42 protein-coding genes and 1 tRNA gene (1 of these 43 running past the window's edge) are annotated in these 57,671 nt (G+C 42.4%); 28 read left to right on the top strand and 15 right to left on the bottom strand.

What is annotated here, in order from left to right:
• A protein-coding gene (locus PseudUWO311_RS09230; RefSeq protein ID WP_142654964.1) for an ATP synthase subunit I crosses the window boundary here: on the bottom strand, nt 1–42 show its 5' end (the start). 393 nt of this gene lie to the left of the window's left edge; the window shows 42 of its 435 coding nt (coding positions 1–42); the start codon lies at nt 40–42; its stop codon lies beyond the left edge, outside the window.
• A gap of 385 nt (nt 43–427) precedes the next feature.
• Here PseudUWO311_RS09230 and PseudUWO311_RS09225 point away from each other — a divergent pair, with 385 nt between their 5' ends.
• Nucleotides 428–1,048, top strand: a complete 621-nt coding sequence (locus tag PseudUWO311_RS09225) for a hypothetical protein (RefSeq protein WP_142654963.1) — start codon at nt 428–430, stop codon at nt 1,046–1,048.
• Nucleotides 1,049–1,204: 156 nt separating this feature from the next.
• Here the strand turns inward: PseudUWO311_RS09225 and PseudUWO311_RS09220 are convergent, their stop codons facing one another.
• Nucleotides 1,205–2,236, bottom strand: coding sequence for a DUF2325 domain-containing protein (locus PseudUWO311_RS09220; RefSeq protein WP_142654962.1), 1,032 nt, complete (start codon nt 2,234–2,236; stop codon nt 1,205–1,207).
• Nucleotides 2,237–2,379: 143 nt separating this feature from the next.
• Here PseudUWO311_RS09220 and deoC point away from each other — a divergent pair, with 143 nt between their 5' ends.
• Together deoC and PseudUWO311_RS09210 are read left to right on the top strand one after the other, a co-directional pair.
• The gene (deoC, locus tag PseudUWO311_RS09215) at nt 2,380–3,036 is read left to right on the top strand and encodes a deoxyribose-phosphate aldolase (protein WP_142654961.1); all 657 of its coding nucleotides are present in this window, start codon (nt 2,380–2,382) and stop codon (nt 3,034–3,036) included.
• Between the two features lie 176 nt (nt 3,037–3,212).
• Complete coding sequence (locus tag PseudUWO311_RS09210) at nt 3,213–3,722, top strand: hypothetical protein (RefSeq protein WP_142654960.1); 510 nt, start codon at nt 3,213–3,215, stop codon at nt 3,720–3,722.
• 67 nt (nt 3,723–3,789) lie between these two features.
• On the opposite strand, the gene PseudUWO311_RS09205 is transcribed toward PseudUWO311_RS09210, so the two are convergent.
• A complete protein-coding gene (locus tag PseudUWO311_RS09205; RefSeq protein ID WP_142654959.1) occupies nt 3,790–4,902 on the bottom strand; it encodes a hypothetical protein in 1,113 nt (370 codons plus the stop codon).
• A gap of 1,249 nt (nt 4,903–6,151) precedes the next feature.
• Between PseudUWO311_RS09205 and gnd the strand changes: the two genes are divergently transcribed.
• The 8 genes from gnd (at nt 6,152) to PseudUWO311_RS09170 (ending at nt 10,880) form a co-directional block, all read left to right on the top strand.
• Nucleotides 6,152–7,576 (top strand): decarboxylating NADP(+)-dependent phosphogluconate dehydrogenase, encoded by a 1,425-nt coding sequence (gnd, locus tag PseudUWO311_RS09200; protein WP_142654958.1) that lies wholly within the window; start codon nt 6,152–6,154, stop codon nt 7,574–7,576.
• A 153-nt stretch (nt 7,577–7,729) separates the two neighbouring features.
• Nucleotides 7,730–8,197, top strand: a complete 468-nt coding sequence (locus PseudUWO311_RS09195) for a hypothetical protein (RefSeq protein ID WP_142654957.1) — start codon at nt 7,730–7,732, stop codon at nt 8,195–8,197.
• Nucleotides 8,194–8,307 carry an anhydro-N-acetylmuramic acid kinase gene (locus tag PseudUWO311_RS23975; protein WP_223807512.1) on the top strand — a complete coding sequence of 38 codons (114 nt, stop codon included), beginning with the start codon at nt 8,194–8,196 and terminating at the stop codon, nt 8,305–8,307. Before PseudUWO311_RS09195 ends, PseudUWO311_RS23975 begins: the two co-directional genes overlap by 4 nt.
• Before the next feature lie 184 nt (nt 8,308–8,491).
• Nucleotides 8,492–8,758, top strand: a complete 267-nt coding sequence (locus tag PseudUWO311_RS09190; RefSeq protein ID WP_142654956.1) for a hypothetical protein — start codon at nt 8,492–8,494, stop codon at nt 8,756–8,758.
• A gap of 65 nt (nt 8,759–8,823) precedes the next feature.
• Nucleotides 8,824–9,126: a hypothetical protein gene (locus tag PseudUWO311_RS09185; protein WP_142654955.1), complete on the top strand. Its 303-nt coding sequence runs from the start codon at nt 8,824–8,826 to the stop codon at nt 9,124–9,126.
• An 82-nt stretch (nt 9,127–9,208) separates the two neighbouring features.
• The gene (locus PseudUWO311_RS09180) at nt 9,209–10,330 is read left to right on the top strand and encodes an anhydro-N-acetylmuramic acid kinase (RefSeq protein ID WP_142655040.1); all 1,122 of its coding nucleotides are present in this window, start codon (nt 9,209–9,211) and stop codon (nt 10,328–10,330) included.
• A 36-nt stretch (nt 10,331–10,366) separates the two neighbouring features.
• Nucleotides 10,367–10,624 carry a hypothetical protein gene (locus PseudUWO311_RS09175; protein ID WP_103669107.1) on the top strand — a complete coding sequence of 86 codons (258 nt, stop codon included), beginning with the start codon at nt 10,367–10,369 and terminating at the stop codon, nt 10,622–10,624.
• Nucleotides 10,611–10,880, top strand: coding sequence for a type II toxin-antitoxin system YafQ family toxin (locus PseudUWO311_RS09170; RefSeq protein WP_142654954.1), 270 nt, complete (start codon nt 10,611–10,613; stop codon nt 10,878–10,880). Before PseudUWO311_RS09175 ends, PseudUWO311_RS09170 begins: the two co-directional genes overlap by 14 nt.
• Before the next feature lie 54 nt (nt 10,881–10,934).
• On the opposite strand, the gene rpsB is transcribed toward PseudUWO311_RS09170, so the two are convergent.
• Nucleotides 10,935–11,714: a 30S ribosomal protein S2 gene (rpsB, locus tag PseudUWO311_RS09165; protein WP_103669106.1), complete on the bottom strand. Its 780-nt coding sequence runs from the start codon at nt 11,712–11,714 to the stop codon at nt 10,935–10,937.
• A gap of 278 nt (nt 11,715–11,992) precedes the next feature.
• A complete protein-coding gene (locus PseudUWO311_RS09160; RefSeq protein ID WP_142654953.1) occupies nt 11,993–13,099 on the bottom strand; it encodes a cupin-like domain-containing protein in 1,107 nt (368 codons plus the stop codon).
• Nucleotides 13,100–13,354: 255 nt separating this feature from the next.
• On the opposite strand from PseudUWO311_RS09160, the gene hpsA reads away from it, so the two are divergent.
• The 5 genes from hpsA to PseudUWO311_RS09135 all read left to right on the top strand — a co-directional run bounded on the left by hpsA (nt 13,355) and on the right by PseudUWO311_RS09135 (nt 26,780).
• On the top strand, nt 13,355–22,612 hold the full coding sequence (gene hpsA, locus PseudUWO311_RS09155; RefSeq protein WP_142654952.1) for a hormogonium polysaccharide biosynthesis protein HpsA: 9,258 nt from the start codon (nt 13,355–13,357) through the stop codon (nt 22,610–22,612).
• Nucleotides 22,613–22,934: 322 nt separating this feature from the next.
• On the top strand, nt 22,935–23,735 hold the full coding sequence (locus PseudUWO311_RS09150; RefSeq protein ID WP_142654951.1) for a type II secretion system GspH family protein: 801 nt from the start codon (nt 22,935–22,937) through the stop codon (nt 23,733–23,735).
• A gap of 41 nt (nt 23,736–23,776) precedes the next feature.
• Nucleotides 23,777–25,195, top strand: a complete 1,419-nt coding sequence (locus PseudUWO311_RS09145) for a prepilin-type N-terminal cleavage/methylation domain-containing protein (protein ID WP_142654950.1) — start codon at nt 23,777–23,779, stop codon at nt 25,193–25,195.
• 22 nt (nt 25,196–25,217) lie between these two features.
• Nucleotides 25,218–25,883 carry a type II secretion system protein gene (locus tag PseudUWO311_RS09140; protein WP_142654949.1) on the top strand — a complete coding sequence of 222 codons (666 nt, stop codon included), beginning with the start codon at nt 25,218–25,220 and terminating at the stop codon, nt 25,881–25,883.
• A 303-nt stretch (nt 25,884–26,186) separates the two neighbouring features.
• Nucleotides 26,187–26,780, top strand: coding sequence for a prepilin-type N-terminal cleavage/methylation domain-containing protein (locus PseudUWO311_RS09135; protein ID WP_142654948.1), 594 nt, complete (start codon nt 26,187–26,189; stop codon nt 26,778–26,780).
• Between the two features lie 99 nt (nt 26,781–26,879).
• On the opposite strand, the gene PseudUWO311_RS09130 is transcribed toward PseudUWO311_RS09135, so the two are convergent.
• A complete protein-coding gene (locus PseudUWO311_RS09130; protein WP_142654947.1) occupies nt 26,880–27,767 on the bottom strand; it encodes a ferritin-like domain-containing protein in 888 nt (295 codons plus the stop codon).
• 87 nt (nt 27,768–27,854) lie between these two features.
• On the opposite strand from PseudUWO311_RS09130, the gene bioF reads away from it, so the two are divergent.
• Both bioF and PseudUWO311_RS09120 read left to right on the top strand, forming a co-directional pair.
• A complete protein-coding gene (gene bioF, locus PseudUWO311_RS09125) occupies nt 27,855–29,030 on the top strand; it encodes an 8-amino-7-oxononanoate synthase (RefSeq protein ID WP_223807510.1) in 1,176 nt (391 codons plus the stop codon).
• Entirely contained in the window at nt 29,012–30,172 is a 1,161-nt protein-coding gene (locus tag PseudUWO311_RS09120; protein ID WP_142654946.1) for a GGDEF domain-containing protein, read from the top strand. The genes bioF and PseudUWO311_RS09120 overlap by 19 nt, the downstream gene beginning before the upstream one ends.
• Nucleotides 30,173–30,222: 50 nt before the next feature.
• On the opposite strand, the gene hisB is transcribed toward PseudUWO311_RS09120, so the two are convergent.
• Complete coding sequence (gene hisB, locus PseudUWO311_RS09115; RefSeq protein ID WP_142654945.1) at nt 30,223–30,825, bottom strand: imidazoleglycerol-phosphate dehydratase HisB; 603 nt, start codon at nt 30,823–30,825, stop codon at nt 30,223–30,225.
• 329 nt (nt 30,826–31,154) lie between these two features.
• On the opposite strand from hisB, the gene PseudUWO311_RS09110 reads away from it, so the two are divergent.
• The 3 genes from PseudUWO311_RS09110 to PseudUWO311_RS09100 all read left to right on the top strand — a co-directional run bounded on the left by PseudUWO311_RS09110 (nt 31,155) and on the right by PseudUWO311_RS09100 (nt 36,264).
• Nucleotides 31,155–31,577, top strand: coding sequence for a hypothetical protein (locus PseudUWO311_RS09110; protein ID WP_142654944.1), 423 nt, complete (start codon nt 31,155–31,157; stop codon nt 31,575–31,577).
• A gap of 225 nt (nt 31,578–31,802) precedes the next feature.
• Nucleotides 31,803–34,724: a cation-translocating P-type ATPase gene (locus tag PseudUWO311_RS09105; protein ID WP_142654943.1), complete on the top strand. Its 2,922-nt coding sequence runs from the start codon at nt 31,803–31,805 to the stop codon at nt 34,722–34,724.
• A gap of 4 nt (nt 34,725–34,728) precedes the next feature.
• A complete protein-coding gene (locus PseudUWO311_RS09100) occupies nt 34,729–36,264 on the top strand; it encodes a YcjF family protein (protein WP_142654942.1) in 1,536 nt (511 codons plus the stop codon).
• 282 nt (nt 36,265–36,546) lie between these two features.
• Here the strand turns inward: PseudUWO311_RS09100 and PseudUWO311_RS09095 are convergent, their stop codons facing one another.
• Nucleotides 36,547–37,212 carry a DUF4033 domain-containing protein gene (locus PseudUWO311_RS09095; RefSeq protein ID WP_142654941.1) on the bottom strand — a complete coding sequence of 222 codons (666 nt, stop codon included), beginning with the start codon at nt 37,210–37,212 and terminating at the stop codon, nt 36,547–36,549.
• A 258-nt stretch (nt 37,213–37,470) separates the two neighbouring features.
• Entirely contained in the window at nt 37,471–38,742 is a 1,272-nt protein-coding gene (locus PseudUWO311_RS09090; protein ID WP_142654940.1) for a DUF4912 domain-containing protein, read from the bottom strand.
• A gap of 339 nt (nt 38,743–39,081) precedes the next feature.
• Between PseudUWO311_RS09090 and PseudUWO311_RS09085 the strand changes: the two genes are divergently transcribed.
• From PseudUWO311_RS09085 to PseudUWO311_RS09075, 3 genes are all read left to right on the top strand, one after another.
• Nucleotides 39,082–39,600: a photosystem II protein Psb27 gene (locus PseudUWO311_RS09085; RefSeq protein ID WP_142654939.1), complete on the top strand. Its 519-nt coding sequence runs from the start codon at nt 39,082–39,084 to the stop codon at nt 39,598–39,600.
• Nucleotides 39,601–39,789: 189 nt separating this feature from the next.
• The gene (locus PseudUWO311_RS09080) at nt 39,790–41,052 is read left to right on the top strand and encodes a sensor histidine kinase (protein WP_223807509.1); all 1,263 of its coding nucleotides are present in this window, start codon (nt 39,790–39,792) and stop codon (nt 41,050–41,052) included.
• Nucleotides 41,053–41,113: 61 nt separating this feature from the next.
• Nucleotides 41,114–42,913, top strand: coding sequence for a DUF3685 domain-containing protein (locus PseudUWO311_RS09075; RefSeq protein WP_142654937.1), 1,800 nt, complete (start codon nt 41,114–41,116; stop codon nt 42,911–42,913).
• Nucleotides 42,914–42,957: 44 nt separating this feature from the next.
• Here PseudUWO311_RS09075 and PseudUWO311_RS09070 read toward each other — a convergent pair whose 3' ends face one another.
• On the bottom strand, nt 42,958–44,457 hold the full coding sequence (locus PseudUWO311_RS09070; RefSeq protein ID WP_142654936.1) for a class I adenylate-forming enzyme family protein: 1,500 nt from the start codon (nt 44,455–44,457) through the stop codon (nt 42,958–42,960).
• Between the two features lie 234 nt (nt 44,458–44,691).
• On the opposite strand from PseudUWO311_RS09070, the gene psb29 reads away from it, so the two are divergent.
• The gene (gene psb29 / locus PseudUWO311_RS09065; RefSeq protein ID WP_142654935.1) at nt 44,692–45,414 is read left to right on the top strand and encodes a photosystem II biogenesis protein Psp29; all 723 of its coding nucleotides are present in this window, start codon (nt 44,692–44,694) and stop codon (nt 45,412–45,414) included.
• Between the two features lie 47 nt (nt 45,415–45,461).
• Nucleotides 45,462–45,788: a divalent-cation tolerance protein CutA gene (cutA, locus tag PseudUWO311_RS09060; RefSeq protein ID WP_142654934.1), complete on the top strand. Its 327-nt coding sequence runs from the start codon at nt 45,462–45,464 to the stop codon at nt 45,786–45,788.
• Nucleotides 45,789–45,940: 152 nt separating this feature from the next.
• Here the strand turns inward: cutA and PseudUWO311_RS09055 are convergent, their stop codons facing one another.
• Nucleotides 45,941–50,005 (bottom strand): response regulator, encoded by a 4,065-nt coding sequence (locus tag PseudUWO311_RS09055; protein ID WP_190303443.1) that lies wholly within the window; start codon nt 50,003–50,005, stop codon nt 45,941–45,943.
• A gap of 533 nt (nt 50,006–50,538) precedes the next feature.
• Nucleotides 50,539–50,907 (bottom strand): hypothetical protein, encoded by a 369-nt coding sequence (locus PseudUWO311_RS09050; RefSeq protein WP_142654932.1) that lies wholly within the window; start codon nt 50,905–50,907, stop codon nt 50,539–50,541.
• Between the two features lie 135 nt (nt 50,908–51,042).
• Here PseudUWO311_RS09050 and PseudUWO311_RS09045 point away from each other — a divergent pair, with 135 nt between their 5' ends.
• Nucleotides 51,043–54,054, top strand: coding sequence for an AAA family ATPase (locus PseudUWO311_RS09045; protein ID WP_142654931.1), 3,012 nt, complete (start codon nt 51,043–51,045; stop codon nt 54,052–54,054).
• 85 nt (nt 54,055–54,139) lie between these two features.
• Here PseudUWO311_RS09045 and PseudUWO311_RS09040 read toward each other — a convergent pair whose 3' ends face one another.
• The 3 genes from PseudUWO311_RS09040 to miaB form a co-directional block, all read right to left on the bottom strand.
• A complete protein-coding gene (locus PseudUWO311_RS09040; protein WP_142654930.1) occupies nt 54,140–55,300 on the bottom strand; it encodes a glycosyltransferase family 4 protein in 1,161 nt (386 codons plus the stop codon).
• Between the two features lie 264 nt (nt 55,301–55,564).
• Nucleotides 55,565–55,636: transfer RNA gene (locus PseudUWO311_RS09035), tRNA-Lys, on the bottom strand.
• 93 nt (nt 55,637–55,729) lie between these two features.
• Nucleotides 55,730–57,082, bottom strand: coding sequence for a tRNA (N6-isopentenyl adenosine(37)-C2)-methylthiotransferase MiaB (miaB, locus tag PseudUWO311_RS09030; RefSeq protein ID WP_142654929.1), 1,353 nt, complete (start codon nt 57,080–57,082; stop codon nt 55,730–55,732).
• Nucleotides 57,083–57,285: 203 nt separating this feature from the next.
• Between miaB and PseudUWO311_RS09025 the strand changes: the two genes are divergently transcribed.
• A complete protein-coding gene (locus tag PseudUWO311_RS09025) occupies nt 57,286–57,528 on the top strand; it encodes a type II toxin-antitoxin system HicB family antitoxin (RefSeq protein ID WP_142654928.1) in 243 nt (80 codons plus the stop codon).
• Nucleotides 57,529–57,671 lie beyond the last annotated feature (143 nt).

Genomic DNA, 57,671 nt, shown 5'->3' with positions numbered 1-57,671 from the left:
CGCCTGCGAAGCTGCACTGTTTTTTGCGGGAATAATCTTCACTGTTGGCTTTTAGCGAAAATTGCTGATTATTTGAGTGAAGAACTGTTATTTGAGATATTTCTCAAACGAAATTAGGTGTCCAAAGACTTGGATGTAGCTGCCTACACCGTTACTAAGAATATCACGCAAGATGTCACATTTGCTTTACAACTCTTCAACAAATAACTATGTAAAGGTACTAAACCATTGCCTATACTTTTTGGCGGATACTTTTAATAGGTATTTAGTCTATGTTGGGGTGTTACCATAGCAAAAAGTTTTAGACGAATGCTTAAAAAATTAAGTAAAAAAAATAAGTTTAAATGCTAATTTATTTTTTTGCTTCATTAATTAGATTTTCGTTCAAAATTCATTACTTTCTGTGAGCATCCAGAATTTGCAACCTATGTCCACATCTTTCGCTAATCCTCGCCCGTTTCAGTTTGCTTTTCCAGCCGCAGTATTGTCTCTTATCTCTGCTGCTTGGCTGTCCCTAGGGGCGATCGCGCCAAATGCTGCTTCAGCGCAGCAACTTCTAGCCCAGTCACAGCCCGTCGCTTCTCCCCAAGCTCAGCCTTTAGAGCCTACTAAGCCCAATTCTCTTGAGAGTAGTGTGTTTAGTATTTCGGGTGGACAGCGATTGATGTCGGAGTCGATGACCGCAATTAGTCAGCAAAATTACGATCAAGCTGTTACTAAGTTGCAAGATGCGCGTCAAGTGTTTAACCAGCTATCAAATTTTTATCAGGAGCTAACAACGAGCTTTTCAGGAATTGATAATCGCATTTCTGATAGCCATCGTCGTAAGGCTTTACAAACGGCTCAGTTGCGTGATGAGGCGACTTATCAGCTTGCTGTCGTATATCGCGCCAAAAATCAGCCTGAATTAGCTGTGCCTCTGTTAATTCAGTTGATTCGTAGTCAAGCGCCAACTCGCGATTTGGGCTCGCAGGCTTATCAGCAGTTGTTTGAGCTAGGTTTTGTGGATGCACAGTTTGTGCGCCCTAATGCTGCGGCTCCTAAATAATCAACAATAAAAAAGAGAGGCGATGCTTTGCATCGCCTCTCTTTTTTATTGTTTTATACTAATTCACGAAGGTGTGACAACACTTCTTTGTGAACCAAAAACTAAACAAAACTAATACCAAATGAAGAAATGGCAACGCCATTTCTTCATTTGGTATTAGTTTTGTTTCCAATGACGTGCTAATTGCTTTGCTTTTAGTCCCGATTCGATTACTTCTAGTAGTCTGGTCATACCTGTTGTATTCACAATTTCATAGGTTTTATTAGCCCGACGGCAAGCCTCGATCGCTCTTTCGGTGAGTGAGTGGCTTGCATAACCCGTCACAATAATAATTAGATCACCACCTGCAATTTGACTTTCGCCTTGAGCTGCAAGTTGTAAGCCATCTTGTTCGGTATACCACATTAAATTAATTGCCGAATCGCGCAGCCTATTTTTTACAGCCGTTTGTAAGCGATCGTGTCCGCCAAATACCAAAACCTTGCCACTGAGATCGGTATATAGTGCAGGTCGTTTTTCCGACTTACGATGCCTAGCGATGGGTTGGACATCGGGGGCACGATCAACGCGGGAGCGATTTTCAAGAGCTTTGTTGTAAATAAAAGTGAGGGTTTGTTCGTGGCTGCCACGCAAGCGAGCAACGGGACCCTCTTCACTGTGAGAATTTATTTGATTGATTAGCGCCTCGACGACTTCTTCGAGTACACCGATCGCTTTTAAGTCATTGGCATATCCACGAACTGCGATCGAAGCGTCGGTAGCGCTAAAGAAATCACGTTGTTCTTCGATCATCTCCAATAGATCAGCTTTTAATTCCAGTCGCCATTGAGCCGTTTGTTCGGTTATTCGTTCATCTAGTAGTCTTTCTTCACTCAAGATCAATTGGCGATCAGCAAGTTGGGCTGCTAGAGTTGGGGCTTCAGCGATTTCCTGTCGGATATCGGCAGCCTTTTTTTCTAGCCTTTGCTTAGTCTCGCTGTCTTGATGTCCACCTTCACGGATATATTCTTGGAGCATCTGTTCGACTTTTGCCAGCAACGGTTTTAATCTTGCTTCAATTTGAGCTACTGCTTCTTGGATTTGGCGATCACGTTGTTGTTGCAGCCGATTTTGTTCTAACTCAACCTTTGCCATTGTCAGCAAGTCACTAACCGACGCTTCCAGTTCATCTAATTCAGAAATATGCATATTTACTTAATATCTGTCTATATTTGCTTAATTTTAACTAGTCGAGAATAAGTCGTAAGAAATGACGTGAATAAGTAATTATAAGAAGTTATCGTCACTAATCTCCAATGTAACCTCTCGCTTGCCTAAGTGTGTATAGTTTTATGCCTCAAACTGATATCAACCCTACTACCTATATTGATTACGCCCTATTAGATCCCTCCGCCAGCGATGAACAAGTAGATCGCGTTTGTGAAGAGGCCGATCGCTTCGGATTTGCTAGCGTCTGCGTTTATCCTTGCAATGTCAAGCGAGTAACAGAACGACTACTCAAAACTAAGGTAGAAATTTGCACAGTAATCGGCTTTCCTAGCGGCGCGACCACCTCAAACGTTAAGCTTTATGAAGCTATGGAGGCAGTAGAAAATGGTGCAACGGAATTAGATGTCGTCATTAATTTTGGTTGGCTAAAAACTGGTCAGACTAATTTATTACACCAAGACATTGCTCAAATCTGTGAGGAATCAGGTAAACCTGTCAAAGCAATTTTAGAATTAAGTTTACTCACACCTGATGAACAGGAACTTGCAGCCGAGATATGTATGGATGCAGGAGTAGCTTTTTTGAAAACTGGTACAGGCTGGGCTGGGGCAGCCACAGTTGAAATGGTGAAGTTTCTCAAGGAAATTTCACGCGGTAAGGTCGGTATTAAGGCTTCAGGCGGAATTCGTACTAGAGATCAAGCGATCGCCTTAATCGATGCAGGGGCAACACGCATTGGTACATCTCATGGTGTAGCGATCGCTCGTGAAAAAGATTAACTAAAAAAGACAAGCTGTTAGCAAACTTAGGACAAAAGCAAAAAATAAGTAGTGGCACTTCGTGCCGCTACTTATTTTTTTGCTGGAAGACAGCTATAAATCCTAAAAGATTTGGGTATAATCCCGACCTCCCCAATCAAAGAGCATAAAATAATATAAACATCAAAAACTAAGCTGTGATACCAACTCTTGATGTCAAACATGCTTATTCAATGGGTCTGGGAATGCTAATTGCCCTGACAGGTGTTTCCCTATGGCAACGTTTTGCCCCACAGCCAGTCCGTGATCTTCCCGAAACTACTGAAGCCGCTAAGGTAATTGTTCCGCCCTTGCCTGCAACCTTTACGCGACCCAGCCTCAATGATGGTGAAAATATTGGGAGCCTTCGTGTTGGCAATCGTACTGATCGCTCTGTGCGGATTGTCTTATTTTCACGAGTTACCTCCCAAAATGTTTGGAAAGCGATCGAGCCACTAAACTGGGACTTTGCCCCGAATGAGGGTGGTAAAGAGGGCTTTTTGTTATCTTTACCAAACTATAAAATTGCGATCGGTAAAGGTGATGTAATTTTTGCCTTTGCTACTGATGGCTCCCGTACTTACTGGGGACCAAATATTGTTGGCGAAACTGACGCTCCGTTTTGGGACAGCAAAAACAAAGAATGGAGCATGGTATTACAACCGTAAAATAAGATTTCGCTGCGCAATATCTTATTAAAAAAAAGAACCTCTCGCTACGCGAGAGGTTCTTTTTTTAAATATCAGTTGGATCTTTGCGCTTAATTAATGGCTTTGGAACTGGTGGACGATCTTCTGAAGAAAATCTTGGACGAGGTGGATACATAGAACTATCGCCACCATCACTAGCATAGGAAGGCTTAAATGGACGATCGCTATAGGGGCGATCATTGTACTTCCTTGGGGCAAACTTACCACCACTAGGGCGCCCCTTAAATTGAGATCCCCGCTTACCTTTATAGGGGATAATCCCGATAAATTCACCATCAATAATCGTCAAAACATCCCCTTGACGCTGGACATTTACACTCCAAAATTGTCCGACCGCATCGGTTGGCAATAGCCCTGTGAGGCGGACTTTAAACTTAGTGTACTCTTTAGTAACCTTATCCTTTTGCTTGTCAAACTTTTGCTCAGTACGACGTACCTTAACGATGACAGAGTTATCTTCGATCGACTGACTTGAGATCTCACCTCGCACCGAGAAATAACCATCTTCAACAAGAGGATCGATTGGAATATCAGGCTTTCCAAGTTCAACAGGAGCCCACACGCCAGATATCTGAACATGCAATTTACCTGCTTTGTCGTTTGTGCGCGGATATACTACCCATAAATATTCGCGATCGCTTTCTAAGCGTTTTTTGACAATGGAAATAATTTTCCCCAGTAATACTGCATCAACTTGAGAACCATCTGAAGTTAGGATATATCCCTTTGCAAAGTTATCTTCATTGGCAATATATTTGCCGTTGATCACGCCGATCGCTCTGTACTGAAATGGCTCTGTTGGTTCTGGAATTGGCTGTAAACAGATTTTATTTTCTTGGGATTCTTCAGTTCGATTAGCTATGACGGGTTGAATATCTCCAGCACGATTTAAACTAGGTAGTTTTACTCTTGCTGCGGCAGGGATAATCTTGGGAACGGATGACACAGCTTTAACTGGGACTTCGCTCTGCTGTATTGATTCCAGCTTTTCAGGTAGAGTAGACTCTGGCGACTTGGGAGCGATAACTTTGACAACTTCTAATTTAGGCAAGTCTTTAATCGGAGGTTTAGGTGTAACAGATTTTGGTAATTTACTATTTGAGTCATCGGATTGGCTGGACTTATTGATTTTACTCATCTGAACCTCCAGAAAAATAAGCTGTCTAATTGCGGACTAGACCTTACTAAGCAATTGCTAGAAAAATATGTGATCAAAACCAACGTTAAATCTATCTTATTCAAACTGTATAAGAAAGAATTTTAGTTGATAATTATCTCAGTTAAGTCTGAGATGAATCCATATTTAAAACCTACCTAAACTAAGTTCCGCAAAAAAATAAAATATTTAGGTAGTCTAACCTATCCTTCTTGCTGATTGGCTTTGTTGCTTTAGTTTGGTTAGCAAAATTACCAATTCTAGCTTCAGTTAAGATTTAGTTTTAGATATCTTAACTTGAATAAGCATACACCGTTCTCAGACAGTCCTGTTAATACTTGTCAGAGTACTTCATAGAATTTCATGGAGATCTCGCGTAACCCGTAGGAAAAGGGTTTGGTGAATTCTATCCCTGTCTGGCGTTCTAAATCTATCCATTGTCATAAAAATCTTAAAGATGACTGGTGCTTCGCAACACTTCTTATCTTTAGTTTTTTGATTTGCCTTACTTACAGCGCTTTGCGCTCAAACCCAAACCAAGAAAAAACTTAAAAGCGTTGCGAAGCAACGCTTTTAAGTTTTTTCTTGTGGTTCGTTTGATCGGTAATTGCTGTAATAAGTACTTGAGCAAAATAAATTGCCAAAACCCGCAAATTTGCGGTCTTGCGAGGCGCAACTTTGCGGGTTTTGCTTTGTAATTAACTCTGTTTAGTAAGCTTTCAGCAGTTCTAATTAAACTAATTCTGGTTTTTTCGATGCTTGCGGTATAGAAAAACCCAAAGTCAATTTTGATGGCAGACTTGCATCAAAACTGACTTTTATAAAGAGAATTGCACGACAAGTGTTTTATTTAGCCATCACACTTGTCATGTGTCATTCAGCATTTGTAATACTAATTTCTAAAACCCAGCAAGGGTTTTTAAATTTTCAAAATTTCTTTGCCATTCTGAAAATTGGCATATAAAGTACCCCTTTTGAGACAGATGGTATTAAGGATTTACAAAGGATTTGCGATCCCCGCTAAATCAGCGCTTACGATACTTTTGTCACTACAGTAGTTTTAGACCATGTGAACCACAATAAACTTTTTGAAAGGGGCGCAAAGCGGCACTTTCAAAAAGTTTATTGGTTAGGATTTTAGCGTAAAGTGCTGTAGGTTAGGCAATTTGCCTATGTTTTGGGTTTGTATTTTGAGAATGAAGCATATTCGTTCATGGATAGTGAGGATTTTATGACATCTGACAAGCAGAATTTTGGATTGATTGGTTTGGCTGTGATGGGTGAAAACCTTGCTCTGAACATTGAGCGCAATGGGTTTTCGATGAGTGTTTATAATCGGAGCCGTGATAAAACCGATAAGTTTTTAGCAACACGCGCTGCTGGTAAAAACTTCAAAGGTACATTCACGATCGCTGAATTTGTTGCTTCCCTAGAGCGACCTCGCAAAATGCTGATTATGGTAAAGGCGGGAGCCCCCGTTGATGCTGTAATCCAAGAACTAATCCCATTTTTGGAAGAAGGCGACATTATTATCGATGGTGGTAACTCGCTCTTTGGTGATACTGAACGTCGTACCGTTGAGCTAGAAGCGATCAATCTTAAATTCATCGGCATGGGTGTTAGTGGCGGCGAAGAAGGTGCTCTCAATGGCCCTAGCATGATGCCTGGCGGGCAAAAGTCTGCCTATGCAGAAATTGAGCCGATTGTGACCAAAATTGCTGCTCAAGTCGATGATGGCGCTTGTGTGACCTACATTGGCAAAGGTAGTGCGGGGCATTACGTAAAAATGGTGCATAACGGCATTGAATATGGCGATATGCAGTTGATTGCTGAGGCTTACGATCTACTCAGTACTGGTTTAGGCTTGACGGCAAGTGAGTTGCATGAAACCTTTACCGCATGGAAAAGTTCAGAGCTTGATTCTTATCTCATCGATATCACAGCTGATATTTTCACAAAAACTGATGAGCTCTCTGGGGATGCATTAGTTAACAAGATTGTGGATGCGGCTGGGCAAAAGGGAACAGGCAAATGGACTGTGGAAAGTGCCTTTGATCTTGGCGTACCGATCCCCACGATGATCGCGGCGGTGACTGCGCGGGTGATGTCTTCTTATAAGGAACAACGGGTGGCTGCCTCGAAGGTGCTAATCAGTTCAACTTCTGGTAAATATGAAGGCGATCGCCAAGAATTTATCGATGCGGTACGTGATGCCCTTTACTGTTCCAAAATTTGTTCTTACGCTCAAGGAATGGCACTTTTGGGTGCAGCTTCTCGCGAGTTTGGCTACGACTTAAACCTTGGCGAAATTGCACGAATTTGGAAAGGTGGTTGCATTATCCGTGCTGCTTTCCTTGACAAGATCAAGCTAGCTTTTCAGCGCAATCCTCAATTGCCTAATTTGTTAGTTGATCCTGACTTTACGCAAACTATTCTGACCAAAGAAGCTGCTTGGCGTAAGGTCGTCATGGCTGCGGCACAGTTGGGTATTCCGATCCCCGCGTTTAGTGCATCTCTCGATTATTTCGATAGCTACCGACGCGATCGCTTACCTCAGAACTTGACACAAGCTCAGCGCGATTACTTCGGTGCACACACTTACGAGCGCACCGACAAGCCCAGAGGTGAGTTTTTCCACACTGAGTGGATGAAATAACCTAAAGGAGGAGGCGCTTTGCGCCTCCTCCTTTAATATTTTTCTAGAACAACTTCACTAAAATAAATTAACTGTAAAATTCTGATTTTAGCTGAAAAGTTGCTGTTAAAGCAGTAAAATTTTTGTCGTAAGAGTAGCGTAGATCTTTATAATATGCCGTTTACAACTTTGATAGCAATTGTTTTGCTAATTCTGTTGTGGTTTTTATTAAGTCAAAAATCGTCACACTCAAATAATGACAGATTATCAAGATTTTGGAAACGTCCAAAATATACTACTAAATGGGATATCCAGAAAAAATATCCTAAGCCAAAATCTTTACAAGAAAAGAGTATTGAGCGCAAACGTCGCGAAGTGAGAGAAAAAGAGAGACTAGAAGCAGAACGTAAAAAGCAATTAATAGATCGTCATATCAAAGCTGCTCGTGATGAAGTCCAAACTAGTCGCCAAGCGATCAGTAAAGCAGAATTAAAACTATTGTCATCCCTATTTTACGATTATCCAGAAACCTGCCGTCTGATTGAAGAGATACAAGCAGGTCACCCTGAACATTCTCGACAATGGTGTGCAGAAAAAGCATTATTAGATTTAGAAAATTCTTCTAAGCAAGAGAAATTATGATTAATGCACCAACTGACAAAATATTATCGATCGGGTTGATGAGTGGAACATCGGTCGATGGCATCGATGCGGGTCTGGTGGAAATTAGCGATCGCCTTGCAGACAAGTAAAATAGTTAACAAGTTTAAAATCTATAAGGTGTAAATTATGACCCAAGTATTACACTCTGCTATTGAGTCAATCAATGCTGTGAGCTTAGAAGAAAAACATCAACTCTGGCTAATTCTGGATGAGGCGATCGCGGAAAATATATGGTGCTAAGTGCAGACAAAAGGACAAAAGCGTAGGTGAACCATGATTACGGATGAATTTAACATTGATGAAGCAGATATGCTTAGAGATGTACAGATCGAGGATGAGTCAAGGTGTAACATAAGGGCAGGAATTAACCACGGTGCAAATCTTGGTAATTACTTATTCGAGAAAATTAATGCCATTAGCTATAACGAGTTGAAAGAAATTTTGACCGACAGCAAAGTGGGTAATATTCTGTCATCCAAAGAGATTGATGAAGTTACAGCCAAAATCCAAGAAAAAATCTTAGCTCCACGGCTAGAGTAAAAAATCTATCACACCCCTAAATCAGCCTAGACAATACCAAGAAACTGATCGCAGAGACTAATACAATGACTGAAAGATGGACGGATGAACGATTAGACCGATTTGCTGACAAAGTAGATCGGATCGCTGACAAGATAGACCAACAAGGCGAACAAATAGGCAGACTCATCGAGGCTTTGTACCTTGAATTGCCTAACATCAAGGCTGAAATAAACAGTGTCAGAGAAGAGGCAAGAGAGCAGCGCGAAACACTCCATGCTGAATTGGTAGAAATCAAAGAAATCACCAGACAACAAGCGGTCGTTGCTCAGACTCAAGCCGAAAGTATCAGGATGATGATTGAAATGCTAAATCGAAAACAAGCTTAGCAATATAAAAATTTCTCAAACTAGCGCTCGTCACTATCTTTTTATCTAGCTACAATTCATGATTAATGCCCCAACTGACAAAATATTAGCAATCGGCTTGATGAGTGGGACATCGGTAGATGGGATCGATGCTGCGCTTGTAGAAATTTGCGATCGCCAAGGCATCCTCACCACTAACCTGATCGCAGGGCATACATACGAATATGATACGGATTTAAGAAATGAGATCCTTGCTGTTTGTGCAGGGGAAGCGCGATCGCTACAGCAAATATGTGAACTCGATGATCGCATTGCCGAGAGTTTTGCTAAAGCTGCGATCGCCATTATGAAAAAGGGCGATCATCAGCCCGACTTGATTGGCTCTCACGGTCAAACCGTATTTCATCGTCCTCCTGTTGGGGAGCAAATGGGCTACACGGTGCAGCTTGGACGGGGCGCAGTAATTGCCGAATTAACGGGGATCAAGACTGTCAGCGATTTTCGAGTTGCGGATATCGAATTAGGTGGACATGGGGCTCCACTCGTTCCACTCGTTGATGTTTTGTTGTTTTCTCATCCTACTAAATATCGCGTCTGCCAAAATATTGGTGGGATCAGTAACCTAACTTATTTACCTCCCAACTCGATTGAGAATCAAGATCAGGTTTTTGGTTTTGACAATGGGACTGGCAATGTACTGGTGGATATGGCAATCCAAAAGTTATTTGGTGAAACCTTTGATCTTGATGGCGCGATCGCCCGTCAAGGTAACCCAGATTTAGATTTAATCAATAAATGGCTAGAGCAAGAATTTTTTGTGATCGCACCGCCGAAATCTACTGGACGCGAGTTATTTAGTCCTGACTATTTAGAAGCGCGTTTGGCGGAATGCCAACATTTGAGCAATTACGATATTTTGGCTACACTTACTGAGTTTACGGCTAGGGCGATCGCTAAAAGTTACCGTGATTTTCTGCCCGTATTTCCCGATGAAGTTTTGATTGGCGGCGGCGGTGGGCGCAACGGTTATTTGATGGAGCGTTTACAGGATTTATTAGCTCCTGCGATCGTAAAGCGTACAGATGACTTTGGGATGAGTGGTGATAGTAAAGAGGCGATCTCCTTCGCTGTGTTGGGATATTTGCGTCTCAAAGAACGTTCTGGCAATTTACCCAGCGTCACAGGTGCAAAGCGATCGGTATTATTAGGTAAAATTTATCAATAGCAATATTTTCAACACTACTTTTACAGGTATCGAGCAATGTCAAGTAAAGATGCCATCATTAATGAGTTGCAATATATTCCCGAATCTAAACTATCTGCTCTATATGATCTGATTCACTATTTTCGCTTGGGAATTAATAGTGAGATAGAGCAAGAATCTGATGAAGATCTCGCAATAGATCAACATCAATGCTTAAAAACCATACAAAAAATTAAACAGGAAGGTTTATCGGGCTTTACCGAGATTAGTGATGTAAAAACTTATATTCAAGATTTAAAACATGAAATTAGTTAAAGATGATGACTATAAACGTAAAGAGCGCAAGTTCTTTAAAAAACGTCCTCACTTAATTGACAAGTATGGAGAAGTTTTAGAAAAGCTTAAAACTTCTCCATTTGATCCATCACTAAAAACACATAAATTAAAAGGTGATCTTAGCGAATTTTATGCCTGTAGTCTGACCTATGAATACCGTATTATTTGTGTTTTTCTAGTCCAAAATGAGACAATAGTTTTAGTCGATATTGGTAGTCACGATGAAGTTTATTAATGCCAGTAAAAAAAGGAGGCGCAAAGCGCCTCCTTTTTTATGTTTAAAGAAGCATTAAGCAGCTTCTTCTTCATCTCCAGTAATGATCGCTTCATCTTCAACATAAGCTTCAGCATCTTCAGCAGATACTTCATACTCGATGTCTTCGATGTCGCCATGACGACCTTCGTAGATTGCATCGGCAAGCTTACCGACAATCAACTTAATCGAGCGAATTGCGTCGTCATTTGCAGGAATACCGATGTCAACGCTATCGGGATCGCAGTTGGTATCAAGCAAAGACACAATGGGAATCTTCAACTTTTGGCATTCTTGAACAGCGTTGTACTCACGTTTGTGGTCAACCACGATCACAATGTCGGGTGGCTTACGCATAAGCTTGATGCCGCCAAGGTACTTGCGAAGCTTTTCCATTTCACGGCGAAGAGTCGATGCTTCTTTCTTAGGAAGGCGATCGAGTGCGCCACTTTCGTCGCGACGTTCAAGATCCTTGAGGCGATCGACACGAGTTTTGATCGTTGTCCAGTTGGTGAGCATTCCACCCAACCAGCGTTGGTTGATGTAGTAGCTACCGCAACGAGCTGCTTCTTGAGCAATTAGACCAGCAGCTTGACGCTTGGTTCCAACAAACAAGACCTTTTTGCCTTGCTCAGATGCTTGACGCAAATAAACATAAGCTTCTTCAAGATATTGAGCAGTTTGAACTAGGTCAATGATGTGAACGCCATTACGCTCGGTAAAGATGTAAGGCTCCATCTTGGGGTTCCAACGACGGGTTTGATGCCCGAAGTGAACTCCAGACTCTAGCAACTGGGCTAGGGTTACGACTCCCATTTAATTTTTCTCCTATTGTTCGGGTTTATCCTTGCGCCTGAGATGGAATTTAAAAGCTACAAGTAACTTTAAACACCCGAAGCCTCAAGCGTGTGTTTTTTACAGCCTATCTAGGATATCGCATAGTGTGTCTATAAAACTGCAAAATTTATATACTCCCTTCCCACTAAAGAAATAGATATACAAAACCAAGAAATAGCGGTGCGGGGCTTCGCCCCGCACCGCTATTTCGGGAGTAGTAAGGATGGGCGGCGCGAAGCGCCGCCCATCCTTATCTATCACAAATCATTATTTTTAATTGCAGGATATGCCCATTCGTATTTATTGGGAAATACAAAATTAGTAAAAGACATAGAGATACTGATATCTAGAGATTTGACGGTGTGCCACCATCCAACAGGCATAAAGATCGCGTCCCCAGGATTTAGAGTTACTTCGATAATGGGAACTTGATAAAATAATGGATACTTCTCATAGTCAGGATCTTCAACATCCACCGCACTAAAAACTCCCTGATAGTTATAAAGCCTATGCGTGAAATATGGCGGAATAATCTTCCATACTTTGCGACCGTAAACTTGGACAAATATCAGATTGACAGGATCATGGTGTAAAGGCGTAATCGTTCCAGCAGGACCAAACCAAAAGAAAGTAGTGCCGTTAATATTTTGTGGATCGAGATACTCGGGAAATATCTCAATGTCCTTCAGCAAACCTCGCAAAGCAGTTTTTTCGATATTGCCATTGTTTGCCACCATGTAGTAATTGTTCGTTGCTCCCCCTTTTACGACATTGTCAGCATAATCAGCCATTTGCATCTTTTGGCGATGCTTATCGATATTAAGCTCATATAGGCGATCGCTATTTCGATCGCTTTGTACTTCTATCTCGACCTGACCATAATTTTCCTTTAAATATTCTGGGGTCCAAAGCGAAAGCGCTTGCCAGTTTTTTGTAATATCAGTGAGGATGAGGGGGATATTTTTAGCGTAGTAATTTTCTAAAAAATCAGCTCGTGAGATATTAGGCTTTCTTTCAATGGATTGAGAATTAGGAGCTAGTAAAGCTAACTCAGCGAGTATGTTAGCGTGGGATTCTGACTTTTGAAGTAATTGAACAAATTTATTTCCCGATTGAAAATAAGGATTTTGATTAATAGAGCTTACTTCTAATCTGGCTGAGCTAGGACTAATCCCATGCATAATTAGCTGTTGTATGATTATGGAGTCCTCAATACCCGTAAACTTACTATCAGCAATCCAACGTCGCCACTCATCGGTCATCGGCTCAGAAGTGGCTACAATCTGTGAAAAATAACGCGGATCAAAAGTAGCAAATCTAGTTTGGGCTGTTTGGTTATTAGACTGGATAGACTTTTGTTGCATAATAAGCCCCTCTTTTGAGACCCTCTTATTAGAGTTGTCATATTTCTAACATTTTATTCGACAATTAAGGCAGGAAAGAATTAGCGATCGCTAATTCTTTCCTGCCTTAAGCTTTATGCCCAAAACTGATTGGCAACGCAAAGCGCCGCCAATCAGTTTTGGGTGCTATGTCAGGAGATTGCCTTAGCAGATCAAATTTTTTGTAACTTTTGCGATTTGCTTGGGTAATATATTGCAGTCAGGTTGGTAAAAGTTATGTCTGATTCTAAGCAAAGCCGTAAAATTAATCGCTTTTTCGCCGAATTTATCGCCAAGTTAAGAAAATGGCTAAATAAAATCGGTAGCCCCATACGCATTAGCCGTCGCTTTGTGCGGCAACTTCTTGGCGCAACCAAGGGACAAAGAAAGGGCGGCGCGGCAGGATTTGTATTACCAACTGTGACCTTAGTGACTTTGGTGGTTACCTTGCTAGTGGTAACTACCGTGTCTAGATCTTCTGAACGGGCGCAAACGGCTGCTAATGGAAGGACGGAGCAAGTTTTCAGGAGTGCAGCTACTCCAATCATTGATCGCGCCCGCGCCAAAATTGACGCGCTTTTGAATGACGGTAAATTACCACGTACCACACCGCCTGAACTAACCTTAGATAGCGTAATCACCAGCGATAGTGGCAAATATACTTTGCCAGATGAAACTCGCTTACAACTGGTTTATAACTTTAGGAACCCCACCGCCAATCCTCCCAAGATCAATTATACCGATGGGCAAATCGAGAATAGAGAATATGTATCTTCGGCATGGAAGTTCCCTATAGATACAGATAACAATGGGAAGTTTGATTCTTTCGGCTTATATAGCATTCTCTTTCGCGCACGACCACCATCTGTCACCACCCGTCCTGTCGTCCCCATCGAGTCAAGAGCTTTGCCGATGGATGAAACTACCCTCTCAGGTGCTTGCGTGGCAACTGGTGGCGTTACTAACATTGCTGGTGATGGTGGCTGGACAACCTCTAGTGACAACAAACTCCGTAAATCATTCTTTGTTTATGCAGTTACTGTTCCTATTAAGGATGCGGCTAGTTTTCCAGCGACTGCGGCGGGAGACTACGAGGTTTATAATGGCTTAAATGCCATCAGCGCTGTTGAACTTCAACAAGACCGAGCTAGATCGCCTCAAAATAATAACGCGGTTTTCTTTGAAGGAGACACAGAGCTTGTTAACGTTGCTACCTTCCGTCTCAATGGAAGACTGTATAGCGCAGGAAACCTGATGGTTGGCGCAGGGACAGATAGTCCGATTACACTCTTTCAAGTCAGTAGCTCTGGTGGTACGGCTGCCAATGGAGCGACTACTAATCCAGACTTATTCGGTTCTTGCTATTACGAGAAAAAGAATAGTGAAATCATCGTTGCTGGTAACGTAGTTGAAGGAGATACAATTAATAGCAATCCTGCTGTTTTGTCCAGTAGCGCTTTAGGAAGAGTTAATGTCCATCTATTCCGTGGGGCTGGAGTACCTCCAGTAGCGAATGTAGGTGGTCGAACTGGAATTATCGAACTTAATGAAACTAACCAAAGTGTCGATAGCTCTATAGCGAATAACCTTAGCTCTGACCTAGCACTGAATGATTTTGCTTACAATACTCGTATTGGTGCTCTCGTGGATGCCGCGATCGCACTTCGCGGTCAGGCTACAGTTACTTTCCCATTACCTGCTAACTTCAGTGCTAGCAATCTCAGTTACCCAGGCATTAAAGATCCAACCTCTGTCCAAGCTGATCTAGTAAAGCGTATTCAAGATGAAGCTCTATCTTCACAAGTAGAAGTAAATGCGGCTAGACGTGCTGCTTATACGGCTTATTTTGGCGAACGTACTCGCAAAGTTTCCTTCCGTGAAGTTGGATTTGGCATGGCAGATCTTTCGCTTCCTCCTACCCTCACTTCAATTACTGGAAGTGACGTAACCCAGCCACCAGAGCTAGCACCACCAATTAGTTGGATGTTGCCTCTTTATGCTAATGCTAACTTTGGGAAACCGCTTGGGACATACAATCTAACAACAGGCGCTGGATTTGATGGGAACGGAGCAATTACTGATGCGGCTGGTATCACATTGCTCAGGACTGCTAATAGGCTAAACCTTTCTTCTAGTGATCCCAATGCAGTTGTTACTGCAAATAACAACGAATTAATGATCGGCGATCGCATTTTGGTGGGTAATAGTCTGCCTGCTAAATGGCTCAAGTTTAATACTGTCAGCAATGTGTTGGAATTTGTTGGCGAAAAAGTCCAAAACCCAATCACCACAAATAACTCAGTATTTTGGAATGTCACTAATGAGGCTACAGCTAGTTCAGTGGCGCGTTATCGTGAAACTCGTTCGATTCCACTTAGCAACCTTGGGGTCTCTGATCGTGGCGGCTTCTGGGAAATCTCTGCGGCTCTTGATCCTTCAGTTTCTGATCCATTAAGCCCTACCACCATTACCCCAGAAACTTCGCCAAGAACTGGTGGCTTACGAGTAGTCACCAATGCAGGTATCTATAGCCGCCGTCCTGAAGATACTTTCTTAACGAGGTTCCGTACAGGACTGGAGAACGACCCTGCTACACCTTGGAATGAATCAAGTGCGCCTTTATGGAATGGTAGCCTCAACAACCCAATTACTCCGACAATAGAACTACAGGCGGCGGCTCAGAGAGATCCAGCCGTTGACGTTAACACTGATCTCGAACGAGAACCCAGAAACTATGTGGTTTGGCCAGACTCGATGCCCATGACAGGTGGGGCTGGCGACACTCGCAAGGGTGACTTACAAATGCGAGCTTCGGCGGTCTATCACTATAAATATGATGCATTTAATGCGATCGGTGCTCCTAACAATTACCAAACTCCGATCGCCTGTGTAAGCAGCTATTACGATCCATCGACTCCTACCACTGCTAGAAATGGTTTAGTTAAGAGTAGTGGTGTCGATGTGAATGCGCCTTGGAATTTTAATGCAAGTGGTCGTTCTAACAATGGTTTGGTCTATAACGTTGGTCTAACCTCTGCTTCTACAGACCCATCTGTCAACTTTAGCCAGATTCGGTATGACGCTGATAGTGGTTTGTTTTATGACAACACCGCCACAGGCAGCAACCCCTTGACTGATACCTTCAGGTTCAAAGATGCGGCGAGAAATCCTGCTTTCAATGTATTAAATCCCTATGCTGAGAGACTAGCCTATCAGGCTAATCTAATCTTCCCGAATGGACGCTTTGTTAATGAACCATTGCGCGATGTTCTGAAGAAAATTATTGTTGATAAAGCGGTTGCTACTGCGGCAGTCGCAGGCTTGACTTTGCCTCAACAGTCTACCCTTGACTCTAACCTCTGTGCCATGCAGATCCTAGATGGCTCACTGACTCTTGCCAATGTCAACCCAACTTTGGCTGCGATCACGCCAGCCGCAGTTGGAGGTGCTAGCCCGCCCCCACCTTTGACCTCTGTCCTACTTCCCCATGGAACTTTCCGCGAAAGCTCCTTCCTTGATGGTCGTGAAGTTAAGTCGCTCAATCGCAATGAGTCTTTGACTGAAGCCGCTAATGGCAATAATTCCACATCCACCGATGGCTTGGCTCAAAGGTCTCCAAATCGTGGTGATATCTACGACCTAGAAATAGAGCAACGTCAACCACTTGAAATCCGTACCACCGACATTGATATGGATCGGCTCAGAGGTTCAACGATCTCTGGTGGTAATAATCCAGGGGTTGTTACCGACTATATGCTTCCCTATAGCGGCATTGTCTATGCCACTCGTGAGGATGCACTCGAAGATCTTAGCTATTACGATACAGATGCTTCAGGCAACCCTATTGCCACACCTCTTGATAAACGCAAGAACCTCAGTTCGACTGACTTCCTGCTCGATCCGACACGCAAACCGAGTAGCATTCGTCTAATTAATGGCTATCGTCTCTGGCGCAGTACCCTCAACAACGCTAATCTTGGGGATGTGAATGAGTTTGATGGAGTTGCGGATTTAGTTTCTAGCGCTACCTACACGAGTTTCCCTTGGACAGAAGCAACTAAGGGAGAGAAAGGCTTAACCCTTGTGTCGAATCTGCCTGTATATATCAAGGCTCAGAAAGACCCTGTACCAGCCAGTACCAACCCACCTAGCTTCAACAGACACACCCGCGAAGAGTTTACGCAGCTACTCAATGAAAATATCGCCACTCCAACTCTGATCTGGAATAACTTCTATCAGCGCCATGCAAACAATGGTGCGACTGACAAACTCGATCCTAACTTTGCTTGTCGTCCTGCCGCTAATGCAAACTGCACACTGGGTGATGAGTGGAGACCCGCAACAGTAATAGCTGATGCGGTAACAGTTCTATCCGCCAACTTCCGAGATGGCTACCGCACTGATGGTGACTATGACCTTCGCAACAATGCCTATACATCTACTAGCATTAACTGGCAGTCTCAACTCAATACCAGTGCAGAAAGACTGAAAGACAGCAGCTATGTGATCGATCTACGTCGCAATGGCTTCTTTAATAATAATTTTGTGACTAGCTCGCCTTGGTTGAGAACTCTCAACTCGGATGGAGGCGTGGGTGCATCGCTTCCCCTTACTCCGGCTTCGGCTTGGATGGGTGACCCTGATGCGACTCCTGCGGTTAATGGCAACCTCGCTAGTTACAACGCTAATGGCGTTACACCTGTACAGCGTCGGATCGCCTTTAATGAGTACGGCATGGAGATTTGTCGTAAGGTTCCAGCTAGCGAATGTACTTTCTCAGATTGGGTCAAGGATGGCGCAGGTACAACCACGCTACCTAGCTTTAATGCGGCTGGAGCTATCACCACCCCTGCACCTGTAACTCTCCCTGCTCCTTCGACTGGCGCACCCCGCTATGTTGCTCCAGACGATTGGCGCTTCCCTCGTCGTCCTTCGTTCTTACGCTTTGACGATCTTTATAAAGATGGTAATGAGCAACTGATTTTTGCTGGCTCCTGCCCTGGCAGTAATCAGACTTGGCCGATGGTTATTGGTGTAAATAATGGAGATCTTGCTACTGGTTATACCTATCCCATGATTATGGGAGGTCTTGGCGCTCCCTTTACTTCAGGTAATAGAAATAGCTACGGAACCGTTGGCTGTCCAGATGCAGGTGTCTTAGTCAGTCTAAGCGGCGGTGGCGATATAAACGAAGGAAGAAATAGAGATCAAAATTGGAACAGCACTACTAGTGCGGTTGTTGGTTCTTTAGAAACCCAGTTGGGAGCTACAGTCTTACCTGCACCAGAAATTGGTACTGCTACTAGCAATCCTGATAACAGCGGCAACCAATTAGGGGTTGCCTTTACTCAAGGCAGTATTACCAATAGTAATGACAATACTAGTGGTCCGGCTCATCCTAATGGGAGTGGTAACCGCAGTACTAATAATGCTGTATATCGACGCTTTAACTATGATGTCACTCTTGCAGGTCGTAGTCTTCTAGCAACTGGCGAGACTGTACGGGTCAAATTGACTTTATTTCCTAACAATGCCAATACCTATCCTGGAGAAGTTGGTTCGGCTTTTCCTCTGTTGACTGATAATGCTACCAATAATAAAACCGACTATCTAAATGGTTTTTATAACGTTGGGTCTGCACCGCTGATCATGAAGAGAGCTGATGGCTCAAACTTTCCTACTGTCCCAGTTGGCGGCATGTTACAACGTTTGACAGGTACAAGCACAAATAGTGTTGAAGCAGTTGATCCTGAAGTTGCTGAATGTAGAGATTTCCCTGTTGGCGCTAATGTAACTAGCACTGATAAACGTTTCTGTACAGTCATCTCTTGGACTGGCTCAAGCGGCACTGCCAATGATCCTGACGTTAAGAATCTTGCAGTTTTGGTGGTTCGAGATAGCGCTAATGAGAATAACAGTGAAGAATTTCAAGTAAGGCTGGAGAATCTCAGAGGACCAAAGGCAGCCTATGCTACTGGTGGACCATCACAGGTTGGAGCAAGGATTCGGACTCGTAATTCTGCTACCAACTGCGGAGTCGCAACTCTCAACTTCTACACTAACAATGATGACGGTATCTTTGATCGTAATGCCTGTGCGCCTACGCCGCCACCAACTCCACCTACACCACCTACGCCAACTCCACCAGTTTTACCGACAACAATGTATCCTCGCGTTTATACGCAGGATTATTTGCCAAAACTGCCAAGTAGCGCCCGTGTTATGGGTATGCCCTTCTCCACGATCGCACCACCAGCAGCAGCCTATCCTTTCTATCATGCAGGCACTACTGACAACCGCGATCGTCTATTTACGCCACCATCTTGGAATGGCAATGCTGGCAGTACTGTAGGTCAATTTGTTTGGAGTAACTCTGCGCTATTTACTGTTGATGTTGTATCTGATGTCTTCACAGTCGCTGGACATAGTTTTGCAAATGGCGATCAAGTCGTCTTGGCGGCAAATATTGGCGGCACTTTACCCTTCCCATTTCTTGCGAATACCCCATACTTTGTTCGCGGAATCACCGCTCCAAATTTCAACGATATTACTCCTTCTACATTCAAGCTAGCAACATCAGCAGGTGCTATTCCCATTGACGTTACTAGTGCAGGTACTGGGCGATTGTCGATTATTCGCGATAATCCTACAGACAGAAATATTTTCCCCGATATTCCGCCTCGCGCTGAAGCTCTGGGTGAAATTCCGATGTTGCCTGGAAACCTCACTACTACCAGCATCAATACTGAGCACATGTCTAACAGCTTGCCTCCTACACCAAATGGCACGCTGTGGTATAAGACAGCAGACAGTAGCGGTAACTGGATCGGAGAGTCAAACAACATCAGATATTTTGCCAATAACCTGTTAATCAATAACTTAAGTTTCCCTGCTATCGGAGGCGGTGCAGGAAGAGCCAATCTCAACACTGGAAGACTATTACTACCTGATACCGCCTGTATTGACTCTACTAATGGCAGTGTTGATAATCTTTGCTCAAGTAAGACCTATCTCTTTAACACTGTTGCGCCTACAGATTCTTCAACCAATCTACTTAACCTCAACCTACCTTATAACCCTCATTTCCCAAGTGATAACCTCAGCAGCCAAGGCACAAGTGGTACTACACCAGCAACTACCTTTGCTGTATGTGGTGGTACTGGCAACTCACGGGCTTATCAGTCTGTTGACAAAGTTTTTAGACTTCCTAACGGTACGACTTCGCCACAGAGAGATATCACCACTGGTAGTTGTGCCGTGGGAACTAGTACCCCCAGTGCGGCGATCGCAAACTTTATGGGTACTGCGCCTATAGGTGTTTACCCTGCACTTACGGGTGGGACTGGTTTACGCAGTGCGCGACTTGTGCCTGGTAATGGTCTCCCTCAGACATTTGTCGGCTTAGTACCCGATATAACTCAGAATAGCGATGGCGCAACGCTGCCGACTACCGATCCCGCTCAACGTGATTTTGGGCAACGGACATTTGTCGCGGGTAGTGCAACGGTAAATCCTGGAACTGGTGAATTAACAATTCCAGGTAATAATTTTACCAATAACCAACCTATTGTCTTTACCTCAACTACGGGCGCTCTACCAGGTGGATTAACCTTAAATACGACTTACTATGTGCGTAACAAGACAAGCTCTCCTGCTTCTGACACGTTTAGGATTTCTCCAACGCCAAGCGGTTCCCCAGCTACGGCTTTTGGCAGCACAGGTTTTGGGGATGTCGTCATTAGCTCAAATATTAATCTTTCGCTCAGAGCTGTTAACACCTATGCAAATAACAAGGTTCATGTTTACAACCTGAGAAAATTAGGCTTGACTGATCCATCTCAAACTCTTGGTACTGCGATCGCCAATACCAGAACTCTCACAGGTACGCTTACTTTTAGAGCCAATTGTGCTGATCCGATTACTGGTGCTAGCAGTACTTGTACTCCCACCAGCATCCGTCGTGGTCCTAGCCCTGTCTTCGTGATGATGGCGGACTCTGCCGAAGACGTTGTGTTTAATAGCTTACGAATCAAACTCGATGGAGTTGATCCAAACAACATTTTCTGGGTATTCCCACGAGCTGATGTTGAGCCAGCAACAGCGCCTACAGTAACGGTAGCCACAAATCTCATTACATCTCCAGGACATACTTTCACAAATGGCAAGCCTGTATATGTATCTACTACAGGTACACTTCCATCGCCGCTATCAGTAGGATCTATTGAAAATCCAAGGGTCTACTATGTAGGAGATGTAAACCCTGGTGTGTCTTATAGACTCTTAGATACATTGGCTGAAGCGTTACCTGTTACACCAACGGGTGCACCACGGATAGCTCTAACCGATGCTGGGACTGGGACTTTGACGGTTCGCGCAGCCAACTTGACCTTTGCTGGTACTCCAAGCCGACCAAATGTCATCACTGGTAACTTTATCGGTACAATGCCCAATACCACTTCTAATTCGTCTAACACGACAGAATTGGCAGTGATGGATGAATTCTCTTCTTTCCGAGGTGTGCGTTTCTTAGGCTTCCGTACAACAGATGGAATACTCAGCGATACGACATTGTTGACAGCAATGACCGAAGTTGATCAACCAGGGTTATTACCAGTTCTGCAACTCCATGTGCCAAATGCCACTGCAAACAATGTTAGTACAATTGATCAGCCTACTGCTGGTACTAGCGGTATTAACGGTACGCCTGGACTAAGTGCTGGACAATGGACAATTCGCCCTGCTAGAAGTGAAGTAAATGTTTACTTTGTGGCAGGTAGTACCCCATCTAGAAAGGGTATGAGCTACACCGTATCTACCACGATTGATCCTCTTGCCACGGTCACTTCTGGTACTTCTCTACCATCGGCTACTTTCGCGACTGGAGAGACGGGTGGAGGCTTGGCTAACTTTGTACGCTTCCTTGAGAACTGGCAAGGTGTGCCAATCAAGATTGGAGGTGGATTTATTCAAAATACGAAGAGTCGCTTTGCTACTGCACCATTCACTTCTACGGGACCATTGGTCAATAACTACAGTGATATTAAGACTCTATTTATGAATCCTGCTTTACCGACTGCTACGGGACTGGGTGGCTATAAGCTTTACTATCAGTCAGCTACAGGTCAGCAACTTCCTTACTATTCTCCTCCGATTCGCCTTTGGGGCTATGATGTGGGTCTACTGACACAGCAACCTGATCGCTTTGCTGAGCGCTTTGCAGTACCGATTCCTGGTTCTAATGAGTTCTTTAGAGAGATCAGTGGTGATGATCCTTGGGTTGAGTCTCTGCTCTGTGCTTTGGAGCCAAATGATCCAACTACAACCAATGTTGCTGCTGACGTGATTAATGTCGGTAGACCGCAAAGGGAAGGTACAAGACCGATTAACTATGTCAAACGCGCTTTGCGTGGTAGCGATCGCCGCACTGCTTGCGACAGTTTAACGTACGGAACAGCAACACCAAGTGATACAGTTCCAGTTTCTTTGTACGAGTAAGGTGCTTATCTCTAGCCTCTCTCCTTAGTCTGCTGTTGTATACACAGGTCATCAAACCCTAGTTAAGTCAAAAATTAATTGCCCCCTAGCCCCCAATTCTGGGGGGACAAGAAAATTCCGATTTTTCAAAGCTCCCCAGTATTGGGGGGCTTGAGGGGCAAGATAAATCAAAACTTAAACAAAGAGGCTTTCGTGTAAAAAATAGTCTTGACAGATGGGAAAAATGAGAGATAGTTAACTTTCTGACTTTGATGATTAAATGTAATTAAACTTTCAAATGCTTTTTAAATGCTTTGTCCTTGTTCTTTGATTATGGTGGGTTATGTTAAATCTAAATTGCAAAGCTGACGGTGCTAAGACTAGTAAGCCACATATGTCTCCATCTTTGCCGGGTTATCTGTCCCACCTTCTCAAGACAAGGCGATCGCTTGAGGCAGAAGAGACGGGCTTCACCATACTAGAATCTCTGGTGGCGGCGGTGGTAGTCGGTATATTAATTGTGTCGATCGCACCGATGGTCGCACTCTCCACCTCAGCCAGAGTTAATGCCAGAAGGATCGATCAGGCGACTCAAGCAGGAAGGTCATATATCGATGCTGTGAGAGGCGGAGTCATTGATGTTACTAGCTTCCCTAACACTTTAGTAGCCAGTGCTCCCAATGCTCAAGATCAATATACATTTGAGACGATCGTAGCTCCAACTACAACTAGTTTCCCACCTGCTTCCATCTGCAATAACAGCCTTGCAACTAACGTTCCAGGAGGAAAAGTACCTGGTATCTGTGTTGATGCTAATGGCAATGGATTTAGTGTCGATGATCCGCAGGACTTCTTTATTCAGCCCATGCGAAGTGGTCCACTTAGTTCAGTAGCCACTGCATCTACTGATCTCAAAAATCAAGGTTTCTGGCTAGCGATCAGGGTCTATCGCGCTGATGCACTCTCAGCATCGGCGGCAGGTGCTCCTAGAGTTGGGACAGAACCTGAATGTGCTCAGAGTAAAACTCCATTCTCTAGTACTGGTACAAGCAGATGTCCGATTGTGACCATGAGATCGCAGATTTTCTTGCCAACAGTCAATCCCAAAAATATTGATGACATCAAAAAAGGCATTGGCTCATAACACTTATCAAGTAAGGCTAATCAAGTAAGGCAATCTGTCCTATGAAAAAACTTCTCCATAAAATAATGACATTTCGGCAACGTAAAGGAATATTGCGATCGCCAAAATCTCGTCATCGTCAAGGTTTAACCTCTGGTTTTACCTTGATTGAGTTGTTAGTGGCGGCTCTGATTGCCTCGCTGATGGTCGCGGTCATGCTGGGATTTTTGGTGGGTGTGCTAGATAGCGATCGTAAAGAAACAGTCAAGACTAATGCTCAAGAAGAGCTTCAAGCTGCAATTAGCTACATAGCAGATGATATGCAAGAAGCAATCTATGTCTACGGTGCTGAAGGACTGTTGGCTATTAATAGTCAACTCCCACATATGCAAACAACAAGCCCCAGCACTGAATGCAATCAAACCTCAAATACCTGTACCCCGATCTTAGTTTTTTGGAAAAGATTTACTTTTGATCCCAACTCAACTGCAACATATAGCTCTCCAACAGCTACGCCTACAACTGAAATCATTGGCTGTATGCCCTATGTAAATAATCCAGCAGCAACACCACCAGCATCACTAACAGAATTAAACGACTGCCGTGCAAGTGCGACTACTAGAGCCTATGGCAGAGATACCTATACTTACGCTCTTGTCGCCTATTACCTAAAAAATGATGATCCCACTATTGCAAACAACAGTACAAGTGGCTGGTCACAGACTGCTCGGATTTTGAGATGGGAGATCAGAGATGGATATGTGGCTTATTGTGCTAAAGGTGGCACAATTGGCTCTACTGGTTGCCCCGCATCAGCACAAGCAACTACAAGATTGCCGAGCAATACCTCTACATTGATCACAGTTCCAATACCGCTAGTTGATCCTAACCAATATTTTGTTTCTCCATCCGTGGGATTTAATCGCCCTGACTTCTCAACCGCAGGCGGACTAACATCATGGAAAAAGTTTGCAGATTTTAATTTTACTACTAGTCCTTTTGTCTCCCTTGTAGACTTTATGGATGACACTGAGTACGTCAGTACAGGTTTTTATAACCAAGGTGGAAACTCTGTAGCGACTGGTACAGGGGCAATTGCAACTGCCTCGGCTACCTCTGCCTTGAAGATTCCTATTGGTAAGAATGATACTAGTACCCCAAATAAAAATCTGGATTGTGATGATCCTTCGATAGGTGTTGGTACGACAGACCCTGCAAATAACTTTACACAGAGAGTTCCTGCTGATTTTTCTAGTTGGGGTGTCGGTGGCAGTAATCCTTCAAGGCTGAGTAGTTTTTATGCCTGCGTTTCCCCAAATACAGTTACAGCCAGAATCTTCATGCGCGGTAATGCGCTCGCTCGGTTGACAACTCCAGCAACTGCCAAAGCTCGGCGAATTCCAGAACTTGGTAGTATCTCATTTTTCCCAACCGCCGATGTGCGGAGCTTTGGACGTAGCCAAATCGGTTTAGGTAAATAGTAATAAGGTGAAATCAAAAAAAATGTTTACTTCCAATTTTTTTAGTAACCTTCCTAGAAATTTATCTAGCTTCTTCCGAAGCTTGATTATCAAAAATCAGCGCAGATTTCTCGCATTTACAACTTCCAAAAAACGCCGCGATCGCTATGCTAAATCTCTAGGCTTCACACTTTTAGAGGTTCTAGTGGTGATGATCATGGTGGGCATCCTCAGTGCGATCGCTGCGCCATCTTGGCTTGGTTTTGTCAATAACCAACGCATTAATGCTTCTCAAACTAAGATTTTCCAAGCAATTAAAGTTGCCCAATCAGACTCAAAAATTCGTAGTTCTAATAATACAAATCGAGTCAGAATTATTCTTACGACTGGGCAAACTACAAACGCTTATCAAATTGATAATGTGAGAACTGGTGCTGGGCTACAATCTCTAGAGCCAGGCGTGAGGATTACAAGCATAACATCAGGTGGCTCAATTACTCCTGCCGTGGCTCCAACTCCCTTGGCTAGTCCCTTTACGTTACAGTTTGATTCGAGAGGACTTGTCTACGATCCTAGCAGTCAGTTGACTTATCCTATTTGTATAAACCTATCTGTAGACAATAGCCCTAGAATTAGGTGGATTGCGATCAGGACTTTACTTGGAGCGATTGTCACAGGTTCTGATGGAAGCTGCATAAACCCAGTTTGATCTAGGATATAAAACCGAAATAAATAAAGGCGCCGCTTCGCGCCGCCTTTATTTATTTCGGTTTTAATAACATTAACACGATGATTTACAGCCCAATAATACCAAAACACAAAATGGCGTAGCCATTTTGTGTTTTTAAAACCCTTATGGGGTTTGGGTTTTAATTCACAGAAGTGTTGCCACACTTTTGTGAATTGGTATAAAATAGCTGCGGCGCGAACCGCAGGTATTTTATTGGGCTTATCTAAATTATTAAAAAAATACTATAATTGCCAGATAATTCTAGTTAAAAATCATAAAAGAATGACGCTGATTGTCAGAGGATATCGACCACGAAAGCGCGATCGCCGTTCTGCAATTGTTGGGTTTACATTGCTCGAAGTCCTTGTGGTGATGGCGCTGATAGGTGTCTTGGCATCGATCGCTGCACCATCTTGGTTAGGATTTGTCAATAACCAAAGACTTAACACCGCCCAAAGTCAAGCACTTAGCACTCTGCGCCTAGCCCAAAGTAACGCTAAACGCACTCAAGTCATGTGGCAAGCAACTTTTAGGAATATGCCTGACTTTGCCCAATACGTAGTACATCAAGCTCCTCCATCGTCAATGACTAAAGAATATTGGGACAACCTAAATTGGCAAAATTTTGATGGAGGCGTACGAATTGTTGAGAATACTGAAACACAGCCGAGAACAACATTTACTCAACTGACTGTAGTCCCAGATCCAAACGTATATCGAGTTCAGTTTAAAGCCCAGGGCAATCCTAACGGGCTGGGAGAAATGGGTCGGATCACTTTTGTGAGTAGATCAGGCGATCGCAAAAAATGTGTGATTATTTCGACATTACTAGGCTCTATGCGTTTAGCAGAAAACGAAGAATGCAATCAAACCTAAAAGGAACCAATTTTTAGTGGCGCGACTTCGCCGCGCCACTAAAAATTGGTTCCTCTTTCGTTGGCTTGAGCTAATCAGAAAACTGCTTACAAATTGAGATTAATAAGTTCCTGCCTTATTTGCAGTATCTTTAAGATTGGCGTTAAAGAACATTGGAATGAACTTCTCGACAAAAGAAGAAGGATCTTTATCCCATGCTTTCTTGACTAGATCGATTCTGGTCTTTTGCAATTCAGAAGAGAACAAAGTCTGAGGAAGTTGATCGATCAAATACTGTGGACGCTGCCATAGTGGAAGTGTATCGGCAATTTTCATCAAGTTCTCAACGCGGCGAACTTCTGCACCAGCTAGAACATCCATTCCTGACTCATAGGCAGCTTGCTCGATCGCAGCATATTTGCGCTTAGCATTATCCACCTTGGCGTGGAGAGCTTCACTCTTTTTCGCAATTTCCGCTAGCTTACGATTGCCCCAACGAACGTGCGCCACTTCTTCTGGCAAGATCTTTTCGATGGTTTCACGAACTTTGATATTTTCAGGAGTCTGCTCAGACTTTTGCAAGGCGCGAATATGCGCGGCGAAATATTCACAACCCCGCTTTTCAGTTACATTGATGGCGGCGAGGGATTCGATGATGCCATCTTCAGCAGTAGCGATCGTGTCATGGCTAATGAAGCGCTCAAACTCATCGATATAGGAAGTCCCTGGAGGAGTGCCGATATCTTCGCCAAGTTCGTAGAGTAAATCAGTTAGCCAAAGAGCATGACGAGCTTCGTCCGCAACGTGATGCGATAAATCTTTAATTAAGTCGCGAGGCTTGCCATCGAGTCTTTCGATGAGGTCGGTTAAGTCTTTGCAACTACGCTGCTCATTAAAGCGGTAGCGATTGATTGTGACCATATGGATCTCGCGCTGGCGCACCACTTGATCGAGGATGTCTTGGGCGCTTAGCTGTCCGCGAAGTTTACGGGGATATGCAACAGTCATTTTTTAAACCTAGATAATAACGGTAGGATAATTTGCGCTATGCGCCGCTCATCCTATAAAGATTTTAATCTTAAATTGTAAAGAAGTGTGAAGACTGAACCAATTACGCATTTATCTACGCCCTACGACTGGCTCGATCGCTCATTAGACTCCATCCACAAAGCTAATTGGTATCGCTCTACGCAAACTATAACTAGCAAAGCAGGGACGATCGCAAAAGTCGATGGGCGCGAGATGTTGATGTTTGCTAGTAATAACTATCTGGGCTTAGCAGGCGATCGTCGTTTGATTGATGCAGCGATTAGCGCTACAGAAATGTATGGCACTGGCTCGACAGGCTCGCGTCTGGTGACTGGGCATCTAGCTTTGCATGAGGAGTTAGAAACAGCGATCGCCGATCTTAAAAATACGGAAGCGGCATTAGTTTTCAGCTCTGGTTATTTGGCAAATTTGGGAGTGATCGCAGCCATTGTGGGAGCGCGAGATTTGATTTTGGGTGATGAATATAATCACTCTTGTTTGAAAAAGGGCGGCTTACTCAGCGGTGCAACGGCGATCGATTATCAGCATTTGAATTTGACGGATCTCACTGCCAAATTGCAAGCAAATCGTACCAAATATCGCCGTTGCCTGATTGCGACTGATAGCATATTTAGTATGGATGGCGACCTTGCGCCATTGCGGGAAATTATAGACTTAGCACATCAATACGATTGCATGGTGTTAGTCGATGAAGCACATGGGACTGGCGTATTTGGCGATCGCGGTGGTGGTCTAACAAATGCACTTGGTATTCAGCAAGATTTAATCCAAGTGGGAACTCTGAGCAAAGCATTGGGAAGTTTGGGCGGCTATGTTGCTGGTTCCGCTAAACTCATCGATTTTTTACGCAATCGGGCGGCGACTTGGATTTATACGACAGGGCTTTCGCCTGCGGATACGGGCGCAGCGATCGCAGCGATTAAGATTGTCAAAGCTGAGAATGCTCTCCGTGAAAAGCTTTGGCAAAATGTGGGATTCTTGAAACAAGGTTTACAAGATTTGGGTATTCAAGCGATCGCCCTTGATTCGCCAATCATTGCGATCGAGGTAGGCGACATAGCTAAAACTCTGCAAATGGCAACAAATTTACGCAAAAATGGAATCTTTGCCCCTGCGATCCGTCCGCCCACTGTGCCGACTCCACGCATCCGTTTAACCCTAATGGCAAGTCATACCCTCGAACAAATGCAGTATTTGATGCAATGTTTACAAGCTTGGTAAATTTTGATATTCAGACAATGACCTTCATGCTAGGAATTGATGCGACTTTGCAAGTATTAATACTAGGTTTCTTAAGCTTGTTGGTAAATCAATATCGCGGAATCAAAACCTACACGATCGGCAGGGCTTTTACAACAACTGGCTTTCTAATCAGCTTAAGTAAGGTCTTCCCTCTCTCCTTCACATTAGTTATAGCGGGGATTTTCCTTTTAGTCGGCACTTCTATTTCTTGTGTCGGGGTTTCTCAATTTACAGACAAAAAGATTAAACTCCATTACCTATTTATAATTAATCTATTGTTTCTTGGTGTTCAGTTGTATTTCTTGATTTTCAAGGATGTTTTTATATATAAAACTATTAATCAAACAGTTTTTCAAATAATTATCTTTACAATATCTGCTTACTGCTTACTAACTACGCCCCATAAGAGTTTTATTGGATCATCTAGATTCATGGCGAGTGTCACGATTGCTTTATTAACGTCATTAGTTGCCAGAATTATCGGTTTAGTGAGAAATCCGCCAGAACAGCTATTTGTTTCTAATGATATAAATGCTTACACCTTGGTCGTGACGTTTTTATTCACATTTTTATTGACGGCTGGATTTATCATGATGGTTTGTCAGAGACTTTACTATGATTTGAAGGTTGCTGCTAATACTGATGTGTTAACGCATTTGCTCAATCGCCGAGCGATGATGTATCAGCTTGATATCGCCATGAATCAGTTTTACCGAAGCGATCGCACATTTGCGATTATTTTGATTGATGTCGATTTCTTTAAGCGAGTTAATGATGTCTATGGACATGATGGTGGGGATATGGTTCTCATTCATCTTTCCCAAATTCTGCAAACTAAGATGCGCAAAGCTGATTCAGCCAGTCGTTGGGGAGGGGAAGAATTTTTGATTTTGTTGCCCGATACGACTCTCAATCAAGCCCATGAGATTGCGGAACGATTACGCGCTTATGTCGAGACAAATCCCGCACCACCAAATATTCAAATAACAATTAGTTTAGGAATAGCTGTAATCCGTCAGCATGGAAATTCAGTCGAAAGCTTAATCTCGGCTGCTGATCATGCCCTATACGCAGCCAAGAAAAATGGTCGCAACTTAGTAGCGATCGCCAACCAAAGTTAAAAGCCAAAAAATGATGGTGGCGCGAAGCGCCATCATCATTTTTTGTGGTTTTATAAAACGCCTTTGGAACTAGGAATCGTACTGACTCGGCGTGGATCGACTTCTACTGCCATCCGTAAAGCACGGGCAAAAGCCTTGAAGGATGCTTCGATAATATGATGGGAATTGCCTTTTTCTAACAGCCTGACATGTAGCGTCATTTGAGCATGATTGACTACTGCTTGATAAAACTCGCGGACTAACTCTGTGTCATAAGTTCCCACTCGCTGATTGGGAATCACTAAGCCATAAACCAAATAGGGGCGACCCGAAAAATCAAGGGCAACTTGCACGAGAGCTTCATCTAAAGGTGCAACAAAATGTCCAAATCTGGCAATCCCTTTGCGATCGCCTAATGCTTGTCCGAGAGCTTGCCCTAACACAATCCCCACATCTTCATTGGTATGATGATCGTCAATATGCAAGTCCCCCGTAGCTTGAATATCGAGATCAATTAATCCATGGGAGCAAATTTGATGCAGCATGTGATCAAGAAAAGGAATACCAGTGTTGATATTGCCTTTACCAGTGCCATCAAGATTCAGCGCCACAGTGACTTCGGTTTCGCCAGTTTTGCGGTGGACTTTGGCAATGCGAGGAGTATCGTAGGACATAGCGCAGAAGAGTTGATAAAAGTTGTAAAGTGTCAGCTTTACTACACTTTAACCTTAAATTGCGATCGCGTTGATTGATTTAACGCATCAACTTGTAAGGGACATTGGGAAAGCCATGGTGCAGGTACTAAAAAATGATGAATCGTTTCTTGTTTATGCTTTTGTTGCTTTTGCAGCCTATTGGTTTAGGGTTGCTCTGGATTAGCTGCTTTCCAGGGCTGATCTTTAATGTGCTCTTTTATTCATTTTTCATTGGGTATATTTACGGAATCCCCCTTTTAGTTTTATTGGTATTGGTATTTCTAGTGGGGATGACAGTTATAAAGAGAATGAATTTTCTGCCTGTAAAACAAGCTAGAAGCGATCGCCAAAAACTATTAATTGCAATCCTAATGACTGTAGGTCTAACGGCTATTTTATTGAAAACCAATTTGCCCCAAATCACTGCCTTTGCGATATCAAGCTCTGCATTTGATGGGATTGTTACTGATGCTAATAAGCTCCAGTCAATCTGTAATAGCCAACCAGTTAACCAGCAGTTAGGCTTATATCACGTCATCGAATGCGATCACGACAGTCGTGGAGGCATCTATTTCAGCACTGGGAAATTTAGCACTATGGATAGCGCTGACTCTTATGGATTTGTCTATCGACCTAATCCCTATGGAAGCTATCACTTTGGTTCGGATATTTACGAATACTATCCCATGAAAGGAGAGTGGTATGGGTTTACCGCTGGTAAGCGCTCTTGACAATGAACTATGCGCTTTCCAAATGAAGAATTTACACAAAATAATTAAGCCCAAAAATATTGGGATGAGCTACGCCCATCCCAATATTTTTGGGCTTAATATTGTTCGTTTTTTCCTTGGAGTTCCCTAAAGCTTAAACAAGTTGTAAAGAGGATTTAGCAATAGCATAGACTCTGATAGGCTAAAACAGAGATGTGATCATTCTGATTGCTGACAAAACCCAAAATGAGTAATTTATCAACAAATCAAGTTTGGCACACACTTACGATCGAGCAAGCGATCGCCGCTTTGGATACAAACCCAGAGTTGGGTTTAGAGTCATGGCAGATCAGCGATCGCCAAGCTGTTTATGGGCGCAATGAGCTAAATACAAAATCAGGGCGTTCAAAGCTAAGTATTTTTGTTGATCAGTTTACTAACGTCATGTTGTTGATGTTGATGGGGGTGGCGGTTGTTTCCGCAGGTTTAGATCTGCGGGTGGGAAGCTTTCCGAAGGATGCGATCGCTATTGCTGCGATCGTCATTCTCAATGGGATTTTGGGCTATGTACAGGAGAGTCGTGCTGAAGAGGCTTTGGCAGCCCTAAAACGCATGGCGACACCAAATGTGAGGGTATTTCGGGAGGGTAAAGTTGCCGAAATCCGATCAGTGGAACTGGTCGTGGGGGATATTGTATTTGTTGATGCGGGAATGCAAATTGCAGCAGATGGACGGTTAATCGAAGCAGTAAAGCTGAAAGTGCGAGAAGGGGCACTTACAGGTGAATCACAGGGAGTGAACAAGTTTGCCAATCAGACATTTGATGAAGATGAATCTTTAGGCGATCGCCTAAATATGCTTTATCAGGGGACAGAAGTACTGCAGGGACGGGGAATGATACTAGTCACGGCAATAGGAATGCAGACAGAATTGGGAAAGATTGCTAATTTACTGCAAGATGTGGAACTAGAAGAAACTCCATTACAAAAACGCATGGGTGAGCTTTCACAGGCCCTAGTTATTTCTTCTCTGGTGCTAGTAGCGATCGTGGTTGCGGTAGGGCTATGGCGCAATGGTGACTTTGTGAAGTTGCTAAATACATCTTTAAGCATGGCAGTTGCGGCTGTGCCAGAAGGTCTACCAGCCGTGATTACCGTGACACTTGCCCTCGGAACACAAAGAATGGTGCGCCGCAAGGCTCTGATTCGCAAGTTACCTGCGGTAGAAACATTGGGTTCTGTGACAATGATTTGTTCGGATAAGACAGGCACATTGACCCAAAACAAAATGGTTGCCGAAAATATTTTCACTACTAATTATGCTGCCCAAATCAATGGAACTGGTTATGAACCTATTGGCGAATTTGCCCTCTCTCGATTAGCAGGAGATATGCTAGCTAGTGATCTCAATATTTATCAATGTCCAGAATTACAGATCTTACTAGCGGCAAGTGTAATTTGTAATGATTCCTATTTACAAAAGGGAATCGTCGAACAAATAAGCGATCGCCCCTCTCCACGAGGCAAAAAGGACTCAAGCCCCTTGCCTATTCGCGCTCCAGAATCACTATGGAAAATCATCGGTGATCCTACCGAAGGCGCGTTGCTAACCTTGGCAGGGAAAGCGAATTTTTGGCAGTCACAATTTACGCAATATTTCTCCAGAGTTGCTGAGATTCCATTTACGCCAGAGCGAAAACTGATGAGTGTGATCGCCATCATCAATGATATGGATGCTGAAGATACCCCTGAAGTTTTGAGAATGATCGCGGCTTTATTACCCAATAAACCTTACATTTTGTTTTGTAAAGGTTCTCCTGAGCTAGTATTAAGTCGATGCGATCGCATTCAAATAGATAAACAAATCGGTTTGATTACAACTTCCTATAAAACAGCTGTTAATATTCAAAATACGCTACTTTCTTCTAAAGGAATGCGTGTATTAGGATTTGCCTATCTTCCCCTAGAAAATTTACCGACAGAAGATGAACTGGCTGATGTAGAGAAGAGTCTGGTTTGGTTAGGACTAGTGGGCATTCGTGATGCTCTACGATTGGAAGCAGCGGCGGCAGTGCAAATCAGTCGTAATGCAGGAATTCACACAACGATGATTACAGGCGATCATCAACTGACTGCGCAAGCGATCGCTCGTGATTTAAATATTTTTTATCCAGACAGCGATCGCGTATTAACTGGGCAAGAAATTGAGCTAATGGATGATGATGAACTGACGGCGATTGCTCAGCAAACTGCTGTCTATGCTAGAGTTTCGCCAGAGCATAAACTACGAATAGTCCAAGCATTACAACGAAGCGGTGAAATCGTTGCCATGACTGGTGATGGAGTGAATGATGCACCTGCTCTAAAACAGGCAAATATTGGAATTGCCATGGGCATTACGGGAACAGATGTTTCTAAAGAAGCAAGTGACATGATCTTGCTGGATGATAATTACGCGACGATTGTGGCAGCAACCGAAGAAGGACGGACGGTTTACGCCAATATTCGCCGATTTATTAAATATATTCTTGGTAGTAATGTCGGTGAAGTAATTGCGATCGCATCGACAGCCTTTCTCGGTTTTGGCGCAGTGCCGCTTACACCTTTACAAATTTTGTGGATGAATCTAGTTACTGATGGTGTACCAGCATTAGCATTAGCTGTGGAGCCTTCCGAAGCCGATATTATGCAACGACCTCCATTTAGCCCCAAAGAAAATATTTTCGCAAGGGGTTTAGGTTGGTATATTCTTCGCATTGGAGTTATCTTCGGTTTGCAAACAATCGCCTTAATGGAACTCGTATATAATTCTGGTAATCCATCATGGCACGAACATTGGAAGACGATTACATTCACGACGCTCTGTATTGCTCAGATGGGGCATGCCCTTGCTTGTCGTTCTGATTCTAAATTAATCATTGAGTTAAATCCAATCTCTAATCCCTATCTATTAATTTCCGTGATTTTTACCACAGGATTACAACTTTCCCTGCTATATGTGCCATCCCTACGACAATTTTTCGGTACTGATGCTCTTTCTGCTTCAGAACTCGGCTTATGCTTTGGTTTCAGTATGCTATTAGTCTTGTGGGTGGAATCAGAGAAACTCTTCTCAAGGTGGTGGAAAAAGTTGCGCTCTTCTAAATCACCTGTAAAAGCTCAGTCCTAAGTCGATGAAAAGAAAATTTCCTTGGCTGCGATCGCTACTAGTTTTAGGCTGCTTTGGTCTAGTAATTTCGTTTGTCATTCCCTTACTAGATCGGATTATTCAAATCTATCAACTCGTGGCAGCCTCTTCCCCGATTTTAGGTGGCTTCGTAGTTCTTTTAGTAATGGGATTATTAGCAGGATTATTCTTTGTTATTTGGCGATATTTACGCCTATTTCAAGCCGAACCATCTAAACCACGACCCATTCCTGAAGCTCCCACCGACAAGATTGAAGCAGCTCAAGATAGTCTCGAAGCCTTAGAGCGACAGGTAGAGCAAATCCAAGATGAGGTGATGCGACGCTCTCTAGCTGAACAAACTGAACAACTTAAAAAGAACTTCATTCGTCAAGAATTGCGTGTAGTTGTGTTTGGGGTTGGCTCCGCAGGCAAAACTTCATTAGTAAATGGATTACTTAATCTATCGCTTCAAGATGTCACCAGTAAAGGCGAAGTTGGTGCGACTATGGGAACTACTCAATTTGGTAAAGTCTATACACCTGTGAGATTTCATGGTCTGGAAGTACCGATTCAATTTACTGATTGCCCAGGGATATTAGAAGCAAGTGCCTTGGGAAGCGATCGCGAGCAGGAGGCACGAAAAATTGCTACTGAAGCAGATTTGATTGTGTTTGTCGTTGATGACGATTTACGCAGTTCCGAATATGAAGTTCTCAAAGCCCTTACTGACATCGGCAAGCGGACAATTCTCGCATTTAATAAAATTGATCGCTTAACTAAGAGCGATCGCGAAATCATTCAAACTAGTTTGCGATCGCGAGTACTAGACTTTATTGCCCCTGAAGATGTCGTTGCGATCTCCGCAAGTCCTGCGACAATTACCCTTGACTCTGGTGAAGTCGTTACTCCCAAACCCAAAATTCAACCACTTTTAGTAAGAATTCTCGATATCCTCAGTTATGAAGGCGATGAATTAGTGGCGGATAATGTTTTATTGCGATCGCAACGCCTCACGGAAGCAACTCGCGAAGCGCTCTCACAACAACAACAAGCTGAAGCTGAAAAAGTAGTTGAGAAGTTCCAATGGCTAGTAGTTGGCGTAGTTTTTGCTACGCCTTTACCAGTGGTCGATCTTCTGGCTACAGCTGCGATCAACGCCCAAATGGTTGTGGAAATTGGTAAAGTCTACGGCTGCGAAATCAATATTGATCGCGGTAAAGAATTAGCCAATTCGCTCACCCGTACTTTAGTTAGTCTCGGCATCGTCAAAGGCGTAGTCCAAATCATTACGACATTAATTTCCGTAACTGTAGTCGGGCTAGTGCTCAAAGCAACAGTTCAATCAGTTACAGCAGCCTATCTCACGCGCATTGCGGGTAAGAGTTTTATCGAATACTTTAGTCGCGATCGCGACTGGGGCGATGGCGGAATTGCCGAGGTCGTTCAGCGCCAGTTTCAACTAAATCGCCGTGATGAATTTCTCAAAGCTTTTGTCCAAGATGCAGTTAGTCGGGTGATGGTCTTAATCAAGCAATCGTAGAGATACCTCTTTTATCCCAAATCAGGAAATGGCTACGCCATTTCTTGATTTAAAAAAATTTACTTGGTTTGGGTTTCAATTCGCAAAAGTGTTGTCACACTTTCGTGAATTGGTATTATTGCGGTTGTCAAATGAGTACGTTCTCATTTGACAACCGCAATAATCCTAGTAATGGTTTTGAGTTTTCATTTTGCCTACAGCAAAATGAAAACTCAAATAAGTATAAAACCCAGAACTAGAGTGGCGGCGCATCGCGCTGCAACTCTAGTTCTGGGTTTTGTGTTAATTGAGCTTAGGACAAGCGGCGGCAGCAAAACTTGCGGTTGGACATTGTTGCTTTAAACATGGTTGATTATGGTCAGGATCATCTTCTGGATTGAGGGGAATTTGACCAAAAATCATTTTGCAACTCAGATCTTCAAAGTTGGGGGTCATGGTGAGCGGAATCCCAAACTTCTCAGTAAAAAATTCTTGAGTAGGAACTTTACACATATTGACACACATGCCTACGCAGCCACTATCTACCAAATAACGACATTTTTTAATCTGTACTGCCGAAGGTTGCGATCGCACTGTTCCATCTTCCAAAATTATCTCAGCTTCAGCTAATTCACAGGGACCGACTAGCCACTCAAACATTTTGGTCGCAAACCACGCATTAAGAACGCATACCAATCTTGTCGGAGAAAAAAAAGTGCGAATTGCCCAGAGTGCTGGGGACGGTACTAACGATTGCAGCACCTGAGCCACAATTATTTGCTGCTCTTGGGCATTACGCCCTTGCATAATTTGTTTCGACAAATCGACAAAGCCATCATAGCCCCCGATTTCAGTTCCCTTGCCCAGAGCCTGTGACATCTTGAGAGAAAATAGCCAAATAAACATGCGATCGACTAAATTGTCTTTGTATTCATCTTTAGCTATAGGTTGTAAGGCTTTAGGCTGCATAGATTCCTTTAAATCAGACTACCAAAAATTTCTATAACGATTTTAACTGAATTTATAATCATACTCCTTTCCCAGAGAATAATTAGGCGTAAGCGGCTTCGCCGCTTACGCCTAATTATTCTCTGGGAAAGGAGTAGATCGAATTAGTTAGGACATAAATACCTACGCTAAATTATACCGAGATACTTAAAACTAAAAAGAGAGTTGCTGCGCGTAGCGCTGCAACTCTCTTTTTAGTTTGGTTTTTAAATTAGAAATCTAGCTAATCCATTCGGGAATTGCTTCTTCTTTGGTGTTAGTCCGTCGCTCAAGGGTTTGACGCTCGAACTTCATGTGAATAGCACGATTTTGTTCTCCATCCGCAGCAACGGCAAAGATTGGATAATCTTGAATGCCATCTTGGAAAGAAGTATGGAAACGGAATGTACCATCTGGATTGAGCTTGATAGGACGACCGCCAATAGTAACTGAAGCATCAGGCTCAGTTGCACCATAGACAATCAACTCAGCGTCAGCAACCAACCAGAACTGGCGAGGACGAATAGGCGCTTCGCTAGAGAAGAAGCTGTAGCTAGACATGCCAATGCCAGAGTAGTTAATACCACTTGCACTGACTGCACCTGCCGCACCCGCAAACAAACCTGCACCAGAGGGGAAGACGTAGGAGCTAAGAGACTGAGGAGCCATAGCTTCATGCTGCATAGAGCCATAGAGAGAGCCAGAGATTCTCTGAATTTCTGCTTCACGGGCAATATTGAAGATTTCGTCGTAGGAACTATCGCTAGTTGTCGTTGTTTCTTCGGGCGCAGGTGCAACCTTCTTGGCGGGAGGAACCAGAGTGAAGAAGGTTTGACCCTTAAGAGTTTGATCCCAAGGAACAGTAATAAAGTTGTCTTCGACCCATTCCGAAGGAAATACAGGGGGAACGTGAACTACTTTAGAGCGGGTTAGCACTAACCAACGACCATCAGCACAACGATAGCCAAGTTCAGCTACATAATCGCGATCACTAATAGGAATTGGCAAATACCATTCGCGAGCGAGTTCATCGCTGTTATATTCCTGTAAATTATTAGGAGTTTGGTAATCCAAATTAACATCGGTGGCATCATATAAACGGAGTGCCAACTGCTGTCCGCCTTGCTTTCTCAATTCCTCTTTCTGAGAATTAGGAACATCCCAATATACGTAAGCCCATTGGGGATCACGAGGTAATAGGACAATTCGGCTTTCACCGTAACCACTTGGCAAATCACCGATACTTTGATCAATGGCAGCAAGCGATTCTAGATTTTCTTCTGTTTCTTCACTACCGACATTAAACTTTGATGCTTCCACGATTTCTTGTGTCTCCGAGTTACTACGATCTGCTTGGTTTGAGGCTGCACCTTGAGCCGTAAGAATAGTTTGGATATCAGCTAGTAACTGAGATTTTCGCATTCGACTGTAACGAGAAATCTCTAGCTCTGCTGCTACTTTTCGAAGCTGACGCAAGGTCATTTCTTCTAGGGGAGGACGTTCCCTCGCCATATAATTAACCTCCAACTGCTTTTAATTGTGTCTACCTCAGTTGCTTGGAACTGAGAATTCGGTTTGTAGCTAAGTACATTTTGCCAAATTTTCTGAGAAGGTCAATGGCTGGAAGGGCTATCTTCTATTGGTTTAGACTGATTTTTAGAGTGTTTTCAGTACAAATACTCAGCCAAAACCAAATACCTGTAATTGTTGTGGCGATCACGTGAGCAAATTTAATAGGGGATCGCAATGTTAGGGAATCATGACATTGTGATCCCCTCCTTTTGATACTAGGGGAGTTTGCCCGAAAAGCCATAAGATTAAAGGGACAACAAATTATGTACTTTTATAAATATGAAGGCAAAATACGAGTCTTTATCTAAGTCTCTAAAAGTTTTAAAAAGCGCTTTACAAGGCTTATGTCGATCCGCGATCGCGTTTGCATTAGTTGCTTTAGTAGTACTTGGCGGTTTTACTCCAGCAGCTAATGCTGCCTTATTTGCCAAAAAGGGTGAATCGTTATCAACGAAAGAAATACAAACACTTGTCAATGCAGGTTTGACAGGTAATTACGTAGCTGATACGACCGATACTCTGAAAACTTTGCGTGAAGCTATTAGTCTTGCTGAAGATGCTGAAAACCGTGCTGCGGTAAAAACTTCAGCAAGATATAAAATTAATGCCTACGTATCTCGTTATCGAGCTGATCGTGAAAAAAGTGGTTTGTATTCCTATACGACAATGTTAACAGCGTTGAATACGTTGGCAGGATACTACAATGGCTCGAACAAGCGAGCTGTGCCTGCGAAAGTCCGAGATCGCCTATTACAAGAGTTTGACCGTGCTGAAGCTGCTCTCGCTCAAGGTCGTTAATTTTATTGTTGGGAAACGGCACTCATTGCGGTTTTCACATTGGCAAGCTCAATGTGAAAACCGTAAGCCAAGAAAAATATGGTGTTTTCATTTTTAAACTTTTGTAGACAATTTAAAAAAGAAATATTAAATTTTCCTAAAAGCGTAAGAGTATAACTAGCTTGAGGATGACTAAACTTGGCAACAGGATTGGCAACAATATATGAGGCTCTGCATCAAGCCCCACAAACTCATGAGTTTGTCGAAGAGTTGCACCAAACTGATGCGAAAGAATTCTGGTATCGAGCGATCGCTGTCCTCCAGCAATTTTCTATTCAGAGCCAGCTTAAAGGGCTGATGCTGACTCATCATCCGTATATTTTCCCGAATGTAGCCTATCGCCAGCCTGAGTTACAAGCTTGGGTATTTACTACCAGTAAATCTTCATTATTCCCGACTGCTTCCTTGCCGATTGGAAACACGCAAATTGTCTCGATCCCCAAAGCAGATAGTCTTAATCAAGAATGGTTTTGTATTTTAGTTACTGAGAATTTTAGTTTCTTAGTACTATCATCAGCAAAAAGTCACACCTGCGTTTGGTCACTTCATCCTATTGCGATTCAAGCTGCGATCGCAGTACTTTTACCCAGAATTCGTCGCGCTGAACATCAGACTTTATTGCAGGCTAAGCTACAAAAATTTCCACTTGTATTGCCGTCTTATCAGATAATGGCAAGATTTGGTGCAGTTTTGATGGCGCAATCTTCGATTCATCAAGAGTTGCCGATCCCTGAAATTCAAGAAGTCGATATTATCAAAGCTATTACTCATGAGGTGCGCACTCCGCTTACTACGATTCGGATGTTGGTGCGATCGCTAAAGCGGCGTAAGGATATATCGGCGGAAGTGAAAACACGATTAGATCGAGTTGATGCTGAATGTACAGAACAGATTGAAAGATTTAATCTGATTTTTGAGGCGGCGCAACTCGATAGTTACCCGATTATGTTGGAAGCGACACAAATCGAAGATATTTTGAGCGATGGATTTATGCGTTGGCAGGAACATGCAGGAAGAAGACAGATTTCTCTAGAAATGATTTTACCTACGGAGATTCCTGCGATTTATAGCAATGGCTTACTGCTATCTCAAGTTCTCAATGGTTTAGTCGATCGCTTAGTTCGTAGTTTTCCACCCGATAGTCATATTCAGCTAATCCTAACCAGTGCGGGTGAATATCTAAAATTACAGTTTCAATCGCAGGTAACACGACAAGGTGGAGGTGATTTACCATTGCTCAAAGCCGTTGGGCAATGGCTAATGCTCCAACCTGAAACAGGAACCTTAAGTTTGAGTTTGCCAACTACGAAGACCTTGCTAAAAGCTCTAGGAGGTAAGCTTACCGTGAGAATGCATTCCACCAGCGCAGCCTTTGATGGCGAAATTCTAACAATATTTTTGCCATTTATTTGAATATTAGTTTAACCGTAGAACTTTAAGATATATTGAGCAAAATCGTCTGACCAATTTCCCAATGAGTGACGAGCTATATAAATTACTTTTAATAGATGCCGATCGCATTTTTCGGATGGGGATGCGATCGTGGCTAGCTCAATTTTCAGATTTGGAAGTGGTGGAGGAAGGGGAGACAGTTGCCGAAGCTGTAGGGATTTTACAAGGAGAATTAGATTTTGATTTAGTAATTCTCGATCTGAATTTAGGTGCAAAAAATTTGGAGTTAGGAGAAAGCAGTCAGCAATCTGGTTTAGATCTATGCCAGCGATTAAAATTTGAATATCCCAAATTGCCAATTTTGCTGTTGAGTTCTAGCCAATCTCCTGAATTGGTGCGGACAGCTTGGCAGGTTGGGGTTGAGGGATTTTGCCTAAAGGGGACTAATCCTGACGAATTAATTATTGCTATACGCCAAGTTGCTTCAGGAAGTCGATATTTGAGCGATCGCATTCGACTCAGTACTGAGCCATCAGCTCAATTCAATCAATCCGATTCCCTTCAAAAAAACTTGCCTGAGCAGACTGTAGTGGCGATCGTACGGCGTAATTTCTATTTGTCGGGAATAAGAGGAATTGATCGAGTATTAGCTGAGGTGAAGGCAAATTTGGCTAATACCAATAATTATCAGCTTGGTGATCAGATTACCAAAATGGTTCTAGCGGGACAGGCGCGAGAATTACAAGCTGCACGTTGGTTATTTAATCGCCTATGGGGACAAAAAACAGCGCCAGTTAATGATACTGCAAGTAACGTCCCTAGTATTTTTGAGGAGATATCTAAACCTAATCTGGAAATCAGCGATCGCTTAGCTGATACATCACAAAATCAGTCTGAACAGAAATCAAGCAATAATGCTTTAGCCGTTCAAGCGAGTCTATGGGATAAGACAGTTAACAAACTGCAATCTAGCTTATTAAATTCCAGCAAAACGCCTTTGGAAATTGATGTTTTAAAAGATGAAAAAAAACGTCAGCTTCTTTATATTGCTTTGCGACAAATTGAACAAAGTATTACTGATTTACGGTTTTCTCAAATTAGTCCGTCACAGTTAGAAGTAAAAATACCTGACATTTTAAAAAGTATTTGGCAGGAAACTGTAATTAATTTCTTTGGTAAATATTACGCTCTGAATGATCTTGCTAATATTGATACTGAAGTTAATGTTGTAGATGTTTTGCTTAATGATGTAGTAATCATACAAATAGAATTTTTAGATAAGATCCCTCAATTTGATAATTTTCTATCACATTTATTGTTTGAGACGGAATTAGTAGTTGATAATTCTACTGCTGCTATAGGAACAACTGAAGCGATGCAGAGGTTAGAGTTAATCTTAGATAATTTGATTATTCAAATTGCTAATGCTGTAATTCAACCACTTTTAAATAATTTTGCAAATGCTGAAGAAATCAAACATAATTTCTATCGTTACAATCTACTTGCGACTCGTGAAATAGAACGGTTTCGCAATGATTTATCTTGGAAATATCGCTTAGAAAAGTATATTACTGACCCACAATTAATCTTTGAAAGTCGTCATATGTTGTTGACATTTGCCGATCGTGGGATCAAAAAAGTAAGTATCTATACGCCTCGCAATCAGGAGTTGCAAAACCTAGAAGGTGTAAAACTTGCGGTAACTTTGGCGCTGGAACTACAAGATGCGATCGCTCCTCGCCTAAAATCTGCGATCGCCTTTATTGGTAGTGGATTTGTGTATGTGTTAACCAATGTAATCGGGCGTGGGATTGGCTTGATTGGGCGCGGTGTGGTGCAAGGAATTGGCAATGCTTGGCAAGATAGCCGAACCAAAAAGTAAGTTGCTATGCTTTGCATGGCAACTTACTTTTTGGTTCGGTTATTCTAAAGGGGCGTAATGATTTGTTGGACTAAAATATTTTTCTGGATTTTGCCCATCGCATTGCGGGGGAGTTCAGTGACAAAAAATATTTGTTTAGGGCATTTGTAGGCGGCGAGACGAATTTTGCAATGAGCAATTAACTCTTCAGGTGTAATATTGATTGCTTCTTTAATGGCGATCGCAGCCACGACTTTTTCGCCAAAATCATTATCGGGTAAACCCACTACTGCTGATTCTTTGACAGATTCGTGGGATTCGAGAACATTTTCGATCTCTTTGGGATAGACATTAAATCCACCAGTGATAATTAGTTCCTTAGCGCGACCGACTAAGTACAATCTATTGTTATCATCAGGAGCTTGAAATCCGAGATCGCCTGTGTGAAACCATCCATCAGTAAATGATTCTGCTGTTTTGTCTGGCATTCCCCAATAGCTTTGAAAGACATTTGCGCCACGTATCCAGACTTCACCGACCTCTGCGATCGCAACATCTTTACCTTCAGGATTAACTATCCGAATTTCTACACCTTCTAAAGGGAATCCAACACTCTTGGCTTTACGATGTTCTGGCGCAATGTGATTTGAGGCATTCATTCCTGTTTCGGTCATGCCGTAGCGTTCTAGAATGCGAAAACCTGTAATATTTTCAAATTGATAGAACTGTTGATCGCTCAGTGGTGCGGAACCACAGACGAATAGGCGCATCTTCTGTAAATTTGCCTGAGATTCCAATTTTCCACACTCATTGATCAGTCGTTGATAAATAGTGGGAACGCCCATGAACAAAGTACAGCTTTCTGATACTAAGGTTTCCCAGACTTGGCGCGGTTCAAATTTCTCGAACATGATCATGGTTGCACCTGCGTATAGACAGCCCAGCGCTGCAACATTCAATCCATGCACATGAAATAAGGGCAAGACATGAAGCAAAATATCGCGATCGCTCCATTCCCAAGCTTTGTGCAGAGCTTTCATATTGGCAATAAGATTACGATGAGAAATCGCTGCGCCTTTGCAACGTCCCGTTGTGCCTGATGTGTAGCAAATCATTGCAATATCATCACCACCTGCGGGGTATTTTGGAAGAATTACTTCAGGCGTTGATGGAAGCAATTCTTCTTTGAGTAGGATTTTTAATTCTGTTAAATCTTGAATTGCCGATCGCACTTTGCTGAGAAGCTCACTATTAGTTACAAACAGTGAAGTACCTGAATCCGTTAAAAAATAGACAATTTCTTCAGGGCGATAATCTGGATTTAGAGGTAGAGAAATTGCGCCGATGGAGAGAACTGCAAAGTGTAAAAATAAAAACTCGATGCATTTTGGCAGTTGAATTGCTACGCGATCGCCTTTTTTGATACCTAAGCGATCGAGGCTAGCTGCATAATTGTATACTTGGCGATCAAATTCTTGGTAAGTCCAAGTTTTGCCTGCAAAGATGATCGCTGGTTTGTCGGGGTATTTTGCTGCGGTTTCGGAAATTAGCCGAGCTAAATTCATGACTATATTTACCTAAATTTTTTTAATATAGCAATCACTCAGTAAGGTGGGCATTGTCCACCTTACCTATCTACTTTGTGCTGCTCCTAATTTTATACATAAAATCAAAAAAAGCGAGTAGCGAAGCGCTGCTATTAACTTTTTGGGATCAAATTTATCTACAGCGATAGACTGATGCTATGGCTAACTGTGCGATGATAATTTTAACTATCTTGTCTTTAGGTTTTGTTGACTGTGAATACCGTTCGTACTGTTTCTGATACTAAAAAAGATTTTTATTTAGCCTTCCCCAAGCCAGTCAATCAAGTCTATAGACGGGTTGTAGATGAGCTTTTGGTGGAAGTCCATCTGCTGAAAGTAAATCAAACATTTGTTTATGATGCAATTTTTGCATTAGGTTTTGTGACAACTTTCGATCGCTTTACGGTGGGTTACAAGCCTGAAGCCGATCGCTTTGCTGTGTTTCATGCATTATGTTCAGCTCTACAATTCGACTCCGATCGCATTCGCCAAGATGCCACAACTCTGAGCGACTTAGCTACGCGATCGCCCAGTGACATTAAAACCCTATTGACCAATTTAGACTCTGGCATTAACCTTGAACCTTTGTCTGGGCAATTACACACGATCGCTAGCAAAGAAAATTTTAAATACAGTCGTCTGCTCGGTGTAGGGCTATATGCTCTGTTAGAGATCAGCGATCCCGACGATATTTCCGATAGTACTAAGCGTGAAGAAGTAATCAAGTTAGTGGGTGAAACGCTGAAATTTGGTAGCGATCGCTTACTGAAAGATATTGATCTATATCGCTCTAACCTCGACAAGATCGAGCAAGCACGTCAAATGATTGCTGACATGGTGGAAGCTGAACGCAAAAAACGTGCTCAGAAAGAAGCAGCATCTATTAGTACTGCAACTGCCGAACCTGCAAGTGACAATCCAGAAACTACAGCATAAAATAAAAAATGGAAGGCAACGCCTTCCATTTTTATATGTGATTAATCATGTCAAGCTTAGAACCGACTTTAATCGTGATCATGACAACTTTCCCTGAAATTAATCAGGCTCAAAGTACTGCCAATTTATTGGTTGAAGAAAAACTCGCTGCTTGTGTGCAGGTAATGCCTGCCATGATGTCTACCTACATATGGGAAGGTAAACTTTGTCATGAGTCCGAACATTTAGTCTTAATCAAAACCTTACAAACTAATTACGATGCGTTAGCAAGTAGATTGCGATCGCTACATCCCTACGAAACTCCAGAGATTATTGCCATACCTGCGATCGCAGTTGATCGCGACTATCTTCTCTGGGCAAGCTCTACTTTGTAAAATTAAAGAACCAATAAAGTTGTGTGGCGAGGTGGATCTGCGCCACACAACTTTATACCAATTAACAAAAGTGTAGCCACACTTTTGTTAATTAAAACCCAAACCCAATAAGACCAAAGCACAAAATGGCTACGCCATTTTGTGCTTTGGTCTTATTGGGTTTGGGTTAAGTGCAAGGCGCTATACGCTTGCTCTAAAGCCTGTATTAATTCCTTGATTTGAATAGGTTTGCTCACATAATCTTGCATTCCTGCTTCTAAGCACATCTCGCGATCGCCTTGCATGGCATTGGCTGTTAGCGCAATAATCCAAGGCTTCTGGGTAAACTCAGCAACGATTCTTCTTGTTGCGGTTAATCCATCCATTTCTGGCATATATACATCCATCAGAATTACATCATAGTTTTGGCGATATATCGACGCTAAAACCTCTGTACCATTAGCCACGACATCAACACGATATCCCAAGCGATTGAGAAAACGGGTAGCAATTTTTTGATTGACAATATTGTCTTCTGCTAGCAGAATCTTTAAAGGGAATTTGTTCGCGAAATTTACATCAAAAAGTGAAATATCTTTCTGTTTTGCTTGACTTCTCGTTTGAGAATTATTGCTACAGAGCTTTAACAAAGAATTATATAACTGCGATCGCTTAATTGGTTTGCTCAAACAGGTTGTGATTGGATCAGGACTAAATAAATCACAACTGAAGGAATGGGAGAGCAAAATCATTGGTAGTGAGCTTGATTTCATTCGCATTAACTTGCTGACATCGCAATTGTCATACTTATCATTAGAACTATCTGCATTAATAGTAATTGGAATGCCAGTATCAACAATTGCTAGATCAAATTGTTTGTCACTCTGTAGCCATGTAATCACTTGCTCACTAGAGTTAGTTGCTAGCACTTCCATTTGTAGTATTTGAGTAAATATAGTCAAGCTTTCACGGCTAATGTCATTATCTTCAAGAATTAAAATGCGTTTTCCGACAAGACTTAAATCCCATTCTTTAGGAATTACTGTATTTGTCTCGGCTACTGTAGATATCGTAAAAGTAAAAATAGAGCCAGCTCCGACTTCGCTCTCCACAGACATCTCGCCACCCATTAGTATAGTTAATTGATTCGCGATCGCTAATCCTAGCCCTGTACCACCATATTCACGAGTTGTGGATGAGTCTACTTGGCTAAATGGCTTAAACAGAAGTTCGTAGCGATCACTGGGAATGCCAATACCAGTATCTTTAACTGCAAATAGCAATTGATGATATGGATGTTGCTGATCAATTTCTTTTACTGATACTCTCAATGTCACTGATCCTTGAGATGTAAATTTAACGGCATTGCTAAATAGATTGACTAATATTTGTCTTAAGCGGGTTATATCACTAACAATACATTCAGGTACATCAGTATCTATGCAGTAAGCTAGCTCAATCCCTTTAGTAATAGCAGTAGAAGCTAAAAGATCTAGGGACTCTTCGATGCAATGTCGTAAGATAAAGGGATGATTATCTAGGGCTAATTTCCCTGATTCAATTTTTGAGAAGTCAAGAATATCGTTAATAATTGTGAGTAAATTATCTCCGCTCGATCGCACAATTTCTGTGAGTTCCCGTTGCTCAGAGCTAAGTTCTGTGTCTAATAATAAACTGGTCATGCCAATCACAGCATTCATTGGCGTGCGAATTTCATGACTCATCGTGGCAAGGAACTCGCTCTTAGCACGATTAGCTGATTGGGCTGATTCCATTGCCTGTAACATTTCTATTTTTGCTTGCTGGCGTTCTAGATGCATGGCTAGAGAAGATACCGAAATTCTTAATAGGCTCACTTCTACAGAATCTCGTAAGCGATCGCATAGGTAATCATGAAAGCTAAAAAAGCCCCAAAATCTACCACTAACGACAATAGGCATCATTAAGATTGAGTGAAGATTTTTAACTGTTAATATTGGTCTCTCGGCTTCAGAAATAGTTGATAACGACTCATTGATGATCTCTCCATTGGCAAGACGTGATAACCATTGCAAACTAATGATCATTTGCTTGAATTTAGTCTGTACTGATTTAGAATGGCGACTTATATTTTCATCAAACCAAGCAGAATATAGCCTGAGATCAGGTTCATCCAATTGTTCCCGCTCACAGACAAATAATTTAATACTTGAAAAATCGGAAGCTTTGCCCAGTATTCCTAAAATATTGTCATATTCCTGATTGCTGACACTTTCAGCAAGTAGATGGCGCTGGATCTCGACTAGCATAGTCAGATAGCTTTCTCTCTTTTCCAGAGCAGCGATCGCAAGTTTACGATCAGTAATATCTTTGTTTGTGCCAACCATGCGAATCGGTTCATCTTGTTCGTTCCACAAAGCTTTAGCTTGAGTTGCTATCCATTTATAAGTGCCATCCTGACAGCGCATTCGATATTCAGTTATAAAGTGATCAATTCTATGAGCAAAGTAATCTTCTTGTATCTGCAAAAGGCGATCGCGATCATCTGGATGAATCAAATCTATCCAATTAACTGGTTTTTCATTGTCAATACTGGGGTTCATGCCTAACATTGTGCGCCAACGGTCTGAGCGAAATGTGACTCCAGTCTTGATATTCCAATCCCAAATACCATCATCGGCAGCTTGGCTTGCTAACTGCCATCTTTCTTCACTTTTAAGGAGTTCAGCTGTACGTTCTTGGATGCGGATCTCTAGGCTTTGATTTACTTCTTCTATTTCATGAAACTTCTCTTGGAGAGCGATCGCCATAACTTGGAAGTTATAGCCAAGGGCATCAATTTCCTTCAGATTGCTAGATTTCCAAGCAAAGTCATTATCTACTGCAAGATCTTGTTGAAGATCTGTGGTCAGTCTCATTAATTTGGCGATCGGGCTTGCAAACCTGCGGCTAAGGAAATTTGCTGCTAACGTGGCTGGCAAAATAATTGCCAGTAAAATAGCGAGAATTTTGGTATGCAGTTGTTCAAGGACATCAATGTATGGAATTGGCGACAAACGTACCAATAGACTCCAAGGGATCTCATTATTGATCTTAACTTGCTGCAAATAATAGGACTTACGCCAGCGAGTCATGGCTGACAGTCCTTTTGTAGTTGGGAACCATTGGAACTGATCAGTCCCAATAGCGTGAATTTCTCCGCCCTGAGCCAAATCAAAAAACTGTCCCGTTTGGAAATCTGGAGAAGTACTAGAAATTATTTTATTCTGACGATCAAGGACAAAAGCCTCAGTCTTCCATGTTTTTGATTTTTCAATTAAAAAGTTTTTAATATGAGAGAGATCCAAAGCTGCAAAAATGATGCCATTAAAGCGATTGTTCATGAAGATTGGAACGGCTACATCGATATGCGAATCAGATGTGATTTCATCAGTGTGGACATCCCCAAAAGCAATGCTCAAAGAAGATTTAACCTGCTGAAAGATATCTTCTTTAAGCATTGCTTTACTGAGACTAGCTCTGGCTGAATCAGAAACATTAGGAAAAGCAGTCAAAATATTTCCTTCGGCATCCGTAGTATAGATATAGAGAAACGTTGACGTGGCTTTACCTAGGGTAGTAGTAGCAAACTGTAATCGTTCTAGATTCTGCGTATCGGAACTGATTGCGGCGAGTTCTCGCAATATCTGTGAGTTACTTTGATGCCAAAATTTTAGATCTGAGCTAAGGGAAGAAGTACTTGCACGCAATTGACTATCAATTTCAATGTTAATATTTTGTAAAGACTGCGCCCCTGTCAAAATAGCAATGGTGAAGATCGGGATAAAAACAGCGGCTAATAACAGATGAAATAACATCTGTTGGATGGTTTGTTGATTGCGATCGCCTTGCCCTTTTTGAAGCCATTGCTTTAGTGGTAGATAATTAATACATAGGCTCGCAATTAGCGCATTTAATACACCATTAATTACTTGTTTTAGAACAACTAAAACAATTGAACTAATTCCAAACTTGAGAAAGAAATAATAAAATAGACAACATAGTGGTGTGCCTATACATAGCCAATAGGACAGCACTAGCAATACTATGTTGCGCGGTTGCTTTTGCTTTCCTCGATGCAGCCCAATGCTCACCCAAAGGCTCTCTAAAATCAACAGCACTGCGGCGTAGGGCTGTCCCCAAAGAAAATAAGTATAAGTACTTGCGACCGCCGAAACCAACACCCCCATTGAGATCCCATAAAAATATATGGCGATCATTACAAAAATGCTACCGAACAACAAATCAACACCAAAAAACAAAGGTAGCCGAAAATAATTTCCTAAATACCCCAGAGTTGCAAACAATAAAAATAAGAACGTAAATCTCAGGATAGTTTTACCTTGAAACCTATCCTGAGATTTACGATTTAAAAGTTTATGCAGAAACCTTGCGATTGGCGAGAAAAAGTTCATTTAATAATCATTAATCCCAGTTAATTATTAACCATGCAAATTTGCAATAGTAAATTTTTTTAATTCAGCAAAGCAACACTTTAAAAAAATTGTTGTTTGATTAACCGAAATTGTTGTAATATGCCCCTCCTCTACAATATTCTCCCACAACAAAAGGATTAAAAATGAGAATTTTTGTTGCACTATTCCACAATTTCTATCACTAGGTTCTATCTCTGTAAACGCAAATCTTTATACTAACCATAGAAAGTGTGACTACACTTTCTATGGTTGAAAGCCGATATCTGTAGGGCTTTTGAGCTTTTATATTGCCGCAGGTAAAATAAAAAAACGATGCATCATTGGCTGACTGTAGAAACAATACTTCTATTCGCTTGTGTGATGCTATTTCCAAATACTGGTGTGGGATCTAATCCTGTAATCAAATGAAAATGTATAGGAGAAATATGTTGGGCGGTTGGCTTATTTTCCCAATCTTTTAAAAGCTCGTGTGATCGCTCTAGAAAAACAACACCACGAATAAGAGGTGTAACTCGCCAACTTTCGATTAAAACTTCAACAAGCGCTAGTTCGATTTGTGGAGGTGTGTAGGCTTGTAATAAATCTTCCAAATATTCATCAAAATCTTCATCGTCATTGCCATCTAACTGATAGCTATCGACGATGTACTTTACTCTTTGGCGACTAATCTCTTCCCATACTTCCATAACTCCCTCGGCTTTTAGGCGAAAGTAAAAAGGTGAAAGGCAAAAGTAAAAACTCTGGCATAAGAACCTTTGTTAAATAATACATTATTATGATAATTAAATAATAGTTGCGATAACTATATATTACTTCTCAGTATGATCCCTCAGAAATTGCGATTAAAAAATTTCTTGAGCTATCAACAATTAGCCTTAGATTTTAGTGGGCTGCATGTTGCTTGCATTTGTGGCGCGAATGGGGCGGGAAAATCATCATTATTAGAAGCGATTGCTTGGGCGATTTGGGGTATAAGCCGCGTGGCAAGCCAAGATGATGTGATTCATGTTGGTTCTAAAGAAGCTCAAGTGGACTTTACATTTATCGCTGGTGGTGAAGTCTATCGGGTAATTAGAACAAGATCTCGTAATAGTTCAACCTCTTTAGAATTTCAGGTGCAGAGTGAAGGCAAATTTAAATCCCTCACTGAGCGTAAGGTGCAATCGACTCAGCAGACAATCATTTCGCATCTGAAGATGGATTACGAGACCTTCGTTAATTCCGCATATTTGCGTCAAGGTCGTGCTGATGAATTTATGCTGAAGCGTCCTAGCGATCGCAAACAGATTTTGGCGGATATGCTAGCTTTGTCGCAGTATGACGAGCTTGCCGAACGTGCCAAAGACATTGCGCGAACTAGCAAAGGTGAGTCAGTAGTTTTAGAGAATATGTTGGTACATCTGCGAGAGCAAATTCAAGCAGGAGAGGCGATCGCACCGCAGTTAGAAGTTTTGCGATCGCAGTTAGCGGATTTGCAATCAAGGGAATCTCGCGATCGTCACCAATTGCAAGTTGCGGAAGAATTGCAAAAACAATATCAAAGTGTGACCCAGCAGCTAACTTGGCAACAACAGCAGCAGGCTTCACTCACTGCCAATTTGGCGCAATCATCACGACAATTAGCCATTCAGCAAAAACAATTACAGCAATTAGAATCATGTTTGACAATGCGATCGCAGATTTTGCAAGAATATGAGTGCTATCAAGTACTATCAACCCAAGAATCAGAACTAGAACGTAAGTTTCAAAAGTATCAACATCTTTGCGATCGTAGGGGAGAATTTAGTCTTAAACTTGCGAGTCTGCAAAGTGAACTCAGGGGTCAGTTAAGGCATTATCAAGCGCAATTAGAGTCACTAGTACAGCAGGAAAGTGACTTAAAAGGGATTCTGAGCCGGACTGGGGAAATCGAAGCTGCGATCGCGGAATTACACAAAGCAAGAGCCATTTTACAAGAATTTGATCGCCTCCACGCTCAATCCACACCGTTAATTCATCGTCATCAAGTTCTCAAGCATCAACTGGAAAGAGAGCATACCAAACTTGCTGCAAAACTAGAAGAATTAGTTGCGAAGCGCGAACAGTTATATTTACAAGTCAAGAATCACGATCAGTTATTAGTTAATGCTAAAGAACTAGATCGGCAAATTGTTTTATTACAAAACAAACAAGTTTATCAACAACGAGTTCATGAAAAAGGATTAGAGAGACGTGATTTTTTGGAGCGCTTAAAAACAAGATTGGCGGATAGTGAGGCTGCTTTTAATAAATTAGAATCAAAAATGCGTCAGTTAACCGTGCTGAATGCACCTTGTCCTCTTTGCGATCGCCCTCTAGATGAAGCTCATTGGCAGCTAGTCCAGAAAAAACATAAACAGGAATCTCGCGATTTGCAAGCGGACATTTGGGTAGTAAAAGAGCAGCAAGCTGCTTCTAACTGCGAAATTGAAGTTTTACGAGAAGAATATCGTAATCTCAAAAAGGAACTTGCACCACTTAATGATTTGATTCAGCGTAAAGGAACTTTGCAGGAAAGACTAAAGGCGATCGCTGAGGCAAAGCAAAGGCTAGCGCTAATAGATGCTGAGATTGTGGATTTAGGCGATTGCCTTCAGACGCAAAACTATAGCCGCGAAGCATGGGAAGAGATGGAACTCATCGATAAAAATATTTATAAATTTGCTTATGACGAAAAAAATCATGCTCTAGCCCGTGGTGACGTAGAACGTTGGCGATGGGCAGAAATCAAGCAGTCAGAATTAAAAAATGCTCAGCGTCAAGCCGAAAATCTATCGCAAAAAATTCCTGACTTACAAACCAAAATCAACCAATTGCAAGATCGTCTTACTAAAAATCTGATCGATTTAGAAGTACAACATGAACTCGAACAATGCGATCGCACTCTGACGCAGTTAGCCTATGAACCCGATAGGCATCAGCAACTCCGCGCCCAAAAGCAAGAACTCACGCCATCATTATTGCGCTATCAAGAACTCACCCGCGCTGAGCAAGAATATCCCGAACTTCAGCAACAGGTAAACCATTTACAACAAACTCAAAACGTTAATCAACAAGAATTACAAAATATCACTGCTCAAATTTCTCAATTACAGTCACAGGTCAAAACCTTACATGGCGATCATGCAATGGAAATTCAATCTTTGCGACAAAATCTGCAAAACTGGCGATCGCAGATGGATACTCTCCTCGCTCAAATTGGTAGCCTTCAGCAATCACAACAACAACTAGAGCAAAGCCGCCAACGCGAACAAGAAACGCTCTCTCAAATCGAAGTAACCCGTCAACGCCAACGCATCCACACGGAACTCTATCAAGCCTTTGGTAAAAATGGTATTCAAGCTTTAATGCTAGAAAATGTACTTCCGCAAATCGAAGTAGAAGCTAATCAAATCCTCGCTCAACTTAGCGATCGCCAATTAAATGTGAGATTTATCACCCAAAAATCTGGTAAAAAAAGCGATCGCATTATCGAAACCCTCGACATTGAAATTGCTGATACTAAAGGAACTAGACCCTACGAAACCTATTCAGGCGGTGAAGCCTTTCGGATTAACTTTGCCGTGCGTCTAGCTCTATCTCGCGTGCTTGCCCAGCGCAAAGGTAGCACTTTGCAAACCCTCATTATTGATGAAGGCTTCGGTAGTCAAGATCAGTTAGGTTGCGATCGCCTTGTCAGTGCGATTAATGCGATCGCGCCAGATTTTGAATGTATCTTGGTCATTACGCATATGCCACAAATGAAGGAAGCCTTTAACACCTTGATCGAAGTATCGAAGGGTGAGGAAGGTTCCACTGTGCAATTAGTAGGTTAGTTACAGCGCTTTGCGCTTAAACCCAAACCAAAAAACTTTAAAAGTGTCGCAAAGCAACACTTTTAAAGTTTTTTGGTTTGAGCTCTTAGAATGCGCTAACCCGAACCCATTGCTGACTCATGGTTTGCTCATAAAGAACTTCTAAGCGATCAATATTTTTTACCAGCGTATAGCGATCTAAAACCCTTTGCCTTGCCTTAATACCAATAATCTTCGCCATCTCAGGATGATCGACAAATAGTGGTAAAAGCGTGCAAAGTTGAGAAGTAACCTTATGAGAATCAAGAATAATTCCTGCTCCATTCTCAATTACTTCACCATCAGCACCCACATCAGTCGCAATGCAAGCAACTCCACAGGACATCGCTTCTAGTAGTGATAGAGATAAGCCTTCCACCAGCGAAGGTAAGATAAATACGTCTGTACCGCGCAAAATCTCAATACGTCTTTGCTCATCAGCAATATAGCCCATCCAGATAATGCTGGGATCATGACCATAAAAAGTCTTTAAACCTGCCAGTAAGGGGCCAGTACCGACGATCGCAAGTTTACAACCTTCAGGCATTCGACATTTGCGCCATGCCTTGAGTAAAGCTTCGACATTTTTCTCAGCAGCTAAACGACCTTGATAGAGAAAAAGCACATCAGCATTCAGCTCAGCCTTAATATTAGAAGCCCCTGGAGAATAGCGATCGCTATCTACACCATTGGGAATAACTGCAATTCTCGTATTGGGGACTCCTAATTTATTAAGAAGTTCTTTTTGAATATTAGAAAAGATAATAACTTGATTGTAGTCGGCTAGCGATGGCGCATAAATTTGATAGGTAAGTTGCTGCGTGCTAGAGGCAAGATTACGACGTTTCAGATCAAAGGGTTGGTGAAATGTAGCGACAAGGGGTAAATCGAGTTCGGCACAAATTTCTGGCAGGCGAAAATCGAGAGGAGATATGGCAAGGGATGCATGAATAATATCGGGCTTTAGCGATCGCAAAGAATCAACGAGAATCTTATTCGCCCTTAAAGAAGGAACTGTGTAAATGGTGGATTTGTAGAGAAATGGTAAAGCGACATCTTGAGTTTCTTGCGCATGTTCTTCTAGCTCTTCATGTTCTGAATCACTTTCTGGGGCAAAATGCATAAAGCTGACACGATGTCCGCGATCGAGTAACGCATTTGTAATCTCGCGACTATAGGTCACGTTGCCACAAGCAGGCGATTTTTTACCTAACCATGCAATATGCATGAACTACACCACATTATTACAAAGGTATAATACCAAAACTAGAGGCAGCACGAAGTGTCAACGCTATCTTTTCAGTAATTCTCATTATGAAACCGATTTTGGTGATTCCATCACCAAAGGCGATGGAATCACCAAAATCGGATTTTTGAAAGCCCGCCAACGGCGGGCTTTCAAAAATCTGATTTGTATAATGAGAATTTCTGTGCTCTTTTGGCGCTAAAAAGAATAGCTAGCACTATGTGCTAGCTATTCTTAGTTATTTTATGGGTTGCCCGGGATTTGAACCCGGAACAAATCGGTTAAAAGCCGAGTACTCTACCGTTGAGTTAGCAACCCTTTTATTGCAAGGTATGATTTATTGCAAAGTGTGAACTTTTGTTTACAAAATGCAAACTTTTCGTTTACGCGCTTGGCTAGTCTAACATGCTTTTAGCAAATTACACCAGTCAAACTAAATGGTCTTACCTCAGTAATTCTTATGGAAAGAGTCTGACCAATCAGATCAGCTAATGGTTTGCCTGTGTTGTTCTCGGTGAAGGCGATCCGATTGGTGCGGGTGCGACCCATGATTTGTAAAGGATTTTTGTGGTTTGTACCTTCGATCATGATCTCTTCAGTACGTCCTGCATAGCGGTTAGAACGCTCAGCAGCATTTTGATTAACAGCGTGGTTGAGACGCTGAAGGCGATCGCTTTTGATCTCTTCACTTAACTGGTTTTCCCAAACCGCCGCAGGTGTACCTGGGCGAGGTGAATAAGCCGCAGTATTTACCAAATCAAAGCCAATGTCGTTAACTAGCTGCACTGTACGCTCAAATTGCTCCTCGGTTTCCCCAGGGAAAGCAACGATCGCATCGGCAGTAATCGCCGCATCGGGCATAATCTCGCGAATGTCATCAATAATGCGGCGGTAGCGCTCATGGGTATAGCCCCGTGCCATCGCCTTGAGAATGTCGTTATCGCCCGACTGAAAAGGAATATGGAAATGTTCGCAAACCTTTGGTAGTTCATAGCAAGCTTTGATCAATCGTGAACTAAAGTAGCGAGGGTGGCTGGTGGCATAACGAATGCGATCGATCCCTTCGATATCATGGACGTAATAAAGCAAATCAGTAAATGTGATTTTGCCGCCGATGCCTGCGCCAATACCACCTGCTGGGAGATCGCGCCCATAGGCATCGATGTTTTGACCAAGTAAGGTAATTTCTTTATAGCCCTGCGCCGCAAGATTTTCAATTTCTTTACGGATGGATTCAGGCGATCGCGATTGTTCTCTACCTCTTACCGCAGGCACGATGCAATAAGTACAGTTTTCGTTGCAGCCATAAATAATATTTACCCAAGCAGAAACAGCACTATTACGGCGTGGTGTGGTGATGTCTTCTTCGATATAGGCTTCATCGGTGGCGACAACTTGGTTGCCATTAAATACTTGTCCCAACAGATCGCCAAGACGATTAACATGCTGTGGCCCCATGACTAGATCAAGTTCAGGAACACGCCGCATTAGGGCTTCGCCTTCTTGCTGGGCGACACAACCCGCAACGACGAGGGTTAATTTCGGATTTTCACGTTTGCGCTTGGCTTGTCTGCCTAAGTACGAATAAACTTTTTGCTCGGCATTGTCACGAATGCTGCAAGTGTTATACAAAATCAAGTCGGCTTCTTCGGTCTCTTCGGTTGACTGGTAGCCCATGTTTTCTAATACGCCTGCCATGCGCTCAGAATCCGCTTTGTTCATTTGGCAGCCGAAGGTGATGATGTGATATTTCTGAGCAGTCATGAAAGTGTTTAACCAAGCCGAAATTATTGCTGTCCTATTCTAATATCTTTCAGCATGGATTGTAAGGGTTGCTATGTGTTTGCAGCAATCAGCGATCTTATAAACCATAGCGCTTTTGGTTTAGCAGAAATTTACGTGATTTATTTGATTGAGGTGATAGCATAAAAATCATTAAAAGGATTTAGACAAGCCCAACAATCATCATGCTTTACAAAATTCCACTATTATTAACTCCTCAGCCAGAAGGTGGGTTTACGGTAACTTCTCCCCTCTTACCAGAATTAATAACTGAAGGGGAATCGATCGATGAGGTTTTAGTCAATGTTAGAGATGCATTTGAAGCGATTCGAGAACTTTATGAAGATTTAGGCAAAAAACTTCCTCATAATTTGCAATTTGCAGACCAAGATTCACCAGCCCTAATTGAAACTGTTATTTCTGCGTGATGAACTATAGAGAAGTTACTAAGGAATGAAAAACAAATAACTTGTGCAAATTAGGATAATCTCAGATAAAGAAAGAAAAGGAATAATTTTGGGTTATTACAGCGAAGAACTTGAGACGGAGATGTTGAAATTTTACGGTTCAC

The sequence above is a fragment of the Pseudanabaena sp. UWO311 genome (assembly GCF_006937785.1).
Taxonomy (GTDB): Bacteria; Cyanobacteriota; Cyanobacteriia; order Pseudanabaenales; family Pseudanabaenaceae; genus Pseudanabaena.
Note: the sequence above shows the minus strand (reverse complement) of the source record. Positions and strands in the feature narration are given on the sequence as shown.

What these genes read in the sequence shown, in the direction of transcription:
- PseudUWO311_RS09225 (WP_142654963.1), top strand. Translation starts at nt 428, where the DNA reads ATGTCCACATCTTTCGCTAATCCTCGCCCGTTTCAGTTTGCTTTTCCA.
- PseudUWO311_RS09220 (WP_142654962.1), bottom strand. Translation starts at nt 2,236, where the DNA reads ATGCATATTTCTGAATTAGATGAACTGGAAGCGTCGGTTAGTGACTTG.
- deoC (WP_142654961.1), top strand. Translation starts at nt 2,380, where the DNA reads ATGCCTCAAACTGATATCAACCCTACTACCTATATTGATTACGCCCTA.
- PseudUWO311_RS09205 (WP_142654959.1), bottom strand. Translation starts at nt 4,902, where the DNA reads ATGAGTAAAATCAATAAGTCCAGCCAATCCGATGACTCAAATAGTAAA.
- gnd (WP_142654958.1), top strand. Translation starts at nt 6,152, where the DNA reads ATGACATCTGACAAGCAGAATTTTGGATTGATTGGTTTGGCTGTGATG.
- PseudUWO311_RS09195 (WP_142654957.1), top strand. Translation starts at nt 7,730, where the DNA reads ATGCCGTTTACAACTTTGATAGCAATTGTTTTGCTAATTCTGTTGTGG.
- PseudUWO311_RS23975 (WP_223807512.1), top strand. Translation starts at nt 8,194, where the DNA reads ATGATTAATGCACCAACTGACAAAATATTATCGATCGGGTTGATGAGT.
- PseudUWO311_RS09190 (WP_142654956.1), top strand. Translation starts at nt 8,492, where the DNA reads ATGATTACGGATGAATTTAACATTGATGAAGCAGATATGCTTAGAGAT.
- PseudUWO311_RS09185 (WP_142654955.1), top strand. Translation starts at nt 8,824, where the DNA reads ATGACTGAAAGATGGACGGATGAACGATTAGACCGATTTGCTGACAAA.
- PseudUWO311_RS09175 (WP_103669107.1), top strand. Translation starts at nt 10,367, where the DNA reads ATGTCAAGTAAAGATGCCATCATTAATGAGTTGCAATATATTCCCGAA.
- PseudUWO311_RS09170 (WP_142654954.1), top strand. Translation starts at nt 10,611, where the DNA reads ATGAAATTAGTTAAAGATGATGACTATAAACGTAAAGAGCGCAAGTTC.
- rpsB (WP_103669106.1), bottom strand. Translation starts at nt 11,714, where the DNA reads ATGGGAGTCGTAACCCTAGCCCAGTTGCTAGAGTCTGGAGTTCACTTC.
- PseudUWO311_RS09160 (WP_142654953.1), bottom strand. Translation starts at nt 13,099, where the DNA reads ATGCAACAAAAGTCTATCCAGTCTAATAACCAAACAGCCCAAACTAGA.
- hpsA (WP_142654952.1), top strand. Translation starts at nt 13,355, where the DNA reads ATGTCTGATTCTAAGCAAAGCCGTAAAATTAATCGCTTTTTCGCCGAA.
- PseudUWO311_RS09150 (WP_142654951.1), top strand. Translation starts at nt 22,935, where the DNA reads ATGTTAAATCTAAATTGCAAAGCTGACGGTGCTAAGACTAGTAAGCCA.
- PseudUWO311_RS09145 (WP_142654950.1), top strand. Translation starts at nt 23,777, where the DNA reads ATGAAAAAACTTCTCCATAAAATAATGACATTTCGGCAACGTAAAGGA.
- PseudUWO311_RS09140 (WP_142654949.1), top strand. Translation starts at nt 25,218, where the DNA reads ATGTTTACTTCCAATTTTTTTAGTAACCTTCCTAGAAATTTATCTAGC.
- PseudUWO311_RS09135 (WP_142654948.1), top strand. Translation starts at nt 26,187, where the DNA reads ATGACGCTGATTGTCAGAGGATATCGACCACGAAAGCGCGATCGCCGT.
- PseudUWO311_RS09130 (WP_142654947.1), bottom strand. Translation starts at nt 27,767, where the DNA reads ATGACTGTTGCATATCCCCGTAAACTTCGCGGACAGCTAAGCGCCCAA.
- PseudUWO311_RS09120 (WP_142654946.1), top strand. Translation starts at nt 29,012, where the DNA reads ATGTTTACAAGCTTGGTAAATTTTGATATTCAGACAATGACCTTCATG.
- hisB (WP_142654945.1), bottom strand. Translation starts at nt 30,825, where the DNA reads ATGTCCTACGATACTCCTCGCATTGCCAAAGTCCACCGCAAAACTGGC.
- PseudUWO311_RS09110 (WP_142654944.1), top strand. Translation starts at nt 31,155, where the DNA reads ATGAATTTTCTGCCTGTAAAACAAGCTAGAAGCGATCGCCAAAAACTA.
- PseudUWO311_RS09105 (WP_142654943.1), top strand. Translation starts at nt 31,803, where the DNA reads ATGAGTAATTTATCAACAAATCAAGTTTGGCACACACTTACGATCGAG.
- PseudUWO311_RS09100 (WP_142654942.1), top strand. Translation starts at nt 34,729, where the DNA reads ATGAAAAGAAAATTTCCTTGGCTGCGATCGCTACTAGTTTTAGGCTGC.
- PseudUWO311_RS09095 (WP_142654941.1), bottom strand. Translation starts at nt 37,212, where the DNA reads ATGCAGCCTAAAGCCTTACAACCTATAGCTAAAGATGAATACAAAGAC.
- PseudUWO311_RS09090 (WP_142654940.1), bottom strand. Translation starts at nt 38,742, where the DNA reads ATGGCGAGGGAACGTCCTCCCCTAGAAGAAATGACCTTGCGTCAGCTT.
- PseudUWO311_RS09085 (WP_142654939.1), top strand. Translation starts at nt 39,082, where the DNA reads ATGAAGGCAAAATACGAGTCTTTATCTAAGTCTCTAAAAGTTTTAAAA.
- PseudUWO311_RS09075 (WP_142654937.1), top strand. Translation starts at nt 41,114, where the DNA reads ATGAGTGACGAGCTATATAAATTACTTTTAATAGATGCCGATCGCATT.
- PseudUWO311_RS09070 (WP_142654936.1), bottom strand. Translation starts at nt 44,457, where the DNA reads ATGAATTTAGCTCGGCTAATTTCCGAAACCGCAGCAAAATACCCCGAC.
- cutA (WP_142654934.1), top strand. Translation starts at nt 45,462, where the DNA reads ATGTCAAGCTTAGAACCGACTTTAATCGTGATCATGACAACTTTCCCT.
- PseudUWO311_RS09055 (WP_190303443.1), bottom strand. Translation starts at nt 50,005, where the DNA reads ATGATCGCCATATATTTTTATGGGATCTCAATGGGGGTGTTGGTTTCG.
- PseudUWO311_RS09050 (WP_142654932.1), bottom strand. Translation starts at nt 50,907, where the DNA reads ATGGAAGTATGGGAAGAGATTAGTCGCCAAAGAGTAAAGTACATCGTC.
- PseudUWO311_RS09045 (WP_142654931.1), top strand. Translation starts at nt 51,043, where the DNA reads ATGATCCCTCAGAAATTGCGATTAAAAAATTTCTTGAGCTATCAACAA.
- PseudUWO311_RS09040 (WP_142654930.1), bottom strand. Translation starts at nt 55,300, where the DNA reads ATGCATATTGCATGGTTAGGTAAAAAATCGCCTGCTTGTGGCAACGTG.
- miaB (WP_142654929.1), bottom strand. Translation starts at nt 57,082, where the DNA reads ATGACTGCTCAGAAATATCACATCATCACCTTCGGCTGCCAAATGAAC.
- PseudUWO311_RS09025 (WP_142654928.1), top strand. Translation starts at nt 57,286, where the DNA reads ATGCTTTACAAAATTCCACTATTATTAACTCCTCAGCCAGAAGGTGGG.